Source organism: Stenotrophomonas sp. A3_2, from assembly GCF_036624925.1.
In the GTDB taxonomy this organism is placed as follows: Bacteria; Pseudomonadota; Gammaproteobacteria; order Xanthomonadales; family Xanthomonadaceae; genus Stenotrophomonas; species Stenotrophomonas hibiscicola.
In genome coordinates, this window is the sequence record NZ_JAZKVY010000137.1 from 1 (window position 1) to 55667 (window position 55667).

The 55667-nt window shown below is 66.8% G+C and carries 52 protein-coding genes and 1 pseudogene; 42 read left to right on the forward strand and 11 right to left on the reverse strand.

The window, feature by feature from the left end:
- The first annotated feature begins 129 nt into the window (after positions 1-129).
- Positions 130-684, forward strand: coding sequence for a hypothetical protein (locus R5H29_RS03650; protein ID WP_332328755.1), 555 nt, complete (start codon positions 130-132; stop codon positions 682-684).
- Between the two features lie 191 nt (positions 685-875).
- Complete coding sequence (locus R5H29_RS03655; RefSeq protein WP_005420335.1) at positions 876-1322, forward strand: universal stress protein; 447 nt, start codon at positions 876-878, stop codon at positions 1320-1322.
- 150 nt (positions 1323-1472) lie between these two features.
- On the opposite strand, the gene R5H29_RS03660 is transcribed toward R5H29_RS03655, so the two are convergent.
- Positions 1473-1757 (reverse strand): DUF2782 domain-containing protein, encoded by a 285-nt coding sequence (locus tag R5H29_RS03660; RefSeq protein ID WP_005411628.1) that lies wholly within the window; start codon positions 1755-1757, stop codon positions 1473-1475.
- A gap of 98 nt (positions 1758-1855) precedes the next feature.
- Between R5H29_RS03660 and polA the strand changes: the two genes are divergently transcribed.
- Together polA and R5H29_RS03670 are read left to right on the forward strand one after the other, a co-directional pair.
- Positions 1856-4630: a DNA polymerase I gene (polA, locus tag R5H29_RS03665; protein WP_332328756.1), complete on the forward strand. Its 2775-nt coding sequence runs from the start codon at positions 1856-1858 to the stop codon at positions 4628-4630.
- 354 nt (positions 4631-4984) lie between these two features.
- Positions 4985-5464 (forward strand): DUF421 domain-containing protein, encoded by a 480-nt coding sequence (locus R5H29_RS03670; protein ID WP_021203514.1) that lies wholly within the window; start codon positions 4985-4987, stop codon positions 5462-5464.
- A gap of 36 nt (positions 5465-5500) precedes the next feature.
- Here R5H29_RS03670 and hemF read toward each other — a convergent pair whose 3' ends face one another.
- The 5 genes from hemF to R5H29_RS03695 all read right to left on the reverse strand — a co-directional run bounded on the left by hemF (position 5501) and on the right by R5H29_RS03695 (position 11601).
- A complete protein-coding gene (gene hemF / locus R5H29_RS03675) occupies positions 5501-6397 on the reverse strand; it encodes an oxygen-dependent coproporphyrinogen oxidase (protein WP_021203513.1) in 897 nt (298 codons plus the stop codon).
- A gap of 39 nt (positions 6398-6436) precedes the next feature.
- Positions 6437-8083, reverse strand: a complete 1647-nt coding sequence (locus tag R5H29_RS03680) for a hypothetical protein (RefSeq protein WP_332328757.1) — start codon at positions 8081-8083, stop codon at positions 6437-6439.
- Positions 8084-8224: 141 nt separating this feature from the next.
- The gene (locus R5H29_RS03685; protein WP_111102304.1) at positions 8225-8785 is read right to left on the reverse strand and encodes a hypothetical protein; all 561 of its coding nucleotides are present in this window, start codon (positions 8783-8785) and stop codon (positions 8225-8227) included.
- Positions 8786-8815: 30 nt separating this feature from the next.
- A complete protein-coding gene (locus R5H29_RS03690) occupies positions 8816-9235 on the reverse strand; it encodes an NUDIX domain-containing protein (protein WP_332328758.1) in 420 nt (139 codons plus the stop codon).
- Positions 9232-11601, reverse strand: coding sequence for a S9 family peptidase (locus tag R5H29_RS03695; protein ID WP_332328759.1), 2370 nt, complete (start codon positions 11599-11601; stop codon positions 9232-9234). The genes R5H29_RS03690 and R5H29_RS03695 overlap by 4 nt, the downstream gene beginning before the upstream one ends.
- 167 nt (positions 11602-11768) lie before the next feature.
- Between R5H29_RS03695 and R5H29_RS03700 the strand changes: the two genes are divergently transcribed.
- The 31 genes and pseudogenes from R5H29_RS03700 to R5H29_RS03850 all read left to right on the forward strand — a co-directional run bounded on the left by R5H29_RS03700 (position 11769) and on the right by R5H29_RS03850 (position 41648).
- Positions 11769-12098 carry a hypothetical protein gene (locus tag R5H29_RS03700; RefSeq protein ID WP_010482336.1) on the forward strand — a complete coding sequence of 110 codons (330 nt, stop codon included), beginning with the start codon at positions 11769-11771 and terminating at the stop codon, positions 12096-12098.
- Positions 12099-12135: 37 nt separating this feature from the next.
- Positions 12136-12787: pseudogene (locus R5H29_RS03705) on the forward strand (RNA polymerase sigma factor).
- The gene (locus R5H29_RS03710) at positions 12784-12999 is read left to right on the forward strand and encodes a hypothetical protein (RefSeq protein ID WP_332328760.1); all 216 of its coding nucleotides are present in this window, start codon (positions 12784-12786) and stop codon (positions 12997-12999) included. The pseudogene R5H29_RS03705 and the gene R5H29_RS03710 overlap by 4 nt, the downstream one beginning before the upstream one ends.
- Positions 13000-13324: 325 nt before the next feature.
- Positions 13325-13633, forward strand: coding sequence for a hypothetical protein (locus R5H29_RS03715; RefSeq protein ID WP_260363783.1), 309 nt, complete (start codon positions 13325-13327; stop codon positions 13631-13633).
- 51 nt (positions 13634-13684) lie between these two features.
- Positions 13685-14902: a hypothetical protein gene (locus R5H29_RS03720; RefSeq protein WP_332328762.1), complete on the forward strand. Its 1218-nt coding sequence runs from the start codon at positions 13685-13687 to the stop codon at positions 14900-14902.
- On the forward strand, positions 14899-15723 hold the full coding sequence (locus tag R5H29_RS03725; protein WP_332328763.1) for a hypothetical protein: 825 nt from the start codon (positions 14899-14901) through the stop codon (positions 15721-15723). The genes R5H29_RS03720 and R5H29_RS03725 overlap by 4 nt, the downstream gene beginning before the upstream one ends.
- A gap of 27 nt (positions 15724-15750) precedes the next feature.
- Positions 15751-17049, forward strand: coding sequence for an FtsX-like permease family protein (locus R5H29_RS03730; protein ID WP_197576856.1), 1299 nt, complete (start codon positions 15751-15753; stop codon positions 17047-17049).
- 1 nt (position 17050) lies between these two features.
- Positions 17051-18250, forward strand: a complete 1200-nt coding sequence (locus R5H29_RS03735) for an ABC transporter permease (RefSeq protein WP_332328764.1) — start codon at positions 17051-17053, stop codon at positions 18248-18250.
- 129 nt (positions 18251-18379) lie between these two features.
- The gene (locus tag R5H29_RS03740; protein WP_332328766.1) at positions 18380-19777 is read left to right on the forward strand and encodes a cytochrome ubiquinol oxidase subunit I; all 1398 of its coding nucleotides are present in this window, start codon (positions 18380-18382) and stop codon (positions 19775-19777) included.
- Position 19778: 1 nt separating this feature from the next.
- Positions 19779-20792 carry a cytochrome d ubiquinol oxidase subunit II gene (gene cydB, locus R5H29_RS03745; protein WP_332328767.1) on the forward strand — a complete coding sequence of 338 codons (1014 nt, stop codon included), beginning with the start codon at positions 19779-19781 and terminating at the stop codon, positions 20790-20792.
- A gap of 215 nt (positions 20793-21007) precedes the next feature.
- Positions 21008-21751: a beta-ketoacyl synthase chain length factor gene (locus tag R5H29_RS03750; RefSeq protein ID WP_019661717.1), complete on the forward strand. Its 744-nt coding sequence runs from the start codon at positions 21008-21010 to the stop codon at positions 21749-21751.
- Complete coding sequence (locus tag R5H29_RS03755) at positions 21744-22541, forward strand: 1-acyl-sn-glycerol-3-phosphate acyltransferase (protein ID WP_021203501.1); 798 nt, start codon at positions 21744-21746, stop codon at positions 22539-22541. The genes R5H29_RS03750 and R5H29_RS03755 overlap by 8 nt, the downstream gene beginning before the upstream one ends.
- Positions 22528-22785, forward strand: coding sequence for a phosphopantetheine-binding protein (locus R5H29_RS03760; RefSeq protein WP_005411610.1), 258 nt, complete (start codon positions 22528-22530; stop codon positions 22783-22785). The genes R5H29_RS03755 and R5H29_RS03760 overlap by 14 nt, the downstream gene beginning before the upstream one ends.
- A 17-nt stretch (positions 22786-22802) precedes the next feature.
- Positions 22803-23060 carry an acyl carrier protein gene (locus tag R5H29_RS03765; protein ID WP_006402206.1) on the forward strand — a complete coding sequence of 86 codons (258 nt, stop codon included), beginning with the start codon at positions 22803-22805 and terminating at the stop codon, positions 23058-23060.
- A gap of 22 nt (positions 23061-23082) precedes the next feature.
- Entirely contained in the window at positions 23083-23634 is a 552-nt protein-coding gene (locus R5H29_RS03770; RefSeq protein WP_058979164.1) for a hypothetical protein, read from the forward strand.
- On the forward strand, positions 23627-25312 hold the full coding sequence (locus R5H29_RS03775; RefSeq protein ID WP_332328768.1) for an AMP-binding protein: 1686 nt from the start codon (positions 23627-23629) through the stop codon (positions 25310-25312). The genes R5H29_RS03770 and R5H29_RS03775 overlap by 8 nt, the downstream gene beginning before the upstream one ends.
- Positions 25302-26072, forward strand: a complete 771-nt coding sequence (locus tag R5H29_RS03780) for a glycosyltransferase family 2 protein (RefSeq protein ID WP_332328769.1) — start codon at positions 25302-25304, stop codon at positions 26070-26072. The genes R5H29_RS03775 and R5H29_RS03780 overlap by 11 nt, the downstream gene beginning before the upstream one ends.
- Position 26073: 1 nt before the next feature.
- On the forward strand, positions 26074-27015 hold the full coding sequence (locus R5H29_RS03785) for an acyltransferase (RefSeq protein WP_134735289.1): 942 nt from the start codon (positions 26074-26076) through the stop codon (positions 27013-27015).
- Positions 27005-28555 (forward strand): aromatic amino acid ammonia-lyase, encoded by a 1551-nt coding sequence (locus R5H29_RS03790; protein ID WP_332328770.1) that lies wholly within the window; start codon positions 27005-27007, stop codon positions 28553-28555. Before R5H29_RS03785 ends, R5H29_RS03790 begins: the two co-directional genes overlap by 11 nt.
- Positions 28548-28973 (forward strand): acyl-CoA thioesterase, encoded by a 426-nt coding sequence (locus tag R5H29_RS03795; RefSeq protein WP_329842327.1) that lies wholly within the window; start codon positions 28548-28550, stop codon positions 28971-28973. Before R5H29_RS03790 ends, R5H29_RS03795 begins: the two co-directional genes overlap by 8 nt.
- The gene (locus R5H29_RS03800; RefSeq protein ID WP_332328771.1) at positions 28970-29599 is read left to right on the forward strand and encodes an outer membrane lipoprotein carrier protein LolA; all 630 of its coding nucleotides are present in this window, start codon (positions 28970-28972) and stop codon (positions 29597-29599) included. Before R5H29_RS03795 ends, R5H29_RS03800 begins: the two co-directional genes overlap by 4 nt.
- On the forward strand, positions 29592-31946 hold the full coding sequence (locus R5H29_RS03805) for an MMPL family transporter (protein ID WP_332328772.1): 2355 nt from the start codon (positions 29592-29594) through the stop codon (positions 31944-31946). The genes R5H29_RS03800 and R5H29_RS03805 overlap by 8 nt, the downstream gene beginning before the upstream one ends.
- Before the next feature lie 53 nt (positions 31947-31999).
- Positions 32000-33250: an NAD(P)/FAD-dependent oxidoreductase gene (locus tag R5H29_RS03810; protein WP_332328773.1), complete on the forward strand. Its 1251-nt coding sequence runs from the start codon at positions 32000-32002 to the stop codon at positions 33248-33250.
- Positions 33238-33795, forward strand: coding sequence for a DUF3261 domain-containing protein (locus R5H29_RS03815; protein ID WP_019661706.1), 558 nt, complete (start codon positions 33238-33240; stop codon positions 33793-33795). The genes R5H29_RS03810 and R5H29_RS03815 overlap by 13 nt, the downstream gene beginning before the upstream one ends.
- Entirely contained in the window at positions 33792-34976 is a 1185-nt protein-coding gene (locus R5H29_RS03820) for a beta-ketoacyl-[acyl-carrier-protein] synthase family protein (RefSeq protein WP_332328774.1), read from the forward strand. The genes R5H29_RS03815 and R5H29_RS03820 overlap by 4 nt, the downstream gene beginning before the upstream one ends.
- On the forward strand, positions 34973-35428 hold the full coding sequence (locus R5H29_RS03825; RefSeq protein ID WP_332328775.1) for a hypothetical protein: 456 nt from the start codon (positions 34973-34975) through the stop codon (positions 35426-35428). The genes R5H29_RS03820 and R5H29_RS03825 overlap by 4 nt, the downstream gene beginning before the upstream one ends.
- Entirely contained in the window at positions 35425-36156 is a 732-nt protein-coding gene (locus R5H29_RS03830) for a 3-ketoacyl-ACP reductase FabG2 (RefSeq protein ID WP_332328776.1), read from the forward strand. Before R5H29_RS03825 ends, R5H29_RS03830 begins: the two co-directional genes overlap by 4 nt.
- On the forward strand, positions 36156-37394 hold the full coding sequence (locus R5H29_RS03835) for a beta-ketoacyl-ACP synthase (RefSeq protein ID WP_019661702.1): 1239 nt from the start codon (positions 36156-36158) through the stop codon (positions 37392-37394). The genes R5H29_RS03830 and R5H29_RS03835 overlap by 1 nt, the downstream gene beginning before the upstream one ends.
- A 61-nt stretch (positions 37395-37455) precedes the next feature.
- Entirely contained in the window at positions 37456-37896 is a 441-nt protein-coding gene (locus R5H29_RS03840; protein ID WP_005420284.1) for a hypothetical protein, read from the forward strand.
- 160 nt (positions 37897-38056) lie between these two features.
- The gene (locus R5H29_RS03845) at positions 38057-38317 is read left to right on the forward strand and encodes a YcgL domain-containing protein (RefSeq protein WP_014648833.1); all 261 of its coding nucleotides are present in this window, start codon (positions 38057-38059) and stop codon (positions 38315-38317) included.
- Positions 38310-41648 (forward strand): ankyrin repeat domain-containing protein, encoded by a 3339-nt coding sequence (locus R5H29_RS03850; RefSeq protein WP_332328779.1) that lies wholly within the window; start codon positions 38310-38312, stop codon positions 41646-41648. Before R5H29_RS03845 ends, R5H29_RS03850 begins: the two co-directional genes overlap by 8 nt.
- A gap of 133 nt (positions 41649-41781) precedes the next feature.
- On the opposite strand, the gene R5H29_RS03855 is transcribed toward R5H29_RS03850, so the two are convergent.
- Positions 41782-43560, reverse strand: a complete 1779-nt coding sequence (locus R5H29_RS03855; RefSeq protein WP_049411517.1) for a monovalent cation:proton antiporter-2 (CPA2) family protein — start codon at positions 43558-43560, stop codon at positions 41782-41784.
- A gap of 343 nt (positions 43561-43903) precedes the next feature.
- Between R5H29_RS03855 and mgtE the strand changes: the two genes are divergently transcribed.
- Together mgtE and R5H29_RS03865 are read left to right on the forward strand one after the other, a co-directional pair.
- The gene (mgtE, locus tag R5H29_RS03860) at positions 43904-45274 is read left to right on the forward strand and encodes a magnesium transporter (RefSeq protein ID WP_019661699.1); all 1371 of its coding nucleotides are present in this window, start codon (positions 43904-43906) and stop codon (positions 45272-45274) included.
- A gap of 128 nt (positions 45275-45402) precedes the next feature.
- On the forward strand, positions 45403-48123 hold the full coding sequence (locus R5H29_RS03865; RefSeq protein WP_332328781.1) for a bifunctional acetate--CoA ligase family protein/GNAT family N-acetyltransferase: 2721 nt from the start codon (positions 45403-45405) through the stop codon (positions 48121-48123).
- 313 nt (positions 48124-48436) lie between these two features.
- On the opposite strand, the gene R5H29_RS03870 is transcribed toward R5H29_RS03865, so the two are convergent.
- On the reverse strand, positions 48437-48862 hold the full coding sequence (locus tag R5H29_RS03870) for a hypothetical protein (protein ID WP_155647145.1): 426 nt from the start codon (positions 48860-48862) through the stop codon (positions 48437-48439).
- On the opposite strand from R5H29_RS03870, the gene R5H29_RS03875 reads away from it, so the two are divergent.
- Entirely contained in the window at positions 48830-49207 is a 378-nt protein-coding gene (locus tag R5H29_RS03875; protein ID WP_171952479.1) for a hypothetical protein, read from the forward strand. The two genes, R5H29_RS03870 and R5H29_RS03875, sit on opposite strands and share 33 nt — an antisense overlap.
- A gap of 379 nt (positions 49208-49586) precedes the next feature.
- Positions 49587-49766 carry an IS110 family transposase gene (locus R5H29_RS03880; protein ID WP_229301259.1) on the forward strand — a complete coding sequence of 60 codons (180 nt, stop codon included), beginning with the start codon at positions 49587-49589 and terminating at the stop codon, positions 49764-49766.
- Between the two features lie 38 nt (positions 49767-49804).
- On the opposite strand, the gene R5H29_RS22940 is transcribed toward R5H29_RS03880, so the two are convergent.
- A complete protein-coding gene (locus R5H29_RS22940) occupies positions 49805-50281 on the reverse strand; it encodes a hypothetical protein (protein ID WP_407073518.1) in 477 nt (158 codons plus the stop codon).
- 411 nt (positions 50282-50692) lie between these two features.
- On the opposite strand from R5H29_RS22940, the gene R5H29_RS03895 reads away from it, so the two are divergent.
- Both R5H29_RS03895 and R5H29_RS03900 read left to right on the forward strand, forming a co-directional pair.
- Positions 50693-51376 carry a cysteine peptidase family C39 domain-containing protein gene (locus R5H29_RS03895; protein ID WP_332328782.1) on the forward strand — a complete coding sequence of 228 codons (684 nt, stop codon included), beginning with the start codon at positions 50693-50695 and terminating at the stop codon, positions 51374-51376.
- A 127-nt stretch (positions 51377-51503) separates the two neighbouring features.
- Positions 51504-52205 (forward strand): alpha/beta fold hydrolase, encoded by a 702-nt coding sequence (locus tag R5H29_RS03900; RefSeq protein WP_171952693.1) that lies wholly within the window; start codon positions 51504-51506, stop codon positions 52203-52205.
- A gap of 120 nt (positions 52206-52325) precedes the next feature.
- Here R5H29_RS03900 and dkgB read toward each other — a convergent pair whose 3' ends face one another.
- Both dkgB and R5H29_RS03910 read right to left on the reverse strand, forming a co-directional pair.
- Positions 52326-53135 carry a 2,5-didehydrogluconate reductase DkgB gene (gene dkgB, locus R5H29_RS03905; RefSeq protein WP_171952484.1) on the reverse strand — a complete coding sequence of 270 codons (810 nt, stop codon included), beginning with the start codon at positions 53133-53135 and terminating at the stop codon, positions 52326-52328.
- Between the two features lie 114 nt (positions 53136-53249).
- Positions 53250-54542 (reverse strand): MFS transporter, encoded by a 1293-nt coding sequence (locus R5H29_RS03910; RefSeq protein ID WP_332328783.1) that lies wholly within the window; start codon positions 54540-54542, stop codon positions 53250-53252.
- Between the two features lie 27 nt (positions 54543-54569).
- Between R5H29_RS03910 and R5H29_RS03915 the strand changes: the two genes are divergently transcribed.
- Positions 54570-55472 carry a LysR family transcriptional regulator gene (locus R5H29_RS03915; protein ID WP_005411584.1) on the forward strand — a complete coding sequence of 301 codons (903 nt, stop codon included), beginning with the start codon at positions 54570-54572 and terminating at the stop codon, positions 55470-55472.
- The last annotated feature ends 195 nt before the right edge of the window (positions 55473-55667 follow it).

Consider the following 55667-nt stretch of genomic DNA (forward strand, 5'->3'; position numbering starts at 1 on the left):
TTGCGGTCCCCGGGGGGGCGGGATGTATTCCGTGCCCCCCGCCGCCCGGGGGGGGGGGTTTTCCCCCAAAACCCCCCCCGTCCTGGGGCTCGGCTCTACAATAGGCGGCACTTCTTCCAGGAACGCCCCATGACCGAACCCACGCTGCACGTCACCGTGAAGTTGAACGCCCGGCTGCAGCCGGAGCATCGCCACGAACTGTTCGAGGATCCGCTTGACGCGCTGCTGCAGGCGGCCCAGGTGGGCGAGCTCACCGGCGGCGGCACTGCGATGTCCGACCTGGGTGAGGTCGAATACGGCGATATCGAAGTGGCGCTGGTCGATGCCGATGGCGTGCCCAAGCTGATCGACCTGCTGGAGCAGCTGGGTGCACCGAAGGGCTCGAAGATCCAGGGCGCGGGTGAAGCCGATCGCAGCTTCGGCGTGACCGAGGGGCTGGGCATCTATCTGGATGGCCTGAACCTGCCGGACGAGGTCTACGAACAGTGCGATTCCAACCACGTGTTCGAGCAGCTGTCGGAGAACATCGACGGCCTGGGCGAGATCTGCAGCTGGTGGCAGGGCCCGAGCGAGACCGCGCTGTACATGTACGGCGAATCGTTCGAGGCGATGCGTGATGCGATTGCCGAATTCGTGTCCAGTTATCCGCTGTGCCAGAACGCACGCGTGGTGCAGATCGCCTGAGCGACATTGTTGTGGAGCCGAGCATGGGCTCGGCTCTACAGAAGGGGGCCGGCCGAGCGCGTCCCTCGGACCACGCGACGGTGCGCACGGGCCCCTGCACAGCGCCGGATTGATCCTGCTCAAGGCGCCGCCTCCACATCCGGTGTGCAATGGTGGCGTTCCCATCTGGCAGACCGCCACGGAGCCCCACCATGTACAAGCGCATCCTGATTGCCACCGACGGGTCCGAGCTGGCCGACAAGGGCCTGGCCAAGGGCCTGGAGCTGGCCAAGGACCTCAACGCCGAGGTCGATATCGTGACTGTCTCCGAGCCGTGGGCCGTCGGCATGTACGACGCCATGGGCTGGAGCGTGGGCTACATGAACAGCCCGGAATACAAGGCTGACCGCGAGGAAGGCGCGCAGAAGGTGCTGCAGCCGGCGCTGGCCAAGGCTGCCGAGCAGGGCATCACCGCCAACCCGGTGCACGTGCTGGATCGCTACGCGGCCGACGGCATCATCGAGACGGCGGCCGAGCGCAACAGCGACCTGATCGTGATGACCTCGCACGGCCGCCGGGGCGTGACCCGCGTGCTGCTGGGCAGCCAGACCGCTGAGGTGCTGGCACGCAGCACGCTGCCGGTGCTGGTCATCCGCTGATTCAAGCGTTCCCGGGGAGGGGACCCGACGCCGGCCGCAGGATGCGCGCCGGCGTTGTTTTTTGTGGGGGCCGGGGGTGAATCCACGCATGGCGTGGATCTACTGGATCGCATGGATCGCAGGGATCGCAGGGATCCGTCCCCGGTCACATCACCAGCTGTACAGCTTCCAGTACACCGGCGACACGCCATCCTTGTCGTTGTCGAAACGGCCGTCGCCGTTCTTGTCGTACATGTAGAACGGGGCACCGCGCGACGGGGTCACCTTGACCATGCGCAGCTGGCCGGACACACGGTATTCCTCGATGACATCGCCGTTGTCCATAGTGCGCTTGGAGACATCGGCGCCCTTGACGTCCACCGGGGGAGCACCTGCGCCACCCATGCTGGCGCAGCCAGCGAGCAGGAGCAGGGAAGCCAGCATCAGGGTCTTCATCGGCAGGGGCCTTTGCCTGGAGAGAGCCCTGATTATGCCCCATCGCCAGGTGCGTGCCGTGTCGTCGCGGTGCAGGCACGGGCGCGTAGAATCGGCGCATGAGCAGATTAGTCCTGATCGACGGGTCCAGTTACCTGTACCGCGCGTTCCACGCGCTGCCGCCCCTGTCCAATGCACAGGGTGAGCCCACCGGCGCGCTGTTCGGCGTGGTCAACATGCTGCGTTCGACGCTGAAGGAGCGCCCGGCCTACGTCGCGTTCGTGGTCGATGCGCCCGGCAAGACCTTCCGTGATGACCTGTACGACCAGTACAAGGCCAACCGCCCGCCGATGCCCGATGAGCTGCGGAGCCAGGTCGAGCCGATGTGCCGCATCGTCGAAGCGCTGGGCATCAGCATCCTGCGCATCCCCGGCGTGGAAGCCGACGATGTGATCGGCACGCTTGCGCTGCAGGGCCTGGCGCAGGACCTGAAGGTGACCATCTCCACCGGCGACAAGGACTTCGCCCAGCTGGTGCGCCCGGGTATCGAGCTGGTCAATACCATGACCGGCAGCCGCATGGATTCCGACGCGGCGGTGATGGACAAGTTCGGCGTGCGCGCCGATCAGATCGTCGACCTGCTGGCGCTGATGGGCGACGCGGTCGACAACGTGCCGGGCGTGGAGAAGTGCGGGCCGAAGACCGCTGCCAAGTGGCTGGCCGAGTACCAGCACCTGGACGGGGTGATGGCGGCCGCGCCGACCATGAAGGGCAAGATCGGCGAGAACCTGCGCGCCGCGCTGGAGCGCCTGCCGCTGAACCGCGAGCTGGTGACCATCCGCACCGACCTGGCGCTCGAGGCCAGCCCGACCAGCCTGGCGCTGCGCGAGCAGGATGTTCCGGCGCTGACCGAGCTGTATACGCGCTATGGTTTCACCCAGGCGCTGAAGGAGCTGGGCGCGCCTGTGCCGGCACCGGTGGCCGCCAGCGAGGCGACCCCGAGCCTGCGCGGCACTGCGGCCGGCTTCGCGCGTGGCAGCGTCGAGGCGCCCGCCGCCGGCACGCTGGATCCGGCACTGTCCGCGCCGGGTGAATACGAGACCGTGCTGACCAGCGGGCAGCTGCAGGCCTGGGTCGAGCGCCTGCAGCAGGCCGAGCTGATCAGCTTCGATACTGAAACCGATGCGCTGGACGCGATGCGCGCGCGCCTGGTCGGCGTCAGCCTGGCGGTCGAGCCGGGCAGGGCGGCCTACATTCCGGTCGGCCACGATTACCCGGGCGCGCCGGCCCAGCTGCCGATGCAGCAGGTGCTGGATGCGCTGCGGCCGGTGCTGCAGGACCCGGCGAAGAAGAAGCTGGGCCAGCACGGCAAGTACGACCTGCATGTGCTGCGCCGCCACGGCGTGGAGGTGCAGGGCTACCACGACGACACCATGCTCGAGAGCTTCGTGCTCAACTCCACCGCCACCCGCCACGACATGGATTCGCTGGCCCTGCGTTACCTGGGCTACACCACCCTCAAGTTCGAGGACGTGGCCGGCAAGGGCGCCAAGCAGATTCCGTTCTCGCAGGTGGGCATCGACGAAGCCAGCCGCTATGCGGCCGAGGACGCCGACATTACCCTGCGCCTCCATCGCGCGCTGCAGCCGCAGCTGCTGGCCGAGCCGGCGCTGGACAGCGTGTACCGCGACATCGAGATGCCGCTGGTGCCGGTGCTGACCAGCATTGAAGCCAACGGCGTGCGGATCGACACCGACGAACTGCGCCGCCAGAGCCAGGACCTGTCCTCGCGCATGCTGGCCGCGCAGCAGAAGGCCACCGAGCTGGCCGGCCGCAGCTTCAACCTGGATTCGCCCAAGCAGTTGCAGGCGGTGCTGTTCGACGAGTTGAAGCTGCCGGCGGTGGTGAAGACCCCGAAGGGCCAGCCCAGCACCAATGAAGAGGCGCTGGAGGCGATTGCCGACCAGCATGAACTGCCGCGGGTGATCCTCGACTACCGCGGATTGGCCAAGCTGCGCAGCACCTACACCGACAAGCTGCCGGAGATGGTCAATCCGGACACCGGCCGGGTGCACACCAGCTACCACCAGTCCGGCGCCGCTACCGGCCGCCTGTCCTCGTCGGACCCGAACCTGCAGAACATCCCGATCCGCACCGAAGATGGCCGCCGCATCCGCCGCGCGTTCATCGCCCCGGAAGGCTGCCAGCTGCTGGCCGCCGACTACTCGCAGATCGAGCTGCGGATCATGGCGCACCTGTCCGAGGACCCGGGCCTGGTGCGCGCCTTCGAGCAGGGCGCCGACGTGCACCGCGCCACCGCCGCCGAGGTGTTCGGGCGCACGCTGGAGGAGGTGACCCCGAACGAGCGCCGCGCCGCCAAGGCGATCAACTTCGGCCTGATGTACGGCATGAGCGCCTTCGGCCTGGCCCGCAATCTGGGCATCGACCGTGGCCAGGCACAGGACTACGTGGCGCTGTACTTCAGCCGCTATCCGGGCGTGCGCGACTTCATGGAGCGGATGCGCCAGCAGGCCCGCGACCAGGGCTATGTGGAAACCCTGTTCGGCCGCCGCCTGTACCTGAACGACATCCACGCCCGCAACCAGGGCCTGCGTGCCGGGGCCGAGCGCGCCGCGATCAACGCGCCGATGCAGGGCACAGCCGCCGACATCATCAAGCGCGCGATGGTGGATGTGGACCAGTGGCTGCGCGACAGCGGGGCACCGGCACGGATGATCCTGCAGGTGCACGATGAACTGGTGTTCGAAACCGAAAGCAGTTTCGTCGAAGACTTGCGCTTGCAGGTGGTGGAACGCATGTCGCAAGCGGCCAAACTGCGGGTGCCGCTGGTGGTCGATACGGGCGTCGGCAGCAACTGGGATGAAGCGCACTGACCGCATTCCGGGCCGAAAACGACGTGAATTTGTTCATGAGTCGGGGGTTTCTGACTCGACCATGAATGTTGCCCCGATTGAATTTCATTAAATGGGGCCCCTTCACGAACCGTTAGTGTTCGGAGTGCTTCTATAACTCCCGACAGGCGCAATGCCTGTTGTGGATCTCTCCCATCCCCTGGAGCAGATCTCGGAACGGGGACTCCTCCCCAAGTGCCCGTTCCCCGGCCCCGTTGACCTCCCCCTGGTCAGCGGGGCTTTTTATTTGTGCCGATGGCATACCCCGGGCGCTGATGGGGCAGAGGGATCTGACCCCAGGTGCTAGGCTGGGCCACCGTTCCGCAGGGGAAGACCATGCCCGACCTGTTCGCCCTGGCCATGCCGTGGTGGGAATTCATCCTGCGCGCGGTGGTGGTCTACGTCGTGGTGCTGGGCATGGTCCGGCTGGGCGGCAAGCGGGCTCTGGGGCAGATCACGCCGTTCGACGTGCTGCTGATCGTGCTGCTGGGCAACGCGGTGCAGAACGCGCTGCTGGGCACGGATACCTCGCTGGGCGGCGGCCTGCTGCTGGCGGCGACCCTGATCCTGCTGAACTACGGGGTGGGCTGGCTCACCACGCGGAATCGGCGCATGGAGCGGTTGATCGAAGGAGAACCCACCGTAATCGCGCGCGATGGGCGCCTGTTCGAGGCGGTACTTCGCCGCGAGCTGATCAGCCGCGCCGACTTCGATGCCGCGCTGCGCCAGCAGGGCGGGCTGCAGATTGAAGATGTGCAGATTGCCCTGCTGGAGACGACAGGGCACATCACCATCATCGCGCGGAAGGGCAGCTGACCAGCGCCGAGCCCACGCCCCGCGCGACGACACCCCTCAGAGCCAGTCGCGCGGCACCAGGTAGTCGGCCAGGCGCGATTCGGGGCTGCCGGGTTCGGGCGAGAAGCCGTATTCCCAGCGCACCCGCGGCGGCAGGCTCATCAGGATGCTTTCGCTGCGGCCACCGCTCTGCAGCCCGAACAGGGTGCCGCGGTCGTAGACCAGGTTGAATTCCACGTAGCGGCCGCGGCGGTACAGCTGGAACTCGCGTTCGCGCTCGCCATAGATGGCGTCCTTGCGCTGCTGCACGATCGGCAGGTAGGCGTCGAGGAAGCCATCGCCGACCGCGCGCAGATAATCGAAATCGCGCTCGAAGTCGCCGTGCAGGTCGTCGAAGAACAGACCGCCGACGCCGCGCGTTTCGTTGCGGTGGCGCAGGAAGAAGTACTCATCACACCAGCGCTTGTGCGCGGCGTAGCGTTCGTCGCCGAACGGTGCACACAGATCGCGTGCGACCCGGTGCCAGTGCTGCACGTCCTCGTCGAACGGGTAGAACGGGGTCAGGTCGAAGCCGCCGCCGAACCAGCTGGCCACCACTTCACCGTCGCGCTGCGCCTGGAAAAAGCGCACGTTGGCATGGGTGGTCGGCACGTACGGGTTGAGCGGGTGGAACACCAGCGACACGCCGGTGGCGCGCCAGGAGGCGCCCGCCAGTTCCGGGCGGTTGGCCGAGGCCGACGGCGGCAGGCGGCTGCCAGCAACGTCGGAGAAGCCGATGCCGGCCTGCTCGAACACCGCACCGTCGCGCAGCACGCGGGTACGCCCGCCACCGCCCTCTGCACGCTGCCACAGGTCTTCCTGGAAGCGGGCCCGGCCATCGACGGCCTCGATCGCCGCACAGATGCGGTCCTGCAAGTCGGTGAGGTAGGTGCGCACGCGCTCGAATTCATTCATGGCGCGTACTTTACCGCAGGGCCCGGGGAGGCAAGCCCCTTACTGCTTGTGGTTGGGGGTGCGTGGCGCCGGTCCGGTCTGATCCTCGTCCGCCGAATGCTCCTGGACAGCACGCTGCAAGGCCTGGCCGAAACCCAGCAAGCTCCAGTTGCGCGTCGCCAGCACGTCACATGCCACGTGGCGGCCACTGCCCTCGGCCTCGCAGACGGCCTCAAGCATGGGGCGGACGTCCACACTGCTGCTGTTCTCCATCACGCTGGCCAGGTTTTCACAGCCTTCGCGGATGCCGGCCTGGCACACCTTCTGGTAGTGCTGGCTGGCCTCGACCCACTTCCCGCCCAGCGCGGCGCGGCTGCCCAGCACATTGCAGCCCTGCATCCTGCCGGCCGCGCAGCAGGCTTCTGCTTCGCCGTCGACCGACGCGCGTGGGCAATCCTGCGGGAATGGGATTTCGTCGAACACCAGCGGTGCGCTGCACTGGGCACTTCCCGGCTGTCGCTGAAAGCGCTCAAAACGCATCGAATCGTCCAGCCCCAGCAGGTCACCGTTGGCCAACGGTTGCAGCACGTAGTCACCCCCCAGCTCGTGGCGCATGCGGATCTGGCCGTCCTGCACGCGTGCACGCACCCGCGAACCGTAGCCCACCTCCACAAGTCCACCATCGCCGAACGTCAGTTCGTCCAACAGCCCGCCGGAGGCCACGTAGTGGCCACAGGGCACGGCGCTGGCGGCCTGCGGCAACAGCTCCCCATCCAGCGCCCGCAGTGCAGCCGCCTGCCGGCAGGACGTCTCGTTGCCGCCTTCGCAGGCCATCTGCAACGCCGCCCTGCCGTCCTGCAGATTGCCGGCGGTCCACTGCAGGGTGGCAACCTCCATGCAGAAGTCACTTTCACCCACCTGCGTGCATAGGTCCTGCAGGCGCTGCAATCGCGCGTCGGACAGCGCAGGCTTGGCTGCAGGCGAGAACACTTCAACCATCTTGGCCGCCATCGAGGCCGTGCGGATGGCAGTGGCGACGGCCTCGACCAGCTCTGGCCGCTCTTCCAGGATGGCCATGCAGGCCTCGGTGTCGGCCGCAGGGTCATCCTTGCGACACTGGCGGGGGAAGTCCATCTCGGCCATCTCCTTTTCCATCGTGGCCTGTATCACCGCGATCTGTGCTTCGGTCGGTGTATCGCTCCCGGGGGCCTGGTCAGCCTCGCGATAGCGATCGGGCAGGCGCTGGCACAGAAATGGAACCCCTTCGGCACAGGCCGATTCCAGCGCCGTCAGGCTCAGCTCATGATGATGCCTGTCAAGGCAGCGCTGGGCATCTGCCAGGCAGCTGCCTGGCGCGTGCTCGACCGGGGGCAGGCACGCCGCTGGCTGGATCAGGCGGTAGCGCGTGTTGCCCTGCTGCAGGACGCGACCGCCACGCTGGACGTTCAGTCCAGATGTAATTCCGAAGGTGAGGTTGACGAGGCTCAGCTCGCCATCGATCTCTTGGACAACGAAGGGCCGATCAGAGATGTGCGTGTTCTTCGCCACCCCGCGGTCAGGCCCATCCACGCGCAGCTGGTTGCCACCGCCTTCGGCCGCGAATAGGCCACAGCGTGGCAGACCGGTTGCGGCCGCCTGCTGCGCCCAGGTCAGCAGCAACAAGGCAATGAAGGCCGGAATCAGGTGGCGTGGGGCGAAAGGAGGCATCTTGGAGCCAGGGCAGAAAGACGCGGGCCACGATAGCCAACCGCCACCGATCCGCAATCAAACCCGCTGGAACGCCTGTGCTGCGGTCACGGCGTCTGTGCCGGGCAGGTCGTTCGCGTCAAAAATGCCGGGAGCGAGAGCTCAGCGGAAGCGCGCGCGCACGTCGGGGCGCAGCAGGCGCCAGGCCAGCCAGCCCTGCAGGCCGAGAAGCACGAACGACATGCCGACCACGGTCAGCGTGATCAGCCAGCGTTTCAGCTGCAGCTCCTGCAGCAGGGCCGGGTCATCGGCCAGCAATGGGATGAGGTCGCGCATGAACACGTCCAGCCACCAGGCGACTGCGAAGTTGCTCAAGCCGCTCAACAGCAGCAGCACCACGAAGCTCCACAGGCCCCAGCGACGTTCACGCAGCAGGCCCCAGCTGGACACGGTCGAGGCCAGGCACAACAGCGCGACGATCATTGACGCGGCCACCGGGTGCGCCAGCAGCCAGACCAGACTGTGCAGCTGCTGGTGCTGCACTTCGCTTTCCACCAGGTGCCACAGCGCAAGGTGGTTCAGCGGCCACAGCACCAGTCCCTGCAGCACGAAGTAGATCGTCAGCAGCAGTGACAGCCAGAACGAGGCCTGTGCCACCGGGCGCACCCAGGCGTGATAGGCCGGGGACGGCGGCGAGGGGATCGACGGGATCGACATTGACATCCGATGTCCTTGCAGTCGGCGCCCGCCTGCTCAGCGGACCGTCACCCGGGTGGCGACCGCCGGCAGGATATGGTGTTCGCTCAAGGGTGCCAAGGGCAGGCCATGCGGCGGTTGCAGCGGCACCCAGGCCAGCTCGGCGATCTCGGCGCGCGCCTGCGGCGCACCGTCCACCTGCACCCACCAGGCCTGTGCCTGCGCGCGGTGGCCGGGCTCGTTCACAGCCCAGTCCTCGAACGTGCCCAGCGCGATGGCGGCATCGGCGCGCAGCTGCACGCCCAGTTCCTCGTCCAGCTCGCGGGCCAGCGCCTGCAGGGGCGCCTCGCCGGGTTCGGGCTTGCCACCGGGCTGGATGAAGCGGCGCGCACCCTGCTTGCGCACCACCAGCGCCCGGCCGCGGTCATCCAGGATGACCGCAGCCACGATCCGGATCGTGGCTGCGGCATTGCTCACTTCAGGTTCTGCTCGAACAGCTTGAGGATGCGCTTGTACTGGTCCAGCCAGGAATCGGCACGCACATAGCCGTGGCGTTCCAGCGGGTACGGGGCGATCGACCAGTTGTCCTTGTGCAGTTCGATCAGGCGCTGGGTGAGGTTCACCGAGTCCTGGAAGAACACGTTGTCATCCATCATGCCGTGGGCGATCAGCAGGTTGTCCTGCAGGTTCTGTGCGTACTCGATCGGCGAGGACACGCGGTACGCCTCCGGGTCGATGTCCGGGGTGTTGAGGATGTTGCTGGTGTAGCCGTGGTTGTAGTTGTGCCAGTCCACCACCGGGCGCAGCGCGGCGCCGGCCTTGAAGGTGCCCGGCGCACGGAACAGCGCCATGAAGGTCATGAAGCCGCCATAGGAACCGCCGTAGATGCCGGCGTGGTCGCGGTCACCCTGCTGGGTGTCGACCAGCCAGTCCAGGCCGTCCTTGTAGTCTTCCAGTTCCGGGTGGCCCATGTTGCGGTAGATCGCCGTGCGCCAGTCGCGGCCGTAGCCCTCGCTGCCGCGGTAGTCCATGTCCAGCACGATGTAGCCCTTCTGCACCAGCAGGTTGTGGAACATCTGCTCGCGGAAATAGGCCGGGTAGCGCTGGTGCACGTTCTGCAGGTAGCCGGCGCCGTGCACGAACATCACGATCGGGTACTTGCGGCCCGGTTCCTTGTTCTCCGGTTCGTAGTACTTGGCCCAGACCACGCCGGCACCATGCTTGGACGGCACTGCCACCAGCTTCGGCTGGATCCACTGGCGTGCCTTGTAGTCGGCGGTGCGGGTGTCGGTCAGCACGCGCGCCTGGCCACCGGCACTGGGCAGCACCGCCAACTGCGGCGGCAGGTAGGCGCCGGAGTAGCGCACCAGCAGCTGCTGGCCGTCCGGCGACAGCGAGAAGTCTTCCACGCCGTTGAGGCTGGTCAGCTCGCGCACCTGGCGGTTGCCGGTGTCGACCGCGCAGACTTCGTAATCATGCGGCGCCTGCTGGTTGCACAGGAAGTAGAAGCCCTTGCCATCGGCCGATGGCACCGGCGCCGAGGTTTCCCACTTGCCGCTGGTCAGCGCCTGCGGCTTGGCCGTGCCGGCCTGGGTATACAGGTGCGAGAAGCCCGATTCCTCCGACAGCAGCCACAGCGTGCGGCCATCGGCCATCCAGCCGAAATCGTTGAAGCCCCAGTTGATCCAGGCGTTGTCGGTCAGGCGGTGGCGGTTCTGCACACGGCCGTCGGCAGCGTTGACGCTGATGATCCAGCGGTCCTTGTTGTCGTTGGCACGCAGCATCACCGCGGCCTGCTGGCCATCGGCGCTCCAGCGGATGCCGCCGCCCATGAAGTCGCTCATCACCTGCACGCTGCGCTCACCCTTCAGCGCGTCCTTGCCGGCCTTGCGGCGCAGTTCGGCCAGCGGGTCGGTGCTGATGCCCGGCAGGCTGGCCAGCGAGACCTTTTCGGCCTTGCCGGTGCGCACGTCCACGTACCACAGCGTGTGCGGCTCGAAGCCATTGCGGCCGACGCGGGTGCGGGTGTCCTCGGTTTCCTCGTAGCCCGATTCGGTCACATACAGCGGCATCTTGCTGGTGCGGCCGTCGTCGAAGTCCTTCGGCTTGGTCACCACGATCAGGTGGGTCAGGTCCGGCGACAGCACGCTGTCGGCGATCTCCACGTCGGCGCCCAGGTACACCGGGCCCGGCGCACGCGTCGGGTCGGCCTGGCGCCAGCGCTGGTCCTGGTCCTTCAATGCCTCGCGCTGCTCGCGGTCGCGGCGCAGGGTTTCCAGCGTGCGCAGCTGCTGGTCGCGCAGCACATCGGCCTTCGGCGGCGTACGCGGATCCTTTTCGGCCTTCAGGCTGGCCACCTGCTGCACGCCGCTGGCGGCGGTCCAGTGGAACCAGTTCTGGCCGACGCGCCAGATCACGCCATTGTCGGCGGCGAAGTTCACGTTGCCCGCGCGTTCGTTGCTGCGGGTGAGCTGGGTCAGCGCGCCACTGCGCAGGTCGCGCACGAACACATCGCCATTGCGCACGAAGGCGCTGCGGCTGCGGTTGCGATCGTAGACGGGATCGGCCACGTCCAGGGTGCCGCGCTGGTCATCGGCCACCTGCGCGGCCACGCCGCCGGTCAGCGGCTGGCGGAAGGTATCGCGCACCGGGCTGCCGTTGCGCTTGAGCTGGTACTCCACCTGTTGGCTGTTCCACGACCACCAGGCCTTCTCGACCGGCGGACCGATCCAGTCCGGGTCGGCCATGGCCTGTTCGATGGTGATCGGCGTCGGCGCGGCATGCGCGGCCGGTGCGGCCAGCACGGCCGACAGCAGGAGGGACAGGGGCAGCACTCGGGACATGGGCGGACGGCACCAGAAGAGGAAACCGGCCAAGGGTAGCAGCCGTCCGGGCCGGGGGCAGGGGCCACAGGTCATGGCAGCGGCATTGGCAAAGTGGCGCAACCGGTTGCCGTGGTCGCGCATCCATTCTCCTGAACCCGCATCATCCACCGAACAGGAGCCCGACCATGCAGGAATTGATCCCGATCACCCTCTTCATCTGCATCGCCTACGCGATCCACGCCATTGCCGATGCCCGCGCGCGTAGCAAGCTGGTGGCCCCGCACGTGCCCGAGGAAGTGATCCGCTCGCTGGCCGTGCTGGAAGAAGAGCGCCGCCGCCAGGGCGCGCTGCGCTGGGGCATCAGCTTGGTCAGCTTGGCCGTGGCGATGGGCCTGCTGGAGGCGATCGGTGCACGCGAGCTGACCTTCGGCGCCGCCGCTGCAATGGTTGGCAGCGCCGGCCTTGGCCAGCTGCTGGCCTGGCACTTCACCCGCCCTGCCGCGCGCAAGGGCTGAGCCGGCGCATGCCACGGGCACAGGGGGCGCCCCGTAGATGAGCCTGCTCGGCGAAGCACTGTCGGCGCTGCGGGGCCGTCGCCGCCACGATGCAGTATCGGCGGCACCGCCCGCCGAGCCGCTCGACGCGGACCAGGCCCTGGTGCGGGCCATCATCGATGGCTCGCAGTCGGCGTTTTCGCAGCTGGTCGAGACCCATCAACGCACCTGCGCGCATGTGATCGGACGCATGGTGGGCGACCGCGACCAGGTGGCTGACCTGCTGCAGGAAACCTTCCTGGCCGTGTTCCGCCAGCTGCACCGGTTCCGTTTTGAATCCTCTTTGCGCACCTGGGTTTCACGGGTGGCCTACACCACGGCGTTGCAGCACCTGCGCCGGCGACGGCTGGAGGCGCAATGGATGGTGGCGGTGGAAGTACCCGAGGAACTGGGTATTGGCGATGAAGGGCCGGGGCCGGCTGAACTGAGCGAGGCGCTGCAGGCTGGTCGCCATCTTGGCGAGGCGCTGGAACGGCTGAGTGCACCGCAGCGGCTGATCGTCGGCCTCCATTACCTGGAGGATTTCGATCTGGCCGAGATCGAGCAGGTGACTGGGCTGGCACGCGGTACCATCAAGAGCCACCTGCACCGCGCGCTAGGTCCTGAAGCAGGAACTGACGCGGCATGCCACTGCCGGAGAGCTGCTGTGAACCCACCCACCGACCCTCGCGATGCGGAAGAGCGCGCGCTGGCGCAGGCGTTGCGTGAGCAGGCGCAGCAGGAACAGACACCGAATGTGAGCGAGGCGCTGCAGAAGCGCATTGCCGCCGAGTCGCGCGACAGTGGCGTGGGGTATGTGGTGGTGCAGGTGGTGTTGCTGGGGGCGTTGGTGGCAGGGGCTGTCTGGTACTTCTGGCGCTGACAGGACGTGGTGATGCGTTAGACGCATTCTGCGTGGTCTGCAGGGCCAATGACCTGGAATGAGGACTCGTGAAACTCGCGAGCTTCATCAAGATGTGGTGATTAGCGCCATGACGAGTCGTGATCGCGCCGCCAATCGTAGGCTGATGTTGCCGACAATGATTCTGAGCTCTCAACCATCTTGAGGATAGTTGCAGAGTTCCATTCCGCTATTGAGGTTCATGTGCGTCCTGGGGAACTCTCGGTCGTCGGCAATCGCTGACGCAGGTCATAGCCGGGGAGGCTTGGACCTGTTCGCGTTCCATCAACTTCAACGGAGATGAGTCATGTCGAAGATCGACAAGTCTGTGCTGCTTCCTCCTACTCTCGTAGCACTGCTTGGCCTGTCCGGCATTGCAGCTGCAGCGCAGTCGGATGCGTCGCCACCGGTTCAGAGCCTCTCGATTCCAGAAATCAGCATCGATAGTGGGATGTCTACGCACGAACTGCCTGGCGATCATGAAATCGCAGGTACGCAGTGCACGAGCTACTCGAGTGGCGGTACCCATTGCGGACACTACTCCACCGGAGATCAGCAGAAGGAGAGTTTCAGGTTCGCGCACGCAGTTCCTGAAGTCCGGAAATTCATTATCTGATAGAACGGGCGATCGCTGTAAAGGTGATCGCCCGCCATCAAGGAGCGATTGATGGAGCTGTGCTTTGAAGATCTGAAGGGGGCGATAGATGAGCCCGGACGCACGGCCGATGTGTGCGTGGCGTTGATGAAATCGTGGATCGAGATTACTGGGAAACGCTTGGGAGTTGCGCTTTCAGTCAAGCGAGATGAAGGGGCTGGGATTCAGGGCCGGGTCGACGCGATAGAGCGTGCAATTCATCGCCTTGACGCTGCCGGAAGACGGAGGCTTCTTGCCTCGCCTTGGGTATCCGCATTCCTGGACGAGTCGGCGGGCATCGCATATGAAGATCAGCATGGTGAGCCGGTTTCGACCCTCGATGCTCTTTGGTTTGCGGCTATCGCCGAGTGCCCGGTTCAACAGCGCACCCACACCATTGAGCCGAAGCGGCCTGCTGTCGCGAGCCCGCTCGAAAGCGCTCTGGGCGACTGGGTGACAACGAGTGAGGGCGACATCGCTGAAAGGATGGACAGACCCAGGATTGGTGGAGTGATTGTCCTTGATGTGGACAGCCGGCTTTCGCAGAGGTACGAACCCGAGAGCGGAACGTTCTGCCAACCATCATTGGATATCCCACAGAACGAGATTCAACTAATAAGGAACAAGCTTGAAGCGGCCATTCGTATGGTGGACGAGTCAGTTCCGCATCTCGGGTTGTTGATTCGAACATTCACAAGGCGTGTTCTTGTCAGAAAATCCATTGACGTTGGTGACAGCGTAGCCCAGCTCAACCTTGGATCGGAGTATCGGCCAACTCACGCGGGCTGCATTCGCGTGCTGAATGTCCATAGGGAAGAAATGACGGTTGATCTTTGCGCAGAAGCGATCCTGCATGAATCTGTGCATTCGTTTCTTTCAGCATATGAGGATGTCTACGGGAAGTTCATGTCCAGCGCAATCCGCGTTCGGCCGGTCTCCCCCTGGTCGGGAAATTTCATTCCCAATCACTCGCTGGTTCACGCTGTGTTCGTCTACTACGCCATTCATCAGTTGCTCGCTCGTGCCTTGGAATTCTTCGTGGACTTCGACCATGCAGCAATCAGTAGAGTGAGGCGAAGGCTGATGCATATCGATGGGGGGTTCTTCATCGAGAGGAGAGTATCGACGCTTTTTGTGTTGGAAGAAGCGCCTTCAGAAAAGCTCACGGCACTGGTCGACGAAATGCAGAGTGAAATCAAGAGAGTTTACAGATCTCCAGAAGGCGCTGTGGTCGCGGAGGCGGTGGCATGAAAAATTCCATTGTCGTTCTTCACTCGGATGAGCAGGACGCAGTCGCGGTCGCTCTGCGCGACGTCAGGGACGTAACCGTGATTCATCTGGATCAGCTGACCAGCCTGTGGACGATCCGGGAAGCGACGCCGATCGTTGCCGCCCCCCTTGGAGGGAAGCCAATGCTGCATGCAGACTACGTAATCAACCGGGTGTTTGATATCTCTCGTTGCGATATCGGCATGAAGCTCCGCAAGTGTGGACTACATGAGAATTGGGCACATGCTGCACTGGGCTCTCTCCTGGTGGGTGCCGCAACACTGGCGCATGGAATCGGTACTCGCGGGGTGAATAAATCACTTCTTCCGCTGAATGTTCAGTGGATGCTGATTTCTGGCCTTGTTTCAGACATCAGAGTTCCACCATTCGCGTTTGGCTTTGGCCACAGGATGCCAGACACTTCTCATCTCAAGGATCCTATACAGAAATCCGTATGGTCCTACTTCAAGTGGGATGGGACGTCGGATGTAGAAGAGGGAGAGGAGCAGTGGCATCCCTTCTTCGTTGAACGGCCTGAGGGTGTGCCCGTAGTCTGCAGCTATCACGGCGATGCGGTTGACCTGGAATTTCCACGAGGCGCGGTATCGATCGGCGCGGGTGTTATCACATCGCTAGTAGCTGCATGTCGCGAAACGTTCGATAGCAGAATTGGCGAGATCTTATTTTACGTCCAAGGGACGACAATCACTTTCTGTGCATTCAGCCCGTATCTGGCCACCCTTGGCGATCCAGTGAGAAGCAGGGATCTGCTTCTGCGTGGGATGCCGATCGCGTCGGTCTAGGCGAAGGGTCAACGCTATGGAGGGTGTGTGATCTTCTATTACGTTTCTCTGTCACTTAAGCGCTTTCGGCAGCGCCTCCGGACGCACATTGCCGTCGCTCTCATGCTCGGTGCGGGAGTGGGAACCGCCATGGTGATGCTGTCCATTGTGCTGCAGGCATCCTCCGATCCGGTCCCGGGACGCAGCGGGTCGCTCTTCCGTCCACACCTGGACGTGCGCCCGGGAGCACAGCACGCGGCGGCACCTGATCCTGGGCAGGGGTTGACCTGGCCTGATGCCAAAGCCCTGCTGGACCAAGGGTATGCCTGGAATCAGGCGGCCATGGCCGGTGGTGCCGTGACCCTGCTGAAACCCGGGCAATCAAGCGCCCGGCTGCGTGCCAGATACGCAACGTCAGGAGTGTTCGGCGTGCTCGGGATCACTCTGGTGCAAGGGCGATCGTGGACGGCGGAGGAAGGGCAGGCTGGAAGTCGGATCGCTGTGCTGTCACGGGCACTCGCAGCGGTCGAGTGCCCGGCCGGATGCATCGGTCATCCGCTGGAGCTGAGCGGGCGCACATACACGGTTGTCGGCGTGGCGGAGGACTGGCATCCGGTGCCGATGTTCCAGGGAGACGTGACCCGTCGTCCTTTCGTGGAACCCGATCAGATCTATCTACCGGTTGAAACTGCCATTGCGGACGGATTGACCGTGGTCGACGGCGTGGCGGTCTGGGGCGGTGGGGAGGGAGTGGACCTTGCTGGCCCGCAGGCGTCCTGGCTGCAACTGTGGACATGGTTACCGACAGTGGATGACGTGTCTGGATACCGCGCGATGCTGAACGCGTACGCGCAAGCCCGGGATCTGCAGGTTGACCCGGACAGCGATCAGGTCGGGCTCTGGCCGCTGATGGCGTGGCTGGACCGACAGGGGCTGGTCCCTGAACGCACCCGGACACAGCTTCATCTGGCACTGCTTCTGCTGGTGGTCTGCATCGTCAATGCAGCCGCGCTGCTGGGATTCAGCCTGGGCGCGCGCCGTCGCGAGCTTGCGATACGTCGCGCGCTGGGTGCCCGGCGGGGGGATGTTTTTGCCCAGCTCATGTGGGAATGCGCATCGTCGGGATTGGCCAGTGCTGCATTGGCGGCCATTGCGTATGCGGTGGGCATGCGACTGGTGGCGACAGGGGAGGTGCTTCCGTCGGCCATCACTACGCTGGACCCCGCGTCCGTACTGATGGCAGCCGGGGTTGGGTTCGCGACAGCGCTGTTGTGCGCGTTCATCCCCGCGCTGGAAGTCTGCCGGAGCGGATCGCTGTCGCGGTTGTTTGCAAAGGGAGCGGCGTGAAATGCTGGATTCAATGCAGGAAGTCCGCAACCACCTGGGCCGCGCGTCGCTGCTGTTTGTACAGGCCGCACTGGCCAGCCTGGCCTGCGCCTTTGCCCTGCAGTCTGCCGCAGATGGTTTCTCACGATTGAACACGCGGGGCATCGAGAGAGCACAGGCGATCGGTGTCATCCGGGTCTCCGATATCGAAGAGAGGGTGGCGCCTTCGTTGGTGCGATCGGACCTCTCCGCCATCCAGCTCCCTGGCGTCCGGCAGGCGGTCGCCAGCGATTCGGTTCCGTTCGGAGGCAGGGCTCATCATTACGGTGCATGCACCAGTGATGCAGCCATGTCACACGCCATGGCGGCTGGCAGCAGCGACGTGGCAGGCTGTGATCGCATTCCCGTGATAACCGCCAGCCCAGGCCTGTTGACGATGCTGGGGGCACAGGTGGTGAAGGGGCGTTTGCCGGCAGACCATGAGGCGACCGACGGCGCGCCGGTCGTGCTGATCAGCGAGGCATTGGCCGTCCATCTGTTTGGCTCGGAGAGCGCCGTGGGTCGTCAGCTGTACTTCGGGCCGGGAAGCAGCAGGGTGATCGTGGGTGTGTTCTCGTCCATCGTCGGGCCTGCGCCAGGTGGAAACGATCGGGACTCGCAGTGGGCGCTGTTTCCCGGTTTTCCAACCGGTGCGAGCCGCTATTACCTGATCGGATCCCACTCGGAGGTGGATCGCGTGTTGCTTGACCGCACCGTTGAGGCGCTGCGGCAGCCCTATCGCGTCGTGAAGCCGACAGGCGTTGACACGTTGGCCGGATATCGCGATGCCTACCTTCGTGCAGACCGCTTCACGACGGCCATGCTCGCTTTCATGGCAGCGGTGGTCCTGGGTGTGCTGATGGCCGGCGTGTCCGGCGTGGTAGGCGCATGGCTGGAGCGCAGGCGGCGCTCCATCGGTATCCGTCGAACGTTGGGTGCGCGCGCATCGGTGATCTTCACGGAGATCATCTTCGAAGTCAGCATTTTCACCATTCCTGGCGCCGTGCTGGGCGCGTGTTCGCTGTACCTGTTCTGGTCGCCCGAGGACCGAAGCTCGATATCGTCGTGGCTGACAGGGTTGATGGCGTTCATGTTGGTGATGGTGGCGAGTCTTGCTGCCCTGCTGCCCCGTGCATGGCGAACGGTGCGGGAGGAGCCATTGGCGTTGTTGAAGCCGTTCTGATTCGTTCGCCCGTGAGCCCAGCTCCACCTGCGACAAAGTGAAGCAGCGCGTCACCCGGTCGCATCCCGTCTTAACGAAATCCTCCTAAAGTGGTCCGGTATCCCACCGGTCACAGGCAGGAGGCGTCCCTTGGACGCGTTGTTGTTGTCCCGGATCCAGTTCGGATTCGTCATCAGTTTCCATGTGCTGTTCCCCGCCTTCACCATTGGCACGGCCAGCTGGCTGGCCTTCATCGAATGGCGCTGGCTGCGCACGAAGTTGCCCGTGTGGCGCGAGCTGTATTTCTTCTGGCAGAAGATCTTCGCGGTGTCGTTCGGCATGGGCGTGGTCAGCGGCATCGTCATGGCCTTCCAGTTCGGAACCAACTGGCCACGGCTGAGCGAGGTGGCCGGCACGGTCATCGGCCCGCTGCTGACCTACGAAGTGCTGACCGCGTTCTTCCTGGAAGCCAGCTTCCTCGGCGTGATGATGTTCGGCTGGGGCCGGGTTTCGCCGCGCCTGCATTTCCTGTCCACCTGCATGGTGGCGCTGGGCACGCTGTTCTCCACGTTCTGGATCCTGTCGTCCAACAGCTGGCTGCATACGCCGGCCGGCTACGAGATGGTCAACGGCATCGTGCATCCAGTCGATTGGTGGCAGGTGGTGTTCAACCCCTCGTTCCCCTATCGCCTGGCGCACATGGCGCTGGGTTCGTTCATCACCACCTGTTTCGTGATCGGTGGTGTCGGTGCGTGGTACCTGCGCAAGGGCACGCATGTGGAAGCGGGCCGGCGCATGCTGGTGGCAGCGGTGGCGTTCGCGGCACTGACCGTGCCGGTGCAGATTTTCGTCGGCGACATGCATGGCCTGAACACGCTCAAGCACCAGCCGATGAAGATAGCGGCGATGGAAGCGCACTGGCATGAAACCAAGGAGGGCGAGGGCGTACCGCTGGTGGTGTTCGCGCTGCCGAACGAGAAGGAAGAGCGCAATGATTTCGAAGTTGCCATCCCGAAGCTGGGCAGCGTGATCCTCACCCACAGCCTGAACGGCACCTTCGACCCGCTCACTTCGGTACCGTCCAGCGAGCGGCCGCCGGTGACGCCGGTGTTCTTCGCCTTCCGCATCATGGTCGGGCTGGGCACGCTGATGCTGCTGCTGGCCTGGGTGTCGGCGTTCCAGTTGTGGCGCAGGAAGCTGCTGGATTCGCCGTGGCTGCTGCGCGGCTGGAACTGGATGCTGCCCAGCGGCTTCATCGCGCTGCTGTCCGGGTGGTTCGTCACCGAGATGGGCCGCCAACCGTGGGTGGTGTATGGCGTGCTGCGCACCGCTGATGCGGTCGGCCCGCAGAGCGCGTGGATGACCGCGCTGTCGCTGGCGGTCTACGTCGTTGGCTACGCCTTCGTGTTCGGCTGGGGCATCTGGTACCTGGTGAAGATCCTGCGCCACGGACCGCGTCCGCACGATGATGGGCCATCGCTGGACCACGGCAGCCACACCCCGGCACGCCCGCTGTCGGCGGCCGACGAACCGCTGGAGGAGCGCTGACATGGACCTGATGACCTGGCTGCCGGTGGCGTGGTTCGCGGTGATCGGCTTCGGCGTGCTGATGTACGTGGTGCTGGATGGCTTCGTGCTCGGTATCGGCATCCTGGCCCCGTTCGCCGAGGACGAGGAGCAGTTGGACCTGATGATGAACACCGCCGCGCCGATCTGGGACGGCAACGAGACCTGGCTGGTACTGGGCGGCGCCGGGCTGCTGGCGGCGTTCCCGAAGGCCTATGCGGTGCTGTTGTCGGCGCTGTACCTGCCGGTGCTGTTGCTGGTGGTGGCGCTGGTGTTCCGCGGCGTGGCCTTCGAGTTCCGCTTCAAGGCGCATCGATCGCGCCGGCTGTGGAGCGTGGCGTTCGGCCTCGGTTCGCTGCTGGCGACCTTTGCCCAAGGCGTGATCCTCGGCACCCTGGTGCAGGGCATCCCGCTGGTGGACGGCGTCTACCAGGGCGGCGCATTCACCTGGTTCAGCCCGTTCGCGATGCTGACCGGTGCTGCGTTGGTGGCTGGCTATGCGTTGTTGGGCAGCACCTGGCTGATCCTGAAGACCGAAGGGCGCGTGCAGGCGCTGGCCCGGCAGATGACCCGGCCGCTGGTGGTGGCGGTGATCGCGGCGATGGGCCTGGTCAGCAGCTGGCTGCCGTTCCTCGATTCGCGGTTGATGGCGCGCTGGTTCAGCGACGGCAACTTCTGGTGGCTGTCGCCGGTGCCGCTGTTGACGCTGGCGGTGGCCGCCGCGCTGTGGCGCAGCGCGACCCATCCGCGCCGCGACCTGCCGCCGTTCCTGCTCAGCCTGGCCTTGTTCGTGCTTGGCTTCCTCGGCCTGGTGCTGGGCATGTGGCCCTATCTGCTGCCGCCGTCGATGACCCTGTGGCAGGCCGCCGCGCCGGCCTCCTCGCTGGGCTTCAGCCTGGTCGGCCTGGTCATGCTGCTGCCGGTCATCCTCGGCTATACGGCGTGGTCGTACCGGGTGTTCCGCGGCAAAGTGCGCGCCGATAGCGGTTACCACTGATCGATTGAAGCGGGGCCCGCTGGTGCCGGGCCCCCTGTTGTGGAATGTGAAATCTGCACACCCCGGGCGGGACGTGCTAGCGTGCGCTCCTTTCCGGCAGCCAGGGGGGCAGCCGGCGACGTCCTGGACGGACGCACGGCTGCAGGAACGGGGGGCCGCCGCGCGTCGCCGTAATGGCTCGTGCCTATCGTTCTCCCGTTGAAGCACCTTCGCTAATGATCGAATTCTCCATCGTCGACTGGGCTGCCTGGGCGCCCGGCCTGAGCGAGCGTAGCCAGTGGCTGGGCTGGGCCGATGCGCCGTATCCGCCGGTTGGCGAAGACACGCCGCCGCTCGCCGAAATCCCGGCAATGCAGCGCCGTCGAATCGAGCGGCTGGGCCGGATGGCGATCCAGGCTGCCTGCTGGTGCGAGGACGGGCAGGGCGCTGACAGCCAGGTGCCGCTGGTGTTCGCCAGCCGCCACGGCGACGTGGCCCGTTCGATGGAGCTGCTGGGGGCGCTCGCCAGCGATCAGCCCCTGTCACCGACGGGGTTCGGCCTGTCGGTGCACAACGCGATCGCTGCGTTGTACTCGATCGCGCGCGGTCACCGCGGCAACTACCTGGCGCTGGCCGCCGGCCAGGCCACGGTCGAGACCGCCTGCCTGGAAGCGGCCGGTCTGCTCGCCGATGGCGCCCGCGAAGTGCGGGTGGTGGTCTATGAGTCGCCGCTTCCTGAAATTTACGCGACGTTTGCCGACGAACCTGACCCGTTCTTTGCCTGGTGCTGGCGTTTGACGGCGCCGATGCCGGGCCAGCCGATCCTCTCCCTGCAGTGGGAGGCGGCGCCGGAGGCCACTGCCACCGCCCCGGGCACGCTGCCGCACGCGCTGGACCTGCACCGCTTTCTGCTGTCCGGCGCGCCGGCGCTGGAGCACGTGGCTCAGGGCCAGCGTTGGCGCTGGGGGCGCCGTGGCTGAGGCGCTGCGCCGTCTCGATCATGCTTGGCGGGTGCTCGGCACCGGCCTGAGCTTTGCCGCATTCGGCTTGGGCGGGCTGCTGCTCGGCGTTCTGGTGATGCCGGTGTTGCTGCTGATGCGTGATCCGGTGGCGCGGCGCCGCCGTGCCCGGCGCGTGGTCCAGGTCGCGTTCGCCAGCCATCTGCGGCTGATGCGCGGGCTGGGGGTGATGACCTACGAGATCGAGGGCGGCGAACGCCTGCAGCGCGACGGCCTGCTGGTGCTGGCCAACCACCCGACCCTGATCGACGTGGTCTGCCTGATCTCGCTGCTTCCCAACGCCGACTGCGTGGTCAAGCGGGCGGTGGCCTGCAACCCGTTCATGCGCGGCCCGGTGCGGGCTGCCGGCTACATCTCCAATGACGATGGCGCCGGCCTGGTCGATGACTGTGTGGCCGCAGTGCGCGCTGGAGGCACCCTGGTCATCTTCCCGGAAGGCACCCGCAGCGTGCCGGGGCAGCCACCGCGGCTGCAGCGCGGGGCCGCCAACATCGCCGTACGGGGCCGCATCGACGTCACCCCGGTGCGGATCACCTGCAGCCCGCCAACGCTGACCAAGGGGCAGAAGTGGTATCGTGTCCCCTCACGTCGCTTTCACGTTCGGCTGCAGATCGGCGAAGATATCCCGATCGCGCCATTTCTGGCCGAAGACGACTCGCCAAGGGGGGATGCCTTGGCGGCCCGTCGCGTCACCGAGCACCTTTCTCGTTATTTCGACCTGTCTGGAGATCCGAACCGTGCAAGCACTTGAGCACGAGATCAAGGAATTGATCATTTCCTCCCTTTCGCTGGAGGACATCACGCCGGAGGACATCGATCCGACCGCGCCGCTGTTCGTCGAGGGCCTCGGCCTGGATTCGATCGACGCGCTGGAGCTGGGACTGGCGCTGCAGAAGAAGTACGGTGTCAGCCTCTCGGCCGATTCGGAAGAAACCCGTCGCCATTTCTCCAGCGTGCGCGCGCTCGGCGAGTTCGTCGCCGCCCGCCAGTCGTAACGGCGCCAGGAATTGCCATGACCAAGAATGAACTGTTCGAACGCATCGTCAGCATCCTGACCGACAGCTTCGAGATCGAAACGGCCCGGATCACCCCGGAAGCCCGCCTGTACGACGACCTGGACATCGACAGCATCGATGCGGTGGACCTGATCGTGCAGCTCAAGCCGCTGCTCGGCCGCAACCTGCAGCCGGAAGCGTTCAAGGCCGTGCGTACCGTGCAGGACATCGTCGATGTGGTGCACAGGCTGCTGCCGGACCAGGCAGCCGCCTGACCGCAGCGCCGACGGCTCCACCATGGCACGCGCACGTACCGTCGTGGTGGCTGCGATCTCGCTGGCCTACCCGGTACTGGTGTACCTGGCGATGGGTCGCTTCGAGCCACGCTGGCTGTCGCTGCTGCTGTTCACCCTGGCCCTGCTGCGCGCGCTGAGTTCGCGCCAGCCGCTGTGGTGGGCCGCAGCGGCGGGCACCGGCCTGCTGGCGGTACTGGCTACCGTGCTCAACCAGGCCCTGCCACTGAAGCTGTACCCGGCGCTGGTCAATGCGGTGATGCTGGCAGTGTTCGGCACCAGCCTGCGCTTCGGGCCACCGCTGGTGGAGCGCCTGGCGCGGATGCAGGAGCCGGACCTGCCCCCGTTCGCGGTGGCCTATACCCGACGCGTCACCCAGGTGTGGTGCGGGTTTTTCGTTCTCAACGGCAGCCTGGCCCTGCTGACCGCGCTGTACGCGTCGGACCGGGCCTGGATGCTCTACAACGGATTGTTGGCGTACGTCATGATGGGCGTGTTGTTCGCAGGTGAGTGGCTGGTGCGGCGGCGGGTGAAGGCGGCGCACGCGCATGGCTGAGTGGATTGCCCTGGACCGGCTGCTGCTGGAGGCGCGGCCGCAGCGCAATGTTGGCGTCTGCGATGGCGAGGTGATCGACCACGCCCGCTTCCGCCAGCGCGTGCTGGGCTGGCGCGCCGCCTTTGCGGCGGCCGAAGGCCGCGACTGGGCCCTGTACTTCGATGACGCCGTGGCCTTTGCGGCGGCGCTGTTCGGTGCCTGGCATGCCGGCAAGCGGGTGTTCCTGGCCGCCGACAACCTGCCGGCCACGTTGCAGGCGCTGCAACCGCAGGTGAGCGGTTTCGCAGGCGACGTGTCGGCCGACTATCGCCCGCTGGCGGCGCTGGACGCCACGCTGGACGACGGGCTGCAGGCGCTGGACGAGCGCGCCTGCGAGCTGTGCGTGTTCACCTCCGGCAGCACCGGCCAGCCGAGTGCGATCGGCAAGCGGTTGGACCAGCTGGCGCGCGAGGTGGAGGCGCTGCAGGCCGCGTTCGGCGCGCAGATGGAGGGCGTGCAGGTCCATGGCACGGTATCCCACCAGCACATCTACGGCCTGCTGTTCCGCGTGCTGTGGCCGTTGGCCGCCGGCCGCCTGATCCATCCACGCCGGTTCTTCCATGAAGACCTGGTGGGTGCGCTGGCCGGTACCGACACGGTGCTGGTGGCGACGCCAGCCCACCTCAAGCGCCTGCCCGAGCAGCTGGACTGGGCCAGCCTGCATGGCCGCCTGCGCGCGGTGTTCTCCTCCGGCGGCCCGCTGCCGGAAGAAGCCGCACGCCAGGTGCGGCAGTGGCTGGGTGTGGCGCCGACCGAGGTTTACGGCAGCAGCGAAACCGGTGGCATCGCCTGGCGCCGCTGGGACACCGAGCTGCCACCGTGGCAACCGTTGCCGGGCGTGCATTGGCGCATCGAGGATGGCTGCCTGGCCGTCGCCTCGGCGCATCTGGAAACCCTCGACTGGTGGCGTACCCAGGACCGCGTGGAAGCGTTGGCCGATGGCCGGTTCCGCCTGCTGGGCCGGGCCGATCGCATCGTCAAGATCGAAGAACGCCGCGTCTCGCTGGATGCACTGGAGCGCGCGCTGCGCGAAGACGCCGAAGTGGACGACGCGCGCGTGCTGGTCCTGCCCGGCCAGCGCGAGCAGCTGGCGGCCGTGGTGGTACCGGCTGACCGGGCGCTGCTGGCGGGTGGTGACACCGCGCGCCGCGCCCTGGGCCAGCGCCTTGGCGCGCGCCTGGCGCACGCGCATGACGCAGTGACCCGGCCGCGCCGTTGGCGCCTGGTGCAGGCGCTGCCGATCAATGCGCAGGGCAAGGTAACCCAGGCGGCGCTGGCAGCGCTGTTCCAGCCACTGATGCCGGTGCCGGTCTGGGACCGCCGCGACGCCGCCAGCGCCACCCTGCGCATGACCCTGGACCCGACGCTGCGGCCGTTCCAGGGCCACTTCCCCCAGGCAGCGATCCTGCCCGGCGTGGCGCAGCTGGATTGGGCGGTGCGTTTCGGCCGCCAGGTGTTCGCAATGCCGGCAGCGTTTCTGCGCATGGATGCGGTGAAGTTCCAGCATGTGGCCCGCCCCGGCGATGAGCTGACCCTGCAGCTGGACTGGGATGCCGCACGCAGCGCGCTGGCCTTCCGTTACACCTCCAGCCATGGTGTGCATGCCAGCGGCAAAGTGGTCTTCGCCGATGCGGACTGATCCGGCCGTTGCCGGTGCCGCATTCGCGCCACTGGTGGTGATTCCCGTCTACGACCACGAGCACGCCATCGCGGCGGTGCTCGACGGCGTGCAGGCCGCGGGACTGCCCTGCCTGCTGGTCGACGATGGTTCGCACGATGGGTGCGCGGCGGTGCTGCGCGCGCTGGCACAACGCCAGGGTGTCGACCTGCTGCGCCTGGACGTGAACCAGGGCAAGGGCGGGGCAATGCTGGCCGGTTTCGCCGAGGCCGGCGCGCGAGGCTACAGCCACGTGCTGCAGATCGATGCCGACGGCCAGCATGATACGGCTGACCTGCCACGCTTCATCGAAGCCGCGCGCCTGCACCCGGGTGCAGTGATCTGTGGCATTCCGGCCTACGACGCCAGTGTTCCCAAGGCGCGCCTGTACGGTCGCTACGCCACCCACATCTGGGTCTGGATCAACACGCTGTCGCTGCACCTGCGCGACACCATGTGCGGCTTCCGCGTGTATCCGCTGCCGCCGGTGCTGCGCCTGATCGGTGAAGAGACCATCGGCCGGCGCATGGATTTCGATACCGAAATAATGGTGCGCCTGTACTGGCGCCGGCTGCCGGTCGAGCACCTGGCCACGCGCGTGACCTATCCTGCCGATGGCGTGTCGCACTTCGATGTGTGGCGCGACAACGTGCGCATCAGCCGCATGCATACCCGCCTGTTCTTCGGCATGCTCTGGCGCGCGCCGCGCCTGCTGTGGCGCCGCCTGCGGGGGCAGCGCTGAGATGACGGCCGCGCAGGGCGCCCCACACTGGGCCGACATCGGCGAATCCACCTCGGTGGCCGGCGTGCTGTTCCTGTGCTGGGTGCACCGCTGGTTCGGGCGCTGGCCGTTCCGCCTGTGCGTGTGGCCGGTGGTGGCCTGCCATTGGCTGGGCAACCGTGTGGGGCGACAGGCCTCGATGCAGTACCTGCAGCGGCTGCAGGCGCACAGCGGCGTGCTCGGCCACGCGCCGAAACGGCGTGACAGCCTGCGCCACTTCTTTACCTTCGCCGACACGATGCTGGACAAGATCCTCGGCCTGGGCGGGCGCTACCCGGCCGAACGCATCCACCTGCACCGCGACCTGGTGCTGCAGAAGATCGCGCGCCGCGAGGGCGGGCTGATCCTCACCGCGCACATCGGCTGCCTGGAGCTGTGCCAGGTGCTGGCCGAGCAGGTGCCGGGATTCCGCATCACCGTGCTGGTGCATACCGCACACGCGCAGCGCTTCAACCGTCTGCTGCAGCGGCTGGACCCGCTGGCGGCGGTGGAACTGGTGCAGGTGACCGAAATGGGGCCGGCCACGGCGGTGATGCTGGCCGAGCGCGTTGCGGCGGGGGGCTTCGTTGCCATCGTCGGCGACCGCACGCCGGTACAGGGTGGCCGCAGCGTCACCGCCGATTTCCTGGGCCACCGCGCGCCGTTCCCGATCGGCGCCTATGTGCTCGCCGCCGCGCTGGGCTGCCCGGTCTACACCATGGCCTGCCTGCACCAGGGCGACGGCTATCGGGTGGCATTCGAACAGTTCGCCGAACGCATCGTGCTGCCGCGTGGCTCGCGCGACGCCGCGCTGGCCGAACAGGCACAGCGCTTCGCGCGCTGGCTGGAACTGCAGGTCATCCAGTCCCCGTTGGACTGGTTCAATTTCTTCCCCTTCTGGGATCAGGCTCCGCATGACGACTGACGCCGTACCCGTGTGCCGCTTTGGCGATGCACCGTTGACCATCGAAGACGTGGTTGCCCTGGCCCAGCGCCAGTGTGAGGCCGCACTGAGCGACGCGCCGGCATTCCGCGCGCACATCCAGCGCGGCGCCGACTTCCTCGACCGCCTGCTGCGCGAGGACGGCGTGATCTACGGTGTAACCACCGGCTATGGCGACTCGTGCACGGTGAACATCCCGCCGGCACTGGTGGCTGAACTGCCGCACCACCTGTACACCTACCATGGCTGCGGCCTGGGCCGTTACCTGGACCCGGTCGAGACCCGTGCGGTGCTGGCCGCGCGCCTGGCGTCGCTGGTGCGCGGCATGTCCGGTGTCAGCCTGCCGCTGCTGGAAGGCCTGGCCACGCTGCTGCAGCACGACGTGCTGCCGATGATTCCGGCCGAAGGCTCGGTCGGTGCCAGTGGCGACCTGACCCCGCTGTCGTACGTGGCGGCAGTGCTGTGCGGCGAACGCGAGGTGCTGCACGAGCGCCGCGTGCAGCCGGCGGCCGAGGTGCTGGCGAAGATCGGCATGACCCCGCTGAAACTGCGGCCGAAGGAAGGCCTGGCGATCATGAACGGCACCGCGGTGATGACCGGCCTGGCCTGCCTGGCCTGGCAGCGCGCCGATTACCTGGCCCGCATGGCCACGCGCCTGACCGCGTTCAACGTGCTGGCCAGCGACGGCAACGCGCACCACTTCGACGAAACCCTGTTCGCGGCCAAGCTGCACCCGGGCCAGGGCCGCATCGCCGCGCGCCTGCGCAGCGACCTGCACAGCGAACGCCCGCCGCGCAATGAACAGCGCCTGCAGGACCGTTACTCATTGCGCTGCGCGCCGCACGTGATCGGCGTGCTGGAAGACAGCCTGCCGTTCCTGCGCCAGCTGATCGAAACCGAGCTGAACAGCGCCAACGACAACCCGCTGATCGATGCCGATGGCGAGCGGATCCTGCACGGCGGCCACTTCTACGGCGGCCACATCGCGCTGGCGATGGACACCCTGAAGAACACCGTGGCCAACGTTGCCGATCTGCTCGACCGGCAGCTGGCGCTGGTGGTCGATGCCCGCTACAACCATGGCCTTCCGGCCAACCTGTCGGCGGCCACCGGCCCGCGCGCGGCCATCAACCATGGCCTGAAGGCGCTGCAGATCAGCGTTTCGGCCTGGACCGCCGAAGCGCTGAAGCAGACCATGCCGGCCAGCGTGTTCTCGCGCTCCACCGAGTGCCACAACCAGGACAAGGTCAGCATGGGCACCATTGCCGCGCGCGACTGCCTGCGCGTGATCGAGCTGACCGAGCAGGTGGTGGCCGCGATGCTGATCGCTGCCCGCCAGGGCCTGGCGCTGCGCGAACGGGTTGGCCTGAATGCGCAGCTGCATGGCAGTCTGGCCGACATGTACGCCGACCTGGGGCAGCGCATCGCCCTGGTCGAAGAAGACCGCGCGCTGGATCGCGAACTGCGGGAACTGCTGGTGGAGATCCGCGCGCAACGTTGGGAGCTGTACGCCGGTGAATGAGGCCATCGAACGGGTTGGCGAAATCGCGTTGACCCCTGCCTTCCATGACTGCGATCCGATGAACGTGGTCTGGCATGGCAACTACTTCAAGTACTTCGAGATCGCGCGCTGCGCGCTGCTCGGGCGCTACGACTACGACTATCCGCAGATGCTGGAATCGGGCTACCTGTGGCCGGTGGTCGATGCGCGGGTGAAGTACGTGCGGCCGCTGCTGTTCAACCAGGCCCTGCGCGTGGTCGCGCGCATCGTGGAATGGGAGAACCGGCTGAAGATCGAGTATGAAATCCTCGATGCGGAAAGCGCCCAGGTGCTGACCCGCGCGATGACCATCCAGGTCGCGGTGGACGCGGCCAGCAAGGAAATGCTGTACCAGTGCCCGCCGGTACTGTGGGAACGCCTGGGAGTGCCTGCACCGTGAACACCCTTGTCCGTCTTTCCAGCGCGCTGCTGTGCGCGCTGATCTTCGTTGCCGCACCGCAGGTGCAGGCGGCCGACCCCGCCATTGATGCGATCACCCAGGCGGTGGCGCGGCCGGAGGTGCTGCGTGGCCAGTTCAGCCAGGAAAAGCAGGTCAGCGGCTTCAGGAACCCGCTGCGCTCGCAGGGCCAGTTCGTGGTCGCGCGCCAGCATGGCGTGATCTGGACCACGCTCAAGCCGTTCCCCTCCGAAGTGGTGGTCACCGCCGACCGCATCCTCAGCCGCCAGCGCGATGGCAGCACCCGTGTCGAGCTCGATGCACGGCAGCAGCCGGCGATGCGTTCGGTGAACGCGATCATGTTCGCGCTGATGAGTGGCGACGTGCAGGCGCTGTCCGGCCAGTTCAACGTGGCGGCCAGCCGTGAAGGGCAGGGCTGGCGGCTGCGGCTGACGCCGAAGTCGGCGATGCTGGCCAAGGCCTTCCAGTCGCTGACCCTGCAGGGCGACCGCTACGTGCGCCAGGTCGAGATCGTCGAGGCCAACAAGGACCGCACGCAGATCCAGTTCAGCGCGTTGAGCGAGGCCCCGGCTACGCTCAGCGCCGACGAGGCCCGCCGTTTTGAGTGAGGCCGTGGCATCGAACGCACCGGACCGCCTGCGGCGCTGGTGGCACTGGCTGGGCATCGCCTGGCTGGTGTTGCTGCTGGCGCTGGGCGCACAGCAGTGGCAGCTGTGGAGCCAGCAGTCGCGGATCGACACCGACATCCTCGCGCTGCTGCCGCAGGATGCGCATGACCGCCTGTTGAGCGATGTCACCCGGCGCATCGCCGATGGCAGTTCGCGGCAGGTGGTGGTACTGCTCGGCAGCCAGGACGGTGCCGCCGCCAAGCGCGCGCAGTCCGCGTTCGCTGCGGCCATGGCCAAGGACGCCGATCACGCGTTGCTGGTGCCCAGTGGTTCCATCGAGGGCTGGTTCGATGAGGCGCGCGCGTTCTATGCGCCGTACCGTGACCGGCTGCTGACGCCGGCCCAGCGCGAGCAGTTGAAGGGCAGCGAGCCGGGCGCGCTGGCGGAGCAGGCGTTGGCTGCGCTGTACGGTCCGATGGGCGCCCCACGCCTGACCGATTGGCGCCAGGACCCGCTGTCGCTGTGGCCGCAATGGTGGCAGCAGCAGGCGCAGGGCTCGGGGTTGCGGCTGGGCGATGACGGCCTGCTCGAAGCCGAGGGCAGGCATTGGGCCGTGCTGCAGTTCGATACACCTGGTTCGGCATTCCAGCTTGACGGCGAACGCCATCTCGATGGCCTGCTGGAACGCGCCGGAAAGGCGGCCAAGGCCGTAGCACCGGAGCTGGAGATCCTGCACGCCGGCGTGCCGCTGCATGCCGAGGCAGCCGCAGTGCAGGCCAACCGTGAGATCAACACGATCGGCTGGGGCTCGCTGGCCGCGGTGCTGCTGCTGGTGTGGCTGGCGTTCCGTTCGCTGCGCCCGATCCTGCTGGTCGCCGCGTCATTGCTGATCGGCTGCGGCGTGGCACTGGCGGTGACCGTGCTGGTGTTTGGCAAGGTGCACGTGCTGACCCTGGTGTTCGGTGCATCGCTGGTGGGTGTGGCCGAGGATTACGGCATCCACTGGTTCGCCTCGCGCCAGGCCGAGCCGGCCGATCGTCGCTGGAAGCTGCTGCGGCACCTGCTGCCCGGCCTGTGGCTGGCCCTGCTGACCAGCGCGCTGGCCTACCTGGCACTGGGCCTGGCCCCGTTCCCGGGCCTGCGCCAGATGGCGCTGTTCTCGGTGGTCGGCCTGGCGGCTGCTTTCCTCACGGTGATCTTCTGGTTCCCGTGGCTCGATGGCGGCGAGATCCGCCAGACCCGGTTCTCGCAGTGGCTGGGCAATACGCTGGAACGTTTCCCGCGCCTGCATGGCCGTCGCGCGGTGACGATGTTCGTGGTGATCACGCTGGCACTGTCTGCAATCGGCATCGCACGCCTGCACAGCAACGACGACCTGCGCAGCCTGCAGTCATCACCGCCAGCGTTGATGGCGCAGCAGATCCGCCTGAGCCAGCTGCTGGGCATGCCCAGCCCGGCGCAGTTCTATCTGGTGCAGGGTGCGGATGCCGCGCAGCTGCTGCAGCGCGAAGAGGCGTTGACTGAACGCCTGCGTGTGCTGGCCAATGACAAGCGTATAGGCGGCTACCGCGCGATCAGTGACTGGCTGCCATCACCGGCACGCCAGCAGGCCGATGCCGCGCTGACCGCCAGGGTGGAACCCGGCGTGCTGCAGGCCGTGTCCGATGCGGTCGGAGAACCCTTGCCGCGCCCCGACTTCGCCACCACGCCGCTGACCGCGGAGGCGTTCCTGGCCTCGCCGGCCTCGCAGCCGTTCCGTCACCTGTGGGTGGGTGAGGTCGGTGGGCAGATGATCAGCGTGGTGATGGTCGATGACCTGTCGCGCGCCGATGCGCTGGCGACCCTGCGCGGGGCGGCCGAAGGCCTGCCCGGCGTGCGCTGGGTGGACCGCACCGCCGACTTCTCGCAGCTGCTGGGCCACTACCGCAAGCTGATGGGCGGGCTGCTGCTGGTCGGCATTGCACTGGTGTTCGGTGCGCTGTGGTTGCGCTACCGCCGCCAGGCCTGGCGCGTGTTTGCCCCGACCCTGATTGCCGGCGCATTGACCCTGGGCCTGCTGGGCCTGTTCGGCCAGCCGCTGCAGCTGTTCAACGTGCTGGCACTGATGCTGCTGCTGGGCATGGGCATCGACTACGGCATTTTCCTGATCGAGCACCGCGGCGATGCCAGCGCTTGGCTGGCGGTGTGCGTGGGCGCGGCCAGCACCTGGCTGTCGTTCGGCCTGCTGGGCCTGTCGCAGACCCCGGCGTTGCGCGCGTTCGGCCTGACCCTGCTGTTCGGCATCGGCCTGGTCTGGCTGATCTCGCCGCTGTTCCGTCCGCCGCCGCACGATCTGCCGCCGGCCTGAGCCTGTTTTCCGACTTCCTTCTTTCCACTTGATCGAGCAACAAGGACGCACCGATGAACACTGCTGTGGATGCTGTCGAACGTACTGAAATCCTGATCATCGGCGCGGGCCCGGCCGGTTCGGTGGCTGCGGCGATGCTGCGCCAGCAGGGCCGCCAGGTGCTGATGCTGGAACGCCAGCAGTTCCCACGCTTCTCCATCGGCGAAAGCCTGCTGCCGCAGAGCATGGAGTACATCGAGGCGGCCGGCCTGCTGCAGGATGTGGTCGAGGCGGGCTTCCAGTACAAGAACGGTGCCGCCTTCGTGCACGGCGAAGCGCGCACTGCATTCGACTTCAGGAAGAAGTTCTCGCCGGGTTGGGGCACCACCTACCAGGTGCAGCGCGCCGACTTCGACAACGTGCTGGCACGCGGTGCCGAGCGCATGGGCACCACGCTGCGCTTCGGCGACGAAGTGCTTGCTGTCGAGCCGGGCGAGCAACCGGCGGTGACGGTGCGCCGCCCGGACGGCAGTGAATACCGCATCGAGGCCGATTTCATCCTCGATGCCTCCGGCTTCGCGCGCCTGCTGCCGCGGCTGCTGCAGCTGGAGTCGCCGTCCAACTTCCCGGTGCGCGGCGCGATCTTCTGCCACGTGCGCGACAACATTCCGGCCGAAGCGGACTTCGACCGCAACAAGATCCTGATCACCACCCATCCCGAGCACATCGACGTCTGGTACTGGACGATCCCGTTCTCCAACGGCTGCTGTTCGCTGGGCGTGGTCGCCGAGCCGTCGTTCTTCGAGCGCTACGAGGGCGACGACCTGCAGAAGCTGCAGGCCATCGTCGGCGAGGACCCCAACCTGACCGGGCTGCTGGCCAACGCCGAATGGGCGGTGCTGCCGGTGCGCCGCATCACCGGCTACTCGGCCAACGTCAGCTCGCTGTGGGGGCCCGGCTATGCCCTGCTGGGCAACGCCGGCGAGTTCCTCGACCCGGTGTTCTCGTCCGGTGTGACCATTGCCTTCAAGTCCGCGCAGCTGGCCAGCGAATGCCTGGCGCGCCGCTATGCCGGTGAAACCGTCGACTGGGAAGCTGAATTCTCGATCCCGCTGCGCGCCGGCGTGAAGACCTTCCGCCGCTTCGTCGAAAGCTGGTACGAAGGCGGCTTCCAGAAGATCATCTACCACCCGCAACAGCAGCCCGAAGTGCGCGACATGATCAGCTCCATCCTGGCCGGCTACGCCTGGGACACCAACAACCCGTATGTGGCCGACGACAGCGGCCGTCGCATGCGCGTGCTGGAGGAACTGTGCAGCGCCTGATCTTCCGTACTGCGGCCCTGCTGCTGTGCCTGCTGCTGGCCGCCTGTGCCGGGCGCATGCCCAAGCCACAGGTGGAACTGCCGCCGCTGCGCCTGTCGCCGGCCAGCCTGCCGGCGCCGCTGGCGCTGCAGCAGCAGCTGCACTTCCGTTTCGGCAGCCATGAGCGCGACCTCGATGCGCTGCTGGAAGCCGATGCACAGCGGGTGCAGCTGGCGGTGCAGGCGATGGGCCAGACCGGCGTGCGCCTGCAGTGGGACGGCCAGCAGCTGACCCAGCAGCGTGCGCCGTGGTTGCCGCCGCAGGTGCGTGCCGAGCGTGTGCTGGATGACCTGCAGTTCGCGCTGTGGCCGACCGCGGCCATCGCCGCAGCGCTGCCGGCCGGCTGGGAGGTCATCGACGACGGCCACCAGCGCAGCTTGTCGCGCGACGGCACGGTGTGGCTGCTGCTGCAGCGTCTGGACGATGGCAGCATGCAGCTGGACAACCGCGCCGAAGGCTATGCGCTGCGCATCGAATCAATCGACATGGCCGGGCAGGACCGATGAGTGCACCGATCTACCTGAACGACCTGGGCATGGTCTGCGCGCTTGGCGAGGACCGTGCCACAGTGGCGTCGGCGCTGTTCGCCGATGTACCGGGCGGGCTCAGCACCAACGACAGCCTGATGCCGGGGCGCACCCTGGCGCTGGGAGAAGTACGCACGCCGCTGCCGACGCTGGAAGACCTGCCGGTGGCCCTGCGTGGGCGCAACAACGCCCTGCTGGACGTGGCACTGGCGCAGATCGCTCCGGCGGTGAGCGCAGCCATTGCCCGCCATGGCGCCGAGCGCGTAGCGGTGGTGTTGGGCACCAGCACCTCGGGCATCGGTGAATCCGAGCAGGCCTTGCGCACCCATGCCGAGCAGGGCCAGTGGCCGCCAGGGTTCGATTACGCCCAGCAGGAAATGGGTACCGCCGCGCAGTTCGTGCGCCAGCGCAGTGGCGCGCTGGGACCGGCGTGGACCCTGTCCACGGCGTGTTCGTCCAGCGCCAAGGCATTGATGTCGGCCGCGCGCATGCTGCGCGCCGGCATCGTCGACGCCGTGATCGCAGGCGGCGCGGACTCCCTGTGCCGCTTCACCGTGGCTGGCTTCAGCGCGCTGGAATCGGTCTCGGCCCAACGCTGCAATCCGTTCTCGCAGCATCGTACTGGTATCAACATCGGCGAGGGTGCCGCGCTGTTCCTGCTCACCCGCGAACCCGGCCCGGTATGCCTGGCGGGGTGGGGCGAGTCGGCCGATGCCCACCACATGTCCGCGCCTGACCCGCAGGGCCTGGGCGCCATCGACGCCCTGCAGCAGGCGCTGCAGCGTGCTGGCTGGGCCGCCGGCGAAGTGGACTATGTGAACCTGCATGGGACAGCTACCGGCCACAACGATGCGATGGAAAGCCTGGCCGTGTCGCAGGTACTGGGCAGCCACGTGCCGGCCAGTTCGACCAAGCCGTTGACCGGCCACACGCTGGGTGCCTCGGGCGCCATCGAGGCGGCGCTGTGCTGGATCGTGCTGGCCGAGAACCCGCAGCAGCAGCTGCCGCCGCACTGGTGGGACGGCGTGGCCGACCCAGCGCTGCCGGTGTTGCCGCTGGTCGCACCGGCCACCCGCCTGGCGCAGCCGCCGCGACGGGTGCTGAGCAATTCGTTCGCTTTCGGCGGCAGCAACGCCGTGCTGGCACTGGAGCGTCGATGAACACGCTGTATGCAATCGAAGAGGTGGTGCCGCACCGCCAGGACATGTGCCTGCTGCAGCGCATCACGCATTGGGACCAGGACACCCTCGAGGCCGAGCTGGTGGTACTCGAGGCAGGCCTGTTCGTCGAGGATGGCCAGGTCCCGGCGTGGGTCGGCATTGAGTACATGGCGCAGGCCATCGCGGCCTGGGCCGGCTGCCGTGCGCGTGCAGCCGGCAAGCCGCCGCAGCTGGGCTTCCTGCTCGGCAGCCGCCGCTACAGCAGCGCGCGCAGCAGCTTCCCCGCCGGTTCGCGGCTGCGCGTACAGGCGCGCTGCGAGCTGTTGGGTGACAATGGATTGGGGATGTTCGCCTGCCGCATCCTGGCAGGTGAGGACGAATGGGCGACAGCCAACGTGTCGGTGTACGAACCGGCCGACGCGATGGCCTATCTGGAGAGTGGACAGGCATGACAGGGAATCGAAGCGTGCTGGTGACCGGCGCCAGCCGGGGCATCGGCCGGGCCATTGCGCTGCGCATCGCGCGCGATGGCTTCGACGTGGTGGTGCATTGCCGCAGCCGCCTGGAAGAGGCACAGGCCGTGGAGGCTGAGCTCCAGGCACTGGGCCAGCAGGCCCGCGTGCTGGTGTTCGACGTGGCCGACCGCGAGGCCGCGAGGGCCGCGCTGGAAGCCGATGTCGAGGCACATGGCGCGTATTACGGCGTGGTCTGCAATGCCGGCATCGCCCGTGACGGCGCCTTCCCGGCGCTGTCGGAGGACGATTGGGACCAGGTCATCCACACCAACCTGGATGGCTTCTACAACGTGCTGCATCCGCTGATCATGCCGATGGTACGGCGGCGCAAGCCGGGCCGCATCGTCACCCTGTCGTCGGTATCCGGGTTGGCCGGCAACCGCGGCCAGGTCAACTACAGTGCTGCCAAGGCCGGCATCATCGGTGCCACCAAGGCGCTGGCGCTGGAACTGGCCAGCCGCCAGATCACCGTCAACTGCGTGGCTCCGGGCCTGATCGAAACCGAAATGCTCAACGATGAAGTGGTTGAACACGCGCTCAAGCTGATTCCCGCCGGCCGCGTCGGCCGTCCCGACGAAGTGGCGGCGACGGTGGCGTTCCTGCTGTCCGAGCCGGCCGGCTACATCACCCGCCAGGTGATCTCGGTGAACGGAGGCATGCTCTGATGGCCGCCAATCGTCGCGTGGTGGTCACCGGTGCCGCCGCCATCAGTCCGCTCGGCCACGATTGGCCGACCATCGAGGCACACCTGCGCAGCTGCCGCAATGCGGTGCGTGCGATGCCCGAGTGGGATGTGTATGCCGGGCTGAACACCAAGCTGGCGGCGCCGGCGCAGGATTTCGCGCTGCCGCCCAACTACAACCGCAAGACCACCCGCTCGATGGGCAAGGTCGCGATCATGTCGGTGCGCGCCACTGAGGTGGCACTGCGTGAAGCCGGCCTGCACGAGCATCCGGTGCTGCGCAGCGGCCGTACCGGCGTGGCCTATGGTTCCTCGTCGGGCAGCCATGAGGCCACCGGTGAATTCGGGCGCATGCTCAACGAGTTCACCACCGATGGCATCAGTGCCACCACCTACCTGAAGATGATGAGCCACACCGCGCCGGTCAACATCGGCGTGTTCTTCGGCCTGTCCGGGCGCGTGTACACCACGTCCAGTGCCTGTACCTCGGGCAGCCAGGGCGTGGGTGCGGCCTATGAAGCCATCCGCAGCGGCAAGCAGACGGTGATGGTGGCCGGCGGTGCCGAGCAGCTCGATGCCACCGCTGCGGCGGTGTTCGACACGCTGTTCGCCACCAGCGTGCGCAACGACGCGCCGCAGACCACGCCACGCCCATTCGATGCCGGCCGCGATGGCCTGGTGCTGGGCGAGGGCGCCTGCACGCTGATCCTGGAGGACCTGGAACACGCGCAGGCGCGCGGCGCCACCATCCTGGCCGAGGTGGTCGGCTACGGCACCAACAGCGATGGCCAGCACGTCACCCAGCCCAGTGCCGACACCATGGCCCAGGCCATGCGCTTGGCATTGGAGGACGCCGGCCTGGACCCGGCGCAGATCGACTACGTCAACGCCCATGGCACCGCCACCGACCACGGCGACATCGCCGAGACCCAGGCCACCGCACAGGTGTTCGGCAGCCGCGTGCCGATCAGCTCGCTGAAGAGCTACGTCGGCCACATGCTGGGTGCCTGTGGCGCGTTCGAGGCCTGGCTGAGCATCGAGATGATGCGCACCGGCTGGTTCGCGCCGACCCTGAACCTGGCCGAGGTCGATCCGCGCTGTGGCCAGCTCGACTTCATCACCGGGCAGGGCCGCGAACTGCAGGCCGAGTACGTGATGAGCAACAACTTCGCCTTCGGCGGCATCAACACCTCGCTGGTGTTCCGCCGCTGGCGCGAGTGAACCACCGTCCCACCGCACTGTTTCCGCTACCCACCCGCACCCCTGACAAGGAGAAGTTTCGATGCGCCGCACTCTCATGATCGCCACTGCCACCGCGCTGCTGGCCCTGACCTCCACCGCCTCTGCCCGCGACACGCGTGTCGAACAGTCCCTGCAGGAACTGGTCAATTCGCAGGCCGCCAAGGACGCTGGCATCGACGGCAGCGTGCGCTTCTATCTGGCCGGCCAGCCGGTCAGCGTGCAGCAGCGCCTGGGCGAAGACGTGACCAACAAGAAGACCAACGCCGCCAACAAGAGCGATGCCGAGGCCTGCCGCTGGGTTGCGTTGTCGGCACTGCGCGCGCTGCAGGACGGTGCCAAGTCGCGCGGCGCCAACGCCGTGGTCGACATCGTCAGCTATTACAAGAAGAACGAGTTCAAGAGCAGCACCAACTACGAGTGCTACGCCGGTGCCATCCTCGCGGGTGTCGCGCTGAAGGGCACCTACGCCAAGGTCAAGTAAGCGCCCGTGTGGTGGCAGCCGTGGCTGAACGACGCCGCCACATTGCTGAACCTCGCCGGGGAAACGCCGTCGATCACGCCGCCAACGTCGGCTGACGGCTTTCCCCGGTGTCGGCTTTCCGACACAATCATGGCTCTTCCCGGGTTATCGTCCCGCGGACATGCACGCCTACGTCTATAAAAGCCAACTCAAGCCGGACACCTACGTCTACGTTCCCCGTCGCGATGATTTCAGCGCGCTGCCCGCGCCGCTGCTCACCTCGCTGGGGACGCTCGCCTTCGTCCTGGAGGTGGCCCTGGATGCCCAGCGCCGCCTGGCGCAGGCTGACCCGGAAAAGGTCCGCAGCGAAATGAGCGAGCGCGGGTTCTACCTGCAGGTGCCGCCGTCGGTGGCCAGCCTGATGCCGCGCCACTATGACTGACGCCTCCCGTCCGCGCCTTGTGTCAATTGCCTTCGCCGCGGGCGCGGTGCTGGCGCTGGGCGCCGCCGTGGGCGGCTTCCCGGGTGCCGTCCTGGCCGCACTGGCGCAGCCAGCGTTCGCGCTGGCGATCTCATGGTGGCGTCGCAGCCGCGCGCTGCTGCCGCTGAAGGTGGTCGCTCGCCAGGACCTGCCGGCGCTGCTGGCGTTGTGGACGGCCGCGCCGCTGCTGCTGGCGCTGTTGCTGGCCTGGCCGCTGGCGGCGCTGCGCGACAGCGGCAGCCTTGCGGCGGTGCTGGGCCTGAGCGTGCTGGTCAGTGCCGGCCTGCTCGCCGCCTGGCGCACCTGGCCGTTGTGGAACGATGTCGAACGCCTCGACGGCAGCCTGGCCCAGCACTGGCAGGCGCTGGCGGGGCGTGACCTGGGCGCCTGGCGCGGCCTCGGTGTGGCCGCGCTGGTGATCGCGCTGGCCGCGCTGGTGGTGCTGCCGGCCTGGCCGGGGCTGCTGCCGGAAAGCGCACACTGGCCCGCCGCGCTGGCGGTGGTGCTGCTGTCTCCCGTGCTGCACCTGCTGCTGCAGCGGGTGGCGCCGGCACCGCTGGTGTCGCTGCGCGCAGGCCCACTGGCCACGGCCAGCGACGAGCGCGAACCGATGTTCTCCGCTGCGGTCGAAACCACGCCGCTGGAGGCGATGGCGCCGCAGGAGCTGACCCCGGCGCTGTATGAAGCCGCCCGCCATGGCCGCATCGACCGGGGCCTGCAACTGCTGCAGGCCGGTGCCGATCCGTATGCGCTGCCGGACCCGAACTGGCGCGACCAGCGCAGCCTGGCGGTGCTGGCAGCGGTGCTGCCGGACCTGCGCCTGCTGCGCGAGCTGATCGCCCGCGGCGTCGATGTGAACGCACCGCACCGGGGCATGACCCCGCTGCTGGCCGCCACCCGTGACAGCTGGCATGGCCGCCCCGAGGCGGTGATGACCCTGCTCGCCAACGGTGCCGACTCGCGTGCCACCGACAGCGATGGCAACACGCCGCTGCACCATGCCGCGCGCAGTTCCGACCCGGGTGTGGCGGCGCTGCTGCGCGATGCCGCCGCCGAAGTCGATGCGTTGAACAACGAGGGCTGGTCGCCGCTGGCCGTGGCCTGCCAGGTCGGCAACTGGCGCCTGGCCCGTTTCCTGCTCGAACGCGGTGCACGCTGCGAACCGGCCCATGGCACCCCGGTGCTGCTGGCCGCCGCCGCCACCGAGGACGACGATCCGGCGGGCGTGCAGCTGCTGCTCAAGCACAAGGCGCGGGCCGACGCGCGTGATCGCCAGCGTCGCAGCGCGCTGCATGAAGCGGCGCTGGCCGGTCACGTCGAGATCATCGGCGTGCTGCTGGCTGCCGGCGCCAATCTGGAAGCGCGCGATGCGCTGGGGCGTACGCCGTGGCTGGAAGCGGCGCGTGCCGGTCGCGCCGCCGTGATCGAGCATCTGCTGCCGCACAAGCCGGACCTGGTCGCGGTGGATGGCGAAGGCCGTAATGCGGTGCAGCTGGCGGCGATGGCCGAGGATGTCTCGCCGCTGCTGATCAAGCGCCTGGTCGAACTCGGCATCGCCGCCGATGCCACCGATCCGGTCGGCCGCCGTGCGGTGGACTATGCCGCCGAAGCCGGCCGCTGGGCGATCGTGGCTCTGCTGGACCCGTCCTATCCATTGCCGGCTGCGGTCAGCGATGGACTGGCCGAGCGTGGCGAAGCCGCCGGCGCAAGTGGCCTGCTGCCCGACCGCCCGCCGCTGACCCTGCTGCGCGAAGCGCTGGGCTTCGGCAACACCGAAGGCATGGCCGCGCTGGCCAAGCTGTGCCAGCCGGAAGAGCTGGGTGGCCTGCTGCTCGATCCGGAGCTGGCGCTGGAGCCGCGTGCGGTCGATTGGCTGCTGGCCCACGGTGCCGATCCCTACGTGCGTGACGCCTGTTCCGACACGCCGATGTTCGCTCTACTATCGCGTGGCATCGACGCGGTGCCGGCGCTGCAGGTCATGCTGCAGCGTGGCCTGTCGCCGACCGGCCGCGGCGGCCTGGCGCGCTTCCTGGCTGCCTGCGCACAACACGACCAGGCCGCCCGTGGCCTGGAACAGCTGGCACTGGAACTGCTGGAACGTGGCGCCGATCCGTTCGCCGCCTCGCCGGCCGGCGATCCGCCGCTGTCGCTCGCGGTGCGCCTGGGCTGGCTGCGCCTGCAGCAGGCCCTGCTCAAGGCCGGTGTCGATCGTGAAGCGCGCGACAGCCACGGCATGACCGCATTGCACCTGGCCACCGCGTTGGCCCGCGAAGGCGCACTGAAGCTGCTGGTGCAGCACGGTGCCTCGCCGGAAGCCCGCGCCGCCGACGGCCAGACGCCGTTGGGCGTGGCGCTGTCGATCGGTCGCCGTGACCTGGCCGACTGGCTGGACTGGCGGGTGTGGCCGTTGCCGCGCCGTACCCTGCGCGAGGCCGATCTGCCGGCCGCTGCGATGGCCGGTGATGTAGACGCCGTGCGCCGCCTGATCGATCTGGGCTTCGCCGTCGACGCGGTCGATGCGCAGGGCTGCACCGCGCTGCTGCGCGCCGCCGGTGGTGGCCATCTGGCGGTGACCGACCTGCTGCTGGCGCGTGGCGCCGATCCGCAGCACGCCGCGGCCAGTGGTGCCACGCCGTTGTCGGCGGCGGTCAGCATGCGCCAGGTGGATATCGTCTCGGCCCTGCTCGACGCCGGCGCCAAGTTGGAACATCGCCTGCCGGGTGGGGTGACCGTGCTGATGCTGGCCTCGGCGCTGGGCCTGCCGGACATCGTCGCGCGCCTGCTCACCGCAGGTGCCGACGTGCACGCCGGTGACGCGCAGCAGCTGGGCCCGCTGCACTGTGCCGCGCTGTACGGTTTCAGTGCCCGCGACCGCTCGCGCCTGCTGGCCCTGCTCGACACCCTGCTGTTGGCGGGCGCCGAGCCGGACCAGGCCGCCGCCGGTTCGGTCACGCCCCTGCTGCTGCTGCTGGGCGCACGCGCCGAGCCGGGTACCGCCTGCGACGAGCAGGTGGTGATGGCGGCGGTAGAGCGCCTGCTGGATGAGGACGTGAGCCTGGACGTGCGTGATCCGCGCGGCTTCGGCCCGTTGCATTTGGCCGCGCTGCATGGCCTGCCGCTGCTGGTGCAGCGCCTGCTGCGCGCCGGCGCCGATCCGGAAGCGCGCGACAGCCTCAACCGCAGCCCGCGCGAGATCGCGGTGATGCGTGGCTTCATCGACGTGGCCGGCGAGTTCGAGCCGCGCGTGCCGGGCGTTTCCTCGATGGCGCGGTTCCTGCGCGACAACGGCTGATCGCTGGAAAAGGGTAGTGCCGGCCGCTGGCCGGCTACCTCATGACATCTCCGGGATCACGGGATTGCCGGCCAGCGGCCGGACTACCGGGTCCGCCATTGATCGGGTGGGTGCCGACCGTTGGTCGGCACACCTACTCGCCGTCCCTTTCCGCGTCGGCCTCGAACAGGTGCATCAGGTCGTTGCGCGCATCACGCGAGGTCTGGATCACCGCGGCTTCGTCGTCGTACACCAGGTACTGGTCACGCAGCAGCTGCTCATCATGCTCACGGAAGCGCTGCACATGGCGCTCGGCCACGTCCGGTGCCACGCCCAATGCGGTCAGCACGCGCCCGCTCATCTCCAGGCTGGTGCCGAACACTTCGCGGAACGGCTCGGCTGACATGTCCATCAGGCGCCATGCATGCTGGCGGTTGCGCGCTCGCGCCAGCACCTTCGCGTCCGGGTACAGCCGGCGCACCATGCGCACCGCGCGCAGGTTGGTCTCCGGGTCGTCCACGGTGATCACGAACACATCGATGTGCTCGCCGCCCGCCGCACGCAGCATCTCCGGCCGGGTTGGGTCACCGTAGTACAGCTGGTTGCCGAAGCGGCGCAGGTCGGCCACGGTGTCCGGGTTCGCCTCCAGCGCCACGAACGGCACCTTCTGTGCGGTCAGCAGGCGTGCGATCACCTGGCCGAAGCGGCCCATGCCGGCGATCAGCACCTTCGGGCGGTTGTCCGGTGCCACCTTGTCGGCCTCGGCTGCCTCGCGCGGTGGGGCCTTCTCCTGGCCGAGCAGCTTGAGCAGCGCGATCATCAGCAGTGGCGTGATCGCCATCGACAGGCCGACGATCGCCACCAGCCGATCGTGATTGGCGTTGCCGAGCAGGTGCGCGCGCTGCGCTTCGTTGAACACCACGAAGGCGAACTCGCCCCCCAGCCACAGCACGCTGCCCAGCAGCAGCGACTGCCGCGGACTGAGCCTGGCGATGCGGCCAATCACGTACAGCAGGCTGAACTTGACCACCAGCAGGATCGCCACGCCGGCGGCGATCAGCCACGGCTCGGCGCCGATGCGGTCGAGATCGATGCCCATGCCCACCGCGATGAAGAACAGGCCCAGCAGCAGGCCCTTGAACGGCTCGATCTGCGCTTCCAGTTCGTGCCGGAACTCCGAATCGGACAGCAGCACGCCGGCCAGGAACGCGCCCAGGCTGGGGCTGAGGCCCGCTTCCTGCATGAACCAGGCAGTGCCCAGCACCACCAGCAGGGCGGTGGCGGTGAACACTTCCGGGCTGCGGGTGCGGGCGATGATGCTGAACACCTTGCGCAGCACCGGTCGCCCGCACAGGATCACCACGGCCAGCGCGCCGAGCGCCACGGCGGCGTCTTCCCAGCGCAGGGTCTCGTTCTTCGCCCCGCCCAGCAGCGGGATGGCCGCCAGCAGCGGGATCGCGATCAGGTCCTGGAACAGCAGGATGGCAAAACCCAGCCGGCCATGGTCGCTGTTGATCGCCTTGTGCTCGGACAGCAGCTGCAGGCCTACCGCGGTGGATGACAGCGCCAGCGCAACTCCGACCACCAGCGCGCTCTTCCACTGGAAGTGGTCGAGCAGCAGCAGGCCGCCCAGCACCAGCCCGGACATCGCCACCTGCGCCGCGCCCGCGCCGAACACCGAGCGCCGCATCACCTTCAGGCGTGCCGGCGACAGCTCCAGGCCGATCACGAACAGCAGCATCACCACGCCGATCTCGGCGGCGCCGAGGATGCGGTCGGCGTCCTGCACGAAGCCCAGCCCGTCCGGGCCCAGCACCACGCCGGCCGCCAGGTAGCCCAGCACCGCGCCGAAGCCGAACTTCTTGAACACCGGCACGGCAATGACCGCCGCCAGCAGCAGCACCAGGGCCAGTTCCAGACCGCCGCTATGCATGGGAATACCTGGTCATCGGGGAAGCCCGCAGTGCGTCCGTTCGGGTGGGGAAAGCGTGGCGAGCGCCACCCGGCCATTATGCGCGCCGGTCTGTGTATGCACGAGAACAACCGGCCGGCCGGCGCCCGGCGCAGGGATGCCGGGTTGACCTGCATGGCCCACGGGTCCAGACTGCCCGCCGCTGGCGGCGCACCGCCGGCACGCGCATTCCGGAGTCCCCAACCCATGTCCAGCGACAGTAGAAGTCGACCTCGTTCGACGCCAGCGATGGCCACCGCCTGACATCGGGACGGTTTGCCTGCGTTGGCGTTGCGCGAGGTCGCACCCCCACAAGGCAAACCCGATGAACCAGAAGCAATTGCTGCGCCCGGTGGCCGATGCCGCCGCACTGGCCGCGCCGCTGGCGAACTTCAACACTGCCGATGCGGTGGAATTCCTCAACACGCTGGAGCTGACCCGCGCCGCGGAAACGCTGGCTGCCCTTCCGTTGCCGCGTGCAGTGAAGATGCTGGAAGCGCCGGAACTGCACCGCAGTGGCGAGCTGGTGGCTGCACTGCCCCCGGCGCGCGCTGCCGCCCTGCTCGGCTTGATGGCCGACGACCGCGCCACCGACATCGTCCATGAGCTGGATGAGGAAGAACGCGCGCGGTTGATCCCGCTGCTGGGCACCGACGCCCGCCAGGCCATCCAGAAGCTGCTCAGCTACCCGCCGAACACCGCCGGTGCGCTGATGACCACCGAGTACGTGGCGGTACCCGCCAGCTGGACCGTGGCGCAGACCCTGCAGCACATCCGCCAGGTCGAGCGCACCCGTGAAACGGTGTACGCGATCTACGTGCTGGAGCCGTCCAGCCAGCAGCTGCAGCAGGTGGTGACCATGCGCCGGCTGATCACCGGCCTGCCGGAGGAGTCGATCCTGGACGTGGCCCAGGTCAATCCACCGGTGACGGTGGACGCACTGATGGACCAGGAAGAAGTGGCACGGCTGATCCGTCGCCACGACCTGCTGGCGATCCCGGTGGTCGATGCGCAGCAGCAGATGCTCGGCATCGTCACCGTGGACGACGTGCTCGACGCGCTGATCGAGGAATCGACCGAGGACGCGCACAAGTTCGGCGGCATGGAGGCACTGGACAAGCCCTACATGCAGATCGGCTTCCTGGAGATGCTGCGCAAGCGCGCCGGCTGGCTGAGCGTGCTGTTCCTGGGCGAGATGCTGACCGCCAGCGCGATGCAGCACTATGAGGACGAACTGGCGCGCGCGGTGGTGCTGACCCTGTTCATTCCGCTCATCATGAGTTCGGGCGGCAACTCCGGTTCGCAGGCCACCTCGCTGCTGATCCGCAGCCTGGCGCTGCGCGAGCTGCGCCTGCGCGACTGGTGGAAGGTGGCCCTGCGCGAAGTGCCCACCGGCATGGTGCTGGGCGCGATCCTCGGCTGCCTGGCCATCGTGCGCATCGTGATCTGGCAGCTGGGCGGCCTGCACGACTACGGCGAGCACTGGATACTGCTGGCGATCACCATCGGTGCCGCGCTGGTCGGCATCGTCACCTTCGGTTCGCTGTCCGGCTCGATGCTGCCCTTCATCCTCAAGCGGCTCGGTTTCGACCCGGCCAGCGCCTCGGCCCCGTTCGTGGCCACCCTGGTGGACGTGACCGGCCTGGTGATCTATTTCAGCATCGCCGCGATGATCCTGCACGGCACGCTGTTGTAACGGGAGCGTCATCCACACATGACGTGGATCTACTGGTCCCGGCGGTAGATCCAGCCATGCGTGGGTGCGGTATCAGGACCTTGCGCACGATCATGCCGTTGCCGCGCCAGTCCGTGTACCGTAGGCGCATGAGTACCTACCACCTGCAGTCCGTGTTCCGTCCGCAGTCGGTCGCGGTGATCGGCGGCAGTCCGCGTGAGCGTTCGGCCGGCCGCGCGGTGATGCGCAACCTGCGCGGCACCGGCTTCCCCGGCAAGGTGGCGTGGATCAATCCGCGGCATGCCGAGATCGATGGCATCCGCACGGTCAAGCGGCTGAAGGACCTGGACTGGGTCCCCGACTTGGCGGTGATCACCGCACCAGCGGCCATCGTGCCGCAGGTGGTGCGCACTGCCGCCGAACGTGGCGTGCAGGCGGCGATCATCCTCACCGCGCACCTGGGCGAAGGCCCCGGTTCGTTGTCTGCACAGGTGGAGGCGGTGGCGCGCAAGCATGGCCTGCGCATCCTCGGGCCGCATTGCCTGGGCGTGATCGCGCCGCACGCACGGCTCAATGCCAGCATCGCCGCGCACTTCCCGCAGGCCGGTGATCTTGCGTTGATCTCCGAATCCTCGGCCATCGCCGCCGCACTGGTGGAGTGGGGCGTGGCGCGCTCGGTCGGGTTCTCTGCCGTGGTCTCGCTGGGCGACACGCTGGACGTCGACTTCGGCGATCTGCTCGACTACTTCGCCACCGATTACCGTACGCGCGCCATCCTGCTCTACGTCGAGCAGATCAAGGACGCGCGCAAGTTCATGTCGGCTGCGCGTGCCGCCGCCCGCGCCAAGCCGGTGGTGGTGGTGAAGTCGGGGCGCGCCGAGCGCGTGCAGCCGGGCAGCCGCGATACCCATGTGCAGGCCCTGGCCCGTGCCGATGATGTGTACGGTGCCGCCTTCAACCGCGCCGGCCTGCTGCGCGTGGGCGCGCTGGACGAACTGTTCACGGCCGCCGAATCGCTGGGCCGGTTGGGGACCTTCCCCGGTCGTCGCCTGGCCATTCTCAGCAATGGTGGCGGCGTCGGTCGCCTTGCCGTGGACCAGCTGATCGCGCTGCGTGGCACGCTGGCCACCCTGTCCGACAGCACGGTCGAGAAACTCGACGCCGTGCTGCCGCAGGGCTGGTCGCGCAGCAACCCGGTCGACATCGTGGTCGACGCCGATGGTGACCGCTATGCCGCCGCCATCGAGGCGCTGCTGGCCGACAACGAGAATGATGCGGTGATGGTGGTCAACGTGCCGACCGCATTCACTTCATCCGCAGACGCCGCACAGGCGCTTACCCGCACGCTCGGACTGCGCCCGCGCCATCACCGCGACAAGCCGGTGTTCGCGGTGTGGCTGGGCAACGATGACCAGGCCACCGCCACGCTCAACGCGGCGCGGGTGCCGACCTATCCGACCGAGGCCGAAGCCGTACGTGGCTTCCAGCATCTGGTGCGCTACCGCGAAGCGCAGAACGCGTTGATGGAAACGCCGCCCAGCCTGCCGCAGGACTTCAGCGTCGACACGGCCGCCGCGCGCGCACTGGTCGATGCCGCGCTGGCCAACGGCCAGCAGTGGCTGGACCCGCTGGCTACGCATGAACTGCTCAAGGCCTACGGCATTCCCTCCGCGCCGGTGATGCATGCGCGTGACGCGCACGAGGCGATGGATCTGGCACAGCCGCTGCTGGAACGCGGTGCCACGGTCGCGCTGAAGATTCTCTCGCCGGATATTCCGCACAAGTCGGAAGTGGACGGCGTGCGCCTGAACCTGTCCACCCTGCCGGCGGTGCAGAGCGCGGCCAACGCGATCCTGTCGCGTGCACGCCAGCTGCGGCCGGATGCGCGCATCGATGGTCTGCTGGTGCAGCCGACCATCGTTCGCCCGAAGGCGCGCGAGTTGATCGTCGGTATTGCCGATGACGCGACGTTCGGCCCGGTGATCGTGGTCGGCCGTGGCGGTACCGCGGTTGAAGTCATCAATGACAAGGCGTTGGCGCTGCCGCCGCTGGACCTGCGCCTGGCCCACGAGCTGATCGGCCAGACCCGCGCCTCGCGCATCCTCAAGGCCTATGGCGATGTGCCTGCCGCCGACGAGCGCGCACTGGCATTGGCGCTGGTCAAGCTGGCACAACTGGCTGCCGACATCCCCGAAGTGCGTACGCTGGACATCAATCCGTTGCTGGTCGACGGCAAGGGCATCCTCGCCCTCGACGCACGCGTGGCGGTGGCGCCATCGCGCATCCTGCACAAGGGCCGTGGCCATCCGCGTTTTTCGGTGTTCCCGTACCCGAAGGAGTGGGAGCGCACCATCGAACTGTCCGATGGCGGCCGGGCCTTCGTGCGCCCGGTGCGGCCCGAAGACGACGCGCTGTTCCGTGCGTTCTTCGCCCGCGTCAGCGACGAGGACCTGCGCCTGCGCTTCTTCCAGTCGGTGAAGCACTTCAGCCACGAGTTCATCGCGCGCCTGACCCAGCTCGACTACGCACGCTCGATCGCACTGGTGGCGATCGAACCGCGCAGTGGCGAAATGCTCGGCGCGGTGCGCCTGCACGCCGATGCCGATTACCACCGTGGCGAGTACGGAATCCTGATCCGCTCGGACCTGAAGGGCCACGGCATCGGCTGGCGGCTGATGGCGATCATGATCGAGTACGCCAAGTGGCTGGGCCTGGACGTGGTCGAAGGCCAGGTACTGCGCGAGAACAGCACCATGCTGGCGATGTGCCAGAGCCTGGGCTTCAAGACCAGGCTCGATCCGGACGACCCGACAGTGATGATGGTGACCCTGCCGGTGCAGCAGGTCGAGGTGCCGCAAACTCCGATGTAGAACCGAGGCTACGCTCGACTGTTCCAGAGGCAGCCGAGCATGGGCTTGTATGTTCCTTGTATGTTCCTCCCAGCGCCTACGCGGTATGTAGGAGCCGGGGTGGAGGGACTGACGAGCATGGATCTGCGGATATGGGCCGACAGACGAGCCGAGCGATCTCCATCCCGCATTCGCAGGGAGTTGCTCAGAACACCTCCAACATCAGGTATTCATTACGAGTCTTGGAGTGAAGTCGAATTCTCAGTTGGATAGAACAAAGACGATGGCTACATTGGTGTCGCAAATGCCTATTTGATCGCTGTGGAAAGTCACGCTACGGTTTAGTACGCGCTAGGGTGATGCGCCCGCCAACAGCGCTCGGAGACGGGATGTCGGATTCGTTGCTTAGACACCCAGTCTTGGATGCAAAGCGAAGCAGCTGGTTGGGCGGCATTATGCTCTCCCAATCCCAGAGGCTTTGGGCGTTCCCTCTGTTTGCCGCACTCTCGGTGCTGACTGTCGCTAATTGACCATTCTTGAAGTTGAGAGCGTCGACGGTGCAGCTGTGCCGGTCGTCGTTGGGATTGGAACTGCGTTTGGTAAAGGTTTTGTCGCTGGTGTTGCTATTGCTGGTGCTGGTTATGCGGGCGATCAGCTCGATCGGATGGCTTGGTAAATAATTGGCCGGATCGCGGTGATTTCGCCCTGCGATCCCTTGAGGGTTGATGTGAAGATTACTGATGGATTTGATGGGCGACATGGCAAGTTCTATTTTATTTCCCTGGTAGCAATGGCGTCTGCCTCAGCGCTGATGCTGGTGGCAGCGCTGAGGGGTGCTGAGCCTTTGCAGGTTCCTCAGGTGGTCGGGGTTTTCGTTGCCGCTTTCTCGCTGCTGTGTTCGACGGCAAGTTACCTATCAATAAAGAAAGTTAAGTGCTCGTTCCTGCTGCTTGGGGTTTCGGCTGTTGTATTTTCTGCAGCTCTATGGTCGTTTGGTGCGCCTTTGTCTTTCGTGCTGCTTTTGGGGCTACCAGCTCTGATTTTGTCTTTCATTTCAGTTATTTTTCGGGATAAGGTCGATGTCCAGGTCGAGAGGGATGACTAGCGTTCTGTATTGCACTCTGGTGCTGGAAATCCAGCACTCAGCAACGATTGTTCAGGGCATCCCAAGCGATCGCCCGCCACGTGAAGAGGGAGAGCGATCGTCTGCGTGAATACGTACCGCGTACCGACGAGCAGCAACTGATGCACGATTTGCTGCACTAGCGGCGGGCGCTGGTGGAGGCACGCGCGCGCTCGTAGCAATCCTTCGGGGTAAGCGGAAGTGCCCCCTAGAGAGCTGTCAGATCTGTCCCGCGCCCTGGCTGGGACGCTAGCCAGCTGGAAAGCACGCTGCGGCGCTTGAGTCGCGATGAAGAGCACTGCGCGTTCTACAGGCGCCTCCTGGTATCGGCTCCGCCGTCGTGGCTCACCTGATCTACTACATGACGCGCTGGCCGTTGGCTAACGCCGATGCATGGATCGGCCTGGATCCCCGGCCCAACGAGTCTGGCGGCAGAACTGGGCGGCGTCGGCTGTCCAAACAGGGCCCGTTGATGCTGCGCCAGATGCTCTACATGGCCGAATGGGCCTCAAGCGGTGTCGCTAGGGGCAACGCTCTATGATGAACTGTCAAAACGCGGTCACCCCAGCACCACCATCTTCAACCTTCTGCATAGGAAGCTGGCCAGGATCCCATGCACACTGGACGTGTGCCAATTTCAGCAGATCGATTGTGCGTGAACTGACCATGGATGAAGTTATCGAAGTCGAGGGTAAAGGTGCGATGGGCGCCTTTCTCAACCGTGCCGGTGCAGGTGGTTTTGCCGGTGCACTCGTCGGCGGCCCGGCCGGGGCCGCTGCCGGTGCGCTCATCGGCGGTGGAATTGCCGTTGCGCTTTACCTGATGTAAGTACACCTTCTCTGAAACTCGAACAATCGTATTCAAATAGGGGGAATCATCATGCGTGAACTCAACAATGCCGAAGTTGCCAATGTCGATGGCGCGGGTGAAGGCGCTTCGAACGGCTTGGCCGGTGGTGCGGTCGCCGGTGCTGCAATCGGGTTCTTGGTGGGGGGCCCGGTGGGCGCGTTCGCCGGCGCCGTCAGTGGTGGCATTTACGGTGCGATCGTGGGTCACTACCTGATGTGATGGGTGTCGCGTAGGGGTGCTCGCGCGCCCCTGCGCGATCTGTTTGGAGCCATTGGTTTCGGAAAATGCTGGCACGAGGAGAGCAGATCATGAAGTTTCCGGGTATCGACGAAAAGACATTCGCCATCTGTGTGTGCTGCCTGGCCGTGGTCGCGGCATCTTCAGGCCGCTGGATTTGGCCACTTCTGTGCGTTGGTGCGGTGGTGGTTGCCATCGCCAGATTCGCGGATGCAAGGCGCAAGCGGATTCAGAGAGAACACACATCGAATTGAACCCCTGTGCGGGGATGCATTCGCGCCGCCCAGTTCATGCGGCGTGCTCAGTAAAGGCTATCGGCACCGATGATCGTGCCAAGGACTTCTGTTTCAAATTGACTGGGAGCTTGGGCTTGTCATCGGAATGAAAGCGATACTTCAGTCGGAGGCAACGGAGTGTGGGCTGGCGTCGATCGCGATGATCGCCGATTTCCACGGAAAGAGGATCGGCTTGAGCGAGATCCGCCGACGCTATCCGTTGTCGCTCAAGGGTGCCAAGTTGGGCCAGCTCATCCACATTGGCCAGCAACTGGGGTTGTCTTCGCGGCCCTTGCGGCTTGAGATGGAGCATCTTTCCCAGCTCAAACCGGCTTGTATCCTGCATTGGGATCTGAACCACTACGTGGTGCTGGCAAAGGTTGATGAACAGCGCATTGAGGAAGCTGCTCGAATGGCCGCGGTGCATGATGACATCGCGGGGATGGCGATGGGTTACCACGGTCTTATCGGCGGCATGGGCAACTCGCTCTCAGGCGGTCAGAAGCAGCGAGTGATTCTGGCCCGCGCCCTCTACCGCCGGCCACGGATTCTGTTTCTAGATGAGGCCACCAGCCATCTTGATGTCATGCGCGAGCGCTTGGTCAACGAAGCCGTGCAGCGTATGGAGCTGACCAAGGTGATCGTGGCCCATAGGCCGGAGACCATAAACAGCGCCGACCGCGTGCTCGTGATGGAGCAGGGGCGGATCGTCCAGGAGGTGCGGCCCCAGCGTGAGGCGTCGACGGCGCCTGCTTCCGACGCCGAGGAATGCGTCGCGGCATCGGTCTGACTGGCGTCCCACAGGGTATCCAGAAGCGGGCGCGGGTCCAGCGCGCCTGTTTCATCCGGGGCATGTCGCCGCGCTTGGCGCGGTCGCTGGCATGGCGCCGCCACCGCGCTGGCGCGACAATACCCGCATGACCGACCGCATCCCCCTGCTGCTGCTGCCTGGCCTGCTCAACGACGCTGAGCTGTGGCGCGCGCAGTTGGCTGACCTGGCCGACATTGCCGATTGCACGGTGGGCGACCAGACCCGTGCTGAGACCCTGCAGGCGGTGGCCGAGGACGTGCTGGCGCAGGCGCCGGAACGCTTCGCCCTCGCCGGTTTCTCGCTGGGTGGCTTCGTCGCCCAGCAGATCCTGCGCATCGCGCCCGAGCGTGTGCTGCAGCTGGCGCTGGTCGATACCTCGATCCACGCCGATTCACCGGAACGTGCCGAACAGCGCCGCAGCCAACGGGCCAGCGTGCGCCTGCCCGGCAAGTTCCATGGCTTCGGCGATGTGCTGATGCGCAGCTACATCGATGCCTCGCGGCTGGATGATTACGTGCTGGTGCAACGTGTGCGTGACATGACCGCCCGCCTGGGCGCGGACGTGTTCCTGCGCCAGAGTGCGCTGGAACGCCGTGACGGCCATGACGTGCTGGCTGGCTACCGCGATCCGCTGTTGATCATCTGCGGGGCCAACGACCGCATTACGCCACTCGCGGTCAGCGAGGAAATGCACGCCCTGGTGCCGCACTCGCAGCTGGTGGTGGTGCCGGACTGCGGGCACCTGGCACCGATGGAAAAGCCGGATGAGGTCAGTGCGGCAATGCGCGGGTGGTTGCTGCAGGGCTAGGCCAAAAGCCGCTTCTGGTGGGTGCGGACCTTGGTCCGCACGGTGTTTCAATGATCCATCAGAGGTCAGTGCCGACCAAGGGCGGACCCTACCGATTCCGAGCTGTAACCGCAGTTGGAATCAATCCCAGGCGGGTGCAATCCCTTCCGGATTCGCCAGGCGATGGCCACGGTCCAGCTTGGCGATCTGCGCCATGTCTTCGTCGGTCAGGCGGATCGCTGCCGCTTCCAGGTCGCTCGACAGGTTCTCGCGCTTGGTCGACGACGGGATCACCGAGAAGCCCTGCTGCAGCGCCCAGGCCAGCGCGATCTGCGCCGGAGTGGCCTGGTGGCGGCCGGCAATGGCCTGGATCACCGGGTCCTTGATCACCTCGCCATAGGCCAGGCTCATGTAGGCAGTGATGTGGATGCCGTTGTCCTGCAGGAACTTCACCAGCAGGCGGTTCTGCAGGTAGGGATGGATCTCGATCTGGTTGGTGGCGATGGCATCGGCGCCAAGGATCTCGATGGCCTTGCGGGTCTGGGCGATGGTGAAGTTGGAGATGCCGATCGCCTTCGTCAGGCCCTGTGCCTTGGCCTCGGCCAGCGCCGGCAGGTACTCCTCCATCGGCACGTCGACCTTGTCGTTCGGCGACGGCCAGTGGATCAGCGTCAGGTCCACATGATCGGTACGCAGCTTTTCCAGACTGGTATGCAGGCTGGCCAGCAGCGCTTCGCGCTTGAACGCGGTGATCCAGACCTTGGTGGTCAGGTAGATCTCTTCGCGCGGCACGCCGGAATCGGCGATGGCCTGGCCGACCTCGGCTTCATTGCCGTAGATCTGCGCGGTATCGATGGCGCGGTAGCCGACATCCAGTGCGTTGCGCACCGAGTCGATCACGGTCTGGTCTTTCAGGCGGAAGGTGCCGAGACCGAAGGCGGGGACAGTCATGGGGAGCTCCAGCAGAGGGGAGGGATGCGAATATCCAGCAAAGGGTAGGCCAGTGGCCGCATGCGTGCCGGCAACGGTGCATTGCACCACCGTACCGGCAGGGCATGACCTATCTCAATGCGTGGCCACGGCGATGCCATCGGCGCGGTCATCGATGCCGTCGCGGCGGTCCAAGCGGCCGCTGAGCACGGTCAGTGCATACGCACCCACCACCACCAGCGCGCCCAGCCACGGCGTGTGCATCAGGCCGATGTTCTCCACCACCAGGCCGCCGAGCGAGGCGCCCAGCGCGATGCCGATGTTGAAGGCGGCGATGTTCAGCCCCGATGCCACGTCGGTGGCCTGCGGCGCATAGCGCTGAGCCTGCTTGACCACATACACCTGCAGGCCGGGCACGTTGCCGAAGGCCACCGCACCCAGTGCCAGCACCGTCAGCAGCATCAGCCAGGTGTTGTAGGCGGTGAAGGTGAGCACGAACAGCACGACGGCCAACAGGGCGAAGATGCGCTTCAGTGCGGGCACCGGGCCCATGCGGTCGGCCATGCGCCCGCCCCACAGGTTGCCGATCGCCACCGACACGCCGTACACCAGCAGCACCAGGCTGACTGCGTTTGCCGAGAAACCAGTGACGACTTGCAAGATCGGCGCCAGATAGGTGAAGGCCAGGAAGGTGCCGCCGTAGCCCAGCGCGGTCATCGCATAGACCAGCAGCAGGCGGGGTTGGGCGAGTACGGCCAGCTGCTGGCGGAAGCTGGCCGGCGCACTCTGCGGCACGCTGCGCGGCACGAACAGCAGCGCGCCGAGCAGGGCGATCACGCCCAGCGCGGCCACCGCCAGGAAGGTGGCGCGCCAGCCCAGGTGCTGGCCGATGAAGGTGCCCAGCGGCACACCGGTCACCAGCGCCACGGTGAGGCCGGTGAACATGATGGCGATCGCGCTGGCGGCCTTCTCCTTCGGCACCACCGCGGTGGCGATGATCGAACCGATCGAGAAGAACACACCGTGGGCGAGGCCGGTGAGGATGCGGGCGACGATCAGCGAGGTGTAGCCCGGCGCCAGGAAGGCGATGACGTTGCCGAGGGTGAACAGCACCATCAGCGCCACCAGCAGCGACTTGCGCGGTACGCGGCCGGTGAGCGCGGTCAGCACCGGCGCACCGATGGCCACGCCGAGGGCATACAGAGAGACCAGCAGGCCGGCCGAGGGCAGGCTGACCTGCAGGTCGGCGGCAATGGTGGGAATCAGGCCGACGATGACGAACTCGGTGGTACCGATGGCGAAGGCACCGAGGGTCAGCGCCAGCAGGGCGAGGGGAATGCCACGGATCATGGCCGGCTCCGGAGGGAAGGAAGGCGCGCAGTGTGCGCGGCGCACCTTTGCCGAAAAACCGGTCTTCACGCCAATCACTATTGCCGCCCAGTCAATAATGGCGGCATGAAAACCACTCTCGATGAAATGCAGGCCTTCCTCGCGGTGATCGACAGCGGGTCGATCAGTGCTGCCGCCGAACAGCTGGGGCAGACGCCATCGGGCGTGAGCCGGGCGCTGGGGCGGCTGGAAGACAAGCTCGGCACCACCCTGTTGACCCGTACCACCCGCCGCCTGCACCTGACGGCAGAGGGCGAGGCCTACCTGCGCCATGCACGGGCGATCATCGATGCGGTGGAGTCCGCCGAGGAACAGATGGCCGCCCGCCGCGAGCGCCCGGCCGGGCGCCTGCGCGTGGATGCGGCGATGCCGTTCGTGCTGCACGTGATCGCGCCGCTGGTGGCCGGGTACCGCGCGCGCTACCCGGAGGTGCAGCTGGAGTTGAACAGCTCCGAGCGCTACATCGACCTGCTGGAACGGCGCACCGACCTGGCGATCCGGATCGGGCCGCTGGCCGACTCCACCCTGCATGCGCGGCCGTTGGGTCGCTGCCAGCTGCGGCTGGTGGCCAGTCCGGCCTACCTGGCGGCACACGGCGAACCGGCCAGCGTCGCCGCGCTGGGCCAGCACACCCTGCTCAGCTTCAACGAACCGGAATCGTTGAATCACTGGCCGCTGCCGGGCGATGCCGATGGCCTGCTGCGGGTGCGTCCGGATATCGCGGTGTCCAGCGGCGAAACACTACGCCGACTGGCGGTGGAAGGCGTGGGCATCACCTGCCTGTCCGACTTCGTGACCGACCGCGACCGCGCCGCCGGCACGTTGGTGCCGGTGCTGGCGACGCAGACGCTGGATGTGTACCAGCCGATCCACGCGGTGTATTACCGCAACACGGCGGTGTCGGCGCGGATCAGCTCGTTCCTGGATTACCTGGGTGAAGCGATGGCGCGGAGCGATTACCTGCGCTGAGGTCGTGGTGGGGTTGCCGGCCAGCGGCCGGCACTACCGCAGGTTACGGCGGGGGGGGGCCGCGGGGGGGCCCCCCCCCCGCCCCCCCCCCCCCCCCCCCCCGCGGGGCGCCCCCCCCCGTGGGGGGGGGGGGGGGGCCCCCCCCGCGCCGCCACTACCGCAGGTTACGGCGGGTGCGGACCGTTGGTCCGCACG

Bases quoted from the DNA above. Each gene is read 5' to 3' on its own strand.
- R5H29_RS03650 (WP_332328755.1), top strand. From the start codon at position 130: ATGACCGAACCCACGCTGCACGTCACCGTGAAGTTGAACGCCCGGCTG.
- R5H29_RS03655 (WP_005420335.1), top strand. From the start codon at position 876: ATGTACAAGCGCATCCTGATTGCCACCGACGGGTCCGAGCTGGCCGAC.
- R5H29_RS03660 (WP_005411628.1), bottom strand. From the start codon at position 1,757: ATGAAGACCCTGATGCTGGCTTCCCTGCTCCTGCTCGCTGGCTGCGCC.
- polA (WP_332328756.1), top strand. From the start codon at position 1,856: ATGAGCAGATTAGTCCTGATCGACGGGTCCAGTTACCTGTACCGCGCG.
- R5H29_RS03670 (WP_021203514.1), top strand. From the start codon at position 4,985: ATGCCCGACCTGTTCGCCCTGGCCATGCCGTGGTGGGAATTCATCCTG.
- hemF (WP_021203513.1), bottom strand. From the start codon at position 6,397: ATGAATGAATTCGAGCGCGTGCGCACCTACCTCACCGACTTGCAGGAC.
- R5H29_RS03680 (WP_332328757.1), bottom strand. From the start codon at position 8,083: ATGCCTCCTTTCGCCCCACGCCACCTGATTCCGGCCTTCATTGCCTTG.
- R5H29_RS03685 (WP_111102304.1), bottom strand. From the start codon at position 8,785: ATGTCAATGTCGATCCCGTCGATCCCCTCGCCGCCGTCCCCGGCCTAT.
- R5H29_RS03695 (WP_332328759.1), bottom strand. From the start codon at position 11,601: ATGTCCCGAGTGCTGCCCCTGTCCCTCCTGCTGTCGGCCGTGCTGGCC.
- R5H29_RS03700 (WP_010482336.1), top strand. From the start codon at position 11,769: ATGCAGGAATTGATCCCGATCACCCTCTTCATCTGCATCGCCTACGCG.
- R5H29_RS03715 (WP_260363783.1), top strand. From the start codon at position 13,325: ATGTCGAAGATCGACAAGTCTGTGCTGCTTCCTCCTACTCTCGTAGCA.
- R5H29_RS03720 (WP_332328762.1), top strand. From the start codon at position 13,685: ATGGAGCTGTGCTTTGAAGATCTGAAGGGGGCGATAGATGAGCCCGGA.
- R5H29_RS03725 (WP_332328763.1), top strand. From the start codon at position 14,899: ATGAAAAATTCCATTGTCGTTCTTCACTCGGATGAGCAGGACGCAGTC.
- R5H29_RS03735 (WP_332328764.1), top strand. From the start codon at position 17,051: ATGCTGGATTCAATGCAGGAAGTCCGCAACCACCTGGGCCGCGCGTCG.
- cydB (WP_332328767.1), top strand. From the start codon at position 19,779: ATGGACCTGATGACCTGGCTGCCGGTGGCGTGGTTCGCGGTGATCGGC.
- R5H29_RS03750 (WP_019661717.1), top strand. From the start codon at position 21,008: ATGATCGAATTCTCCATCGTCGACTGGGCTGCCTGGGCGCCCGGCCTG.
- R5H29_RS03765 (WP_006402206.1), top strand. From the start codon at position 22,803: ATGACCAAGAATGAACTGTTCGAACGCATCGTCAGCATCCTGACCGAC.
- R5H29_RS03770 (WP_058979164.1), top strand. From the start codon at position 23,083: ATGGCACGCGCACGTACCGTCGTGGTGGCTGCGATCTCGCTGGCCTAC.
- R5H29_RS03775 (WP_332328768.1), top strand. From the start codon at position 23,627: ATGGCTGAGTGGATTGCCCTGGACCGGCTGCTGCTGGAGGCGCGGCCG.
- R5H29_RS03780 (WP_332328769.1), top strand. From the start codon at position 25,302: ATGCGGACTGATCCGGCCGTTGCCGGTGCCGCATTCGCGCCACTGGTG.
- R5H29_RS03785 (WP_134735289.1), top strand. From the start codon at position 26,074: ATGACGGCCGCGCAGGGCGCCCCACACTGGGCCGACATCGGCGAATCC.
- R5H29_RS03790 (WP_332328770.1), top strand. From the start codon at position 27,005: ATGACGACTGACGCCGTACCCGTGTGCCGCTTTGGCGATGCACCGTTG.
- R5H29_RS03810 (WP_332328773.1), top strand. From the start codon at position 32,000: ATGAACACTGCTGTGGATGCTGTCGAACGTACTGAAATCCTGATCATC.
- R5H29_RS03820 (WP_332328774.1), top strand. From the start codon at position 33,792: ATGAGTGCACCGATCTACCTGAACGACCTGGGCATGGTCTGCGCGCTT.
- R5H29_RS03825 (WP_332328775.1), top strand. From the start codon at position 34,973: ATGAACACGCTGTATGCAATCGAAGAGGTGGTGCCGCACCGCCAGGAC.
- R5H29_RS03830 (WP_332328776.1), top strand. From the start codon at position 35,425: ATGACAGGGAATCGAAGCGTGCTGGTGACCGGCGCCAGCCGGGGCATC.
- R5H29_RS03835 (WP_019661702.1), top strand. From the start codon at position 36,156: ATGGCCGCCAATCGTCGCGTGGTGGTCACCGGTGCCGCCGCCATCAGT.
- R5H29_RS03840 (WP_005420284.1), top strand. From the start codon at position 37,456: ATGCGCCGCACTCTCATGATCGCCACTGCCACCGCGCTGCTGGCCCTG.
- R5H29_RS03845 (WP_014648833.1), top strand. From the start codon at position 38,057: ATGCACGCCTACGTCTATAAAAGCCAACTCAAGCCGGACACCTACGTC.
- R5H29_RS03850 (WP_332328779.1), top strand. From the start codon at position 38,310: ATGACTGACGCCTCCCGTCCGCGCCTTGTGTCAATTGCCTTCGCCGCG.
- R5H29_RS03855 (WP_049411517.1), bottom strand. From the start codon at position 43,560: ATGCATAGCGGCGGTCTGGAACTGGCCCTGGTGCTGCTGCTGGCGGCG.
- mgtE (WP_019661699.1), top strand. From the start codon at position 43,904: ATGAACCAGAAGCAATTGCTGCGCCCGGTGGCCGATGCCGCCGCACTG.
- R5H29_RS03865 (WP_332328781.1), top strand. From the start codon at position 45,403: ATGAGTACCTACCACCTGCAGTCCGTGTTCCGTCCGCAGTCGGTCGCG.
- R5H29_RS03870 (WP_155647145.1), bottom strand. From the start codon at position 48,862: ATGTCGCCCATCAAATCCATCAGTAATCTTCACATCAACCCTCAAGGG.
- R5H29_RS03880 (WP_229301259.1), top strand. From the start codon at position 49,587: ATGACGCGCTGGCCGTTGGCTAACGCCGATGCATGGATCGGCCTGGAT.
- R5H29_RS03895 (WP_332328782.1), top strand. From the start codon at position 50,693: ATGAAAGCGATACTTCAGTCGGAGGCAACGGAGTGTGGGCTGGCGTCG.
- R5H29_RS03900 (WP_171952693.1), top strand. From the start codon at position 51,504: ATGACCGACCGCATCCCCCTGCTGCTGCTGCCTGGCCTGCTCAACGAC.
- dkgB (WP_171952484.1), bottom strand. From the start codon at position 53,135: ATGACTGTCCCCGCCTTCGGTCTCGGCACCTTCCGCCTGAAAGACCAG.
- R5H29_RS03915 (WP_005411584.1), top strand. From the start codon at position 54,570: ATGAAAACCACTCTCGATGAAATGCAGGCCTTCCTCGCGGTGATCGAC.